Origin of the sequence: Azotobacter beijerinckii, assembly GCF_900110885.1 — a bacterium.
Classification (GTDB): domain Bacteria; phylum Pseudomonadota; class Gammaproteobacteria; order Pseudomonadales; family Pseudomonadaceae; genus Azotobacter; species Azotobacter beijerinckii.
The window spans coordinates 1-41,701 of sequence record NZ_FOFJ01000031.1 but is presented as its reverse complement, the minus strand read 5'-3'; the positions used below and the strand labels follow the sequence as shown (position 1 = coordinate 41,701).

Below are 41,701 nucleotides of genomic sequence, written 5' to 3'. Positions count from 1 at the left end.
CCGGCTCGGTGCGGCTGACTTTGTCGTACAGCGCCGCCAGCGATACGGGCAGGTGGTCCATCTGGCGCGCGGCGGCATGCAGCGAAGGGCGCAGCCCCAGGGAAACCAGCGACATCAGCTCGACGACGGTGGAAAACAGCAGCTCCCGGGGATACTGGCGCTGCCGGTTGGTCTCGAACACTTCGTCGACCCAGGCAGCCGGCATCGCCCGTTCCAACACCAGCCGTGCCATGACGCTGGCCGGTGCCTGCTTCTCGAATCGCGCCAGAATCTCGTCCCACACCGCCTTGCCCTCTTGATGGTTTTAGGGAAGGGAGTTTACGTAAAGACCTTGAAAGGGGTGGGTCATACAGGCCGTGCGGTTCGAGCACGGCGACGAAGGTGGCGTCGCGGGCGTTCTCCAGGCGCTCGATCAGCACCGGCTCGCGGCGCAGGTTGAAGTTCGGGTCGTTGGCGCCGCTCTCGGCCAGGATGAGCTTCGCCCCCGCAGGCGGCAGCAGGCGGTAGGTATAGAAGCGCCGGCCGTTGAGCCAGGTCAGCGTCGCGTTGCCGGCCTCCGGGGTTCCAATCGCATCCACCCAGAGGTGCTGGTAGCCGTTGGCTTGGCCGAGTACCGGCCGCTCCGTCGGCTTGGACTGGAGCGGAAAGCCCACCGCGGTGATCTGTCCCGCGTAGTGCAGGGGCAGGTCGTACTGCGCCGGTCGGCTGCCGCTGACGCGCAGCAGGTCGATCACCACGGGGCCGGCCAGGCCCTCGATCAACAGCTGTGCCAGGGTCCGGCGAAAGCGCACGTCGGGGTAGGCGCCTTCCATGTCCGCAGTGCTCACCCGCGTCGTCCCGTCCGCCGAGAAGAACAGCTGCCGGGGCGCCAGCGTTTCGCCGACTTTCCACTGGCCGTCGAAGTGGCTGGTCTCGTTGACCACCAGGGTGTTGTGGGCAACGGTCTGCTTGGCCCAGCTCTGGTTTTCCTTCAGGTAGCGGCCGCCTTCCTTGGATTCGACGTTGAGAAAGCGCGCCGACCCGTAGTCGGTGACGACCGGGGCGCCCTCGTCGTAGAGCAGCCAGTTCAGCTTGTCGAAATGCCCGTGCCCCATGCCCTGGGCGCTGTTCTTGGCGACCAGCACCTGGTCCCGGTTGCCCGGCCCGGCGCGCAGCACCGCAATGGCCCCCTGGTCGCCCTTGGGACCGTCGCGGAACAACTGCGAGGCGAAGGGAAAGGGCTGTGCCTTGCCCGCTGCCAGGTCGCGGGCGACCAGCAGCCCTTCGGGAGTGAGGGTAGTACGTCCCTGCCGGCGGGCGATGTCGAGGAAGGTCGGGTCGTGGGTCGCGGCGTAGCCGATGGCGATCGCCTGATAAAGCTCGTCGGTCTTCAGGCTCTTGTCGGGCAGGGCGTCGTTGAGCGGGAAGAAGTAGCCGTCGTGGGTGAGCTGGACGGTGGTGCGGATCGCCTTGGGTAGGATGCCGTCCCGGTAGGCGAAGATCCTGCGCTGCGGTTCGTTGGCCTCGATCGCCTGGGCGAAGACCACGAAGGGCAGGAGGGCATAGCGCTGGTAATAGGGGCCTTCGGTGTAATAGCCGTCGGGCGAGAAGAGCTGGTCGATCTGGCGCAGGAAGCCGGTCCGGCCGCTGCGGTCGAGTCCGGTCAGGGCCTTGGCCACCAGTTCGTCGTCGCGCAACAGGTAGCCGGTCATGCCGACCGCGGCGCAGGCCCAGGTCGCGTGGTTGTGGATCAGCTCGAAGACCTGCGGCTGGCCTTCGGAAAGAAAGGCCGCCATCGGGCGAAAAACCCGGTCGTCGATGGTCTGGCGGTCCTCGGCCGAGAGGCTGTCGCGGATCGCGGCGTAACCCTGCACCGCATAGACCAGCCAGACGCTGTCGTTGAGGCTCTGCCAGAACAGCCGCCCCGGCGCGTCGCCGCTCGCGGCCGGGTGCGGCCCGAGGGTCGGATAGAGCGTGGCGTATTCCAGCAGCAGGCGTCGCGCGTAGTCGGCGTAGGCCGCCTCCCCGGTGATCCGGTACAAGAGGCCGGCGCCGTAGAGCGCCATGTAGTTGCGCTTGTGCTGTTCGTGGCTGAAGCCGCCGCCGGGGTCTTTGGGCACCGGCACCGCGATTCCGGCGCGCCTGGCCGCCTCGACCAGCGCGGTCATGCGCTGCTGCTCGCCGGCGAACAGCGGGTAATCGCCGCGGATCGACCGCGCTCCGGCATCGAACGGCACGGGGCCGGCGCTGCCTGCCTCCGGGGCCGTTGCCCGGGCCTGTCCGGAAAGCAGCAGGGCGGCGATCAGGCCCAGCGTGGTTGGCAGTCTTTGCATCGGCGGTCTTCCTTCATGTCGGGTGGTTCAGCCGGTGTCGGTTCGGGCCGGCTGGCGTGACGGCCGTCGGGGCGGCCTTTGCCTTAGAGGGCCACGAGGCATCGGGTTCCCTTGCCGGCGTATCCGGCGGGACGGTCCATCCGCCGGCAATTCGACCTCGCTGCCTCGCTATGGGACGTTCGTGCCGTCAAGGACGGGAATCCCGGGTCCGTTTTCTCCGCTGGTGTGCCATCATGCCGCACCGTAAAGTGCCCACCCCGACCGCCGCGCCCCCGGCTGTCCCGCGTGCCGCTCCCGATTCCGCTGCCGCCGACGATTTCGTCGGCATGCCGGCCATCGCCAGGGCGCCGCGGGATGAGATTCCGCGCGGCGTTCGGGGTATGTTCGGTTCTACAGCCTTCGGGAGCTTCCAGCAGTCATGACCAACCCCCTCCATTTCGATCTGCAGTCGCTGCGGGTGTTTCTGCTGGCTGCCGAGCTGGGCAGCCTGACCCGGGCGGCCGAGCGCGCCCACCTCACCCTGTCGGCGGTGAGCAAGCGGATCTGCGATCTGGAAAAGACCATCGACTGCCCGCTGTTCGTCCGCCAGCCGCGCGGGCTCGAGCTGACCCCGGCCGGCCGGGAACTCCTGGAGCACGCCCGCACCATTCTCGACGACGTCAACCGCATGGCTGCCGACATCGGCGAGTTCGCCGTGGGCGTGCGCGGCCATCTGCGGCTGTGGGCCAACACCTCGGCGGTGCTGCAGTTCCTGCCGCGCGACCTGGCCGCCTTCCTCGCCGAGCGGCCGCAGGTACGCATCAACCTGGAGGAGCGGCTGAGCGAGGAGATCGTCGCGGCGCTGGACAGCGGGCGGATCGATATCGGGGTGCTCGCCGACAACGTGCCGGCGCCGACCCTGGAGCTGCGGCCCTACCGGCAGAGCCGGCTGGTCCTGCTGGTGCCGGTCGGCCACCCGCTGGCCAAGTTCGGCAGGATCGCCTTCGTCGACACCCTGGCCTACGACCACATCGGCCTCGCCCACGGCACCTCCTTGCTGCGGCTGCTGATCGACTCCGCGGTGACCGCGCAGCGCATCCTCCGCCTGCGCATGCAGGTGGGCAGCTTCGACGCGATCAGCCGGATGGTCGAGGCCGGGCTGGGGATCGGCGTAGTGCCCGAGGCGGCGGTGCGCGACGAGCGCCTGGCGGACGGCCTGCGCGCCATCCCGCTGACCGACGACTGGGCCAGCCGCACCCTGTGGATCGGCGTGAAGTCGGAAGAGGCGTTGCTGCCCGAGGCGCGCGAGCTGTGGCGGTTCCTCCTGCGCGAAGAGGCCTGAGGCTTTTGCCGGGCGCCTACAGGGTGCCCTCCCAGCCGCCGCCCAGCGCCTTGTAGAGCGCCACCAGACTGATCGACACCGCCTCGTCGCTGCGAATCCGCTGCTCCTCGGTGGCCAGCAGGTCGCGCTGCGCATTGAGCACGTTGAGAAAGTCCACGGCGCCGGCCAGGTACTGCTGGCGGGCGTTGCCCAGCGCCGTTTCGTTCTGCCCGACCGCCTCGACCAGCTTGAGCTGGCGCTGCTGGCTGGCGCCGTAGGCGCTCAGGGCGTCGTCGACCTCGTGCCAGGCCTTGAGCACCGTGCGCCGGTAGGCGATGGCGGCCTCCTGCTGCCGGGCCTCGCGCAGCGCCAGCCGGCCCTTCAGGCGCCCGCCCTCGAAGATCGGCAGGTAGAGGCTGGGGCCGATGGCGAACAGGTGGTTGGTCCACTCGAAGGGGACGAACTGCGACGACTCGAAGCCGAAGCTGCCGGTCAGGGTGATCTGCGGGTAGAAGTCGGCCTGTGCCGCGCCGATGCCGGCGGTGGCGGCGTGCAGGCGGGCCTCGGCCTCGCGGATGTCCGGCCGGCGGCGGGCCAGCTCCGCGGGCAGGCCGATCGGCACCGCCTGCGGCGGCACCGGAATGCCGCGCACCGGCTGCAGCTCGGCGCGCAGCGCATCGGGCATGCCGCCGACCAGGAAGCTCAGGGCGTTGATCAGGCGCGCCTGCTCTTCAAGGCTGGCCGGCAGGTGCGCCTCGATGGTGGCGAGCTGGCCCGCGGCCTGGGCGATCTCCAGGTTGGTCGCCATGCCGTTGGCCAGGCGGATGCGGGTCAGCTCGAGATGGCGCCGGGCGATCTCCTGGTTCTTGCGGATCAGCGCCTCGTTGGCCTGCTCGCCGCGCAGCCGGATGTAATGGTGCGCCGTCTCGGCCAGCACCAGCACCAACACGTCACGGCGGGTTTCCTCGCTGGCCTCGAGCAGGGCGTCGGCTTCCTCGATGTGCCGGCTGATCCGCCCCCACAGGTCGGGCTCCCAGGAGGCGTCCAGGGTCGCCCGCGAATGGTTGAAGTCCTGCTTGCCTTCCCGGCCCGAATAGTCGACCCGCCCCGAGTTGGAGTTGCGCTGGTGCAGCGCGAAGCCGTTGGCGTCCAGCGTCGGCAGGGCTTCGCCGCCGGCGATCCGGCGCAGCGCCCGGCTCTGCTGCAGGCGGGTGCCGGCGCTCAGCAGGTCGAGGTTCTGCGCGACGACCCGTGCCTGCAGCGCCGACAGCTGCGGGTCGTCGAACAGGTTCCACCACTGGGGATCGAGGGGCTGCGGGGTCGTCCGGCGGTAGACCGAGCGCTCCGGCGCCTCGCTCCAGTCGGCCGTGGCCTCCCCGGGCGGTGCGGAAAAGTCCGGGCCGAGCACCGTGCAGCCGGTGAGCGCCAGCCCGGAGAGCAGCAGGGCGGGCAGGGCCTTCATGGCCGCAGCCCCTGGCCGCCCGCGGGCGTCGTGCCGGTCCGGGTGTCGATGGTGGCGACCACCGACATGCCGACCCGCAGCTTCTCCAGCAGCGGCTGGCCGGGTTCGAGGAGGATCTTCACCGGGATGCGCTGGACGATCTTGGTGAAGTTGCCGGTGGCGTTGCTCGGCGCGATCGGCGCGAAGCTCAGGCCGCTGGCCGGCGCCACGCTGTCCACGTGACCGCGCAGCTCGGCATCGGGAAAGGTGTCGACCCGCACGCTGACCGGCTGCCCGGCCGCCACCTGGGTCAGCTGGGTTTCCCGGAAGTTGGCCACCACGTAGGCGCTCTGCAGCGGCACCACGGCGAGCAGCGCCTGGCCCGGCTTGACGTAGGCGCCGACCCGCACCGCGCGCTGGCCGACCATGCCGTCGAGCGGCGCGAGGATCTCGGTATAGGACAGCCGGAGCCGGGCCTGCTCGAGTTCGGCTTCCCGGCGCTGCAGGTTGCCCTGCGCTTCGTCGCGCCCGGCCTGCAGCACCGCCACCTGTTTCTGCGCGGTGGCCAGCGTCGCCTCGGCCCGGTCGAGCCGGGCCTGGCTGGTGCCGATCCGCGAGCGCGCCTGCTGGGCCAGCTGCAGACTGCCGGCGCCCTCGCGCGCGAGGTTCTCGTGGCGGGTCAGCTCCTGGCGGGCGAAGGTGTGCTCGGCCCGGTCGGCCGCGACCTGGGCCTGCGCTGCGGCGATCCGCGACTGCTGCTGTTCGAGGTCGGCCGCCAGCCGCTGCAACTGGGCGCGGGCGGCGAGCACCGCGGCCGCGGCCGCGGCCTCGGCGGCCTGGTAGTCGCGCGGGTCGATGCGCACCAGCGGCTGGCCCTTGCGGACGATCTGGTTGTCCTCCACCAGGAGTTCGACGATCTGCCCCGAGACCTTGGGCGCGACCAGGGTGAAGTCGGCGCGCACATAGGCGTTGTCGGTGCTCTGCCGGTCGGTCGGGCGCAGCAGGCGGAAGCCCAGGTAGCCGAGCAGGGCAATCGCCAGGACGGCGACCAGCGCCAGGGAGGTCCGGCGCGAAATTTGAAGCGACATGGCAGTACCTCGTTACGAAGCGGGGGCAGCGGAGCGCGGCGGATGGATGCGCAAGGGAAGAATCGAGGTCAGCGCCAGCACCAGCAGCGCCAGACTGCTGGCAGCCAGGAAGATGTCCGCTACGGTGAGCACCGTCACTTGCTCCTGCAGCTGGCGCGACACCACCTCGAGCAACTCGCTCCTGCCGAGGTTCGGCAGGGTTGCCTGCAGTTGGCTCAGGTGCGCCTCCAGCACTTGCATGGAGTCGCCCAACTGCCCCACCAGCACATCGGAATGGAAGCGTCCGCGCTCGGTGAGCAGGAGGTTGACCAGGGCGGTTCCCAGCACCGACGACAGCGCCCGCGTGGTGTTGAACCAGGACGAGGCGAACACCCCCTCGGCCGGCGTCACGGCGCTGGTCGCCAGCATCAGGATCGGAATGATCGCCATCGGCTGGCCGACGATCTGCAGTGCCATCAGCAGGTAGAAGTTCTCCCGCGTCCACTCGCCGGTGACGAAACTGAAGCCCAGGCAGGACGCTGCGCAGCACAGTGCGCCAGCCACCAGCACCCAGCGGCAGTCGATCCGCGGGCTGTTGCACAGTGCGGCCACCAGGACCAGCGCCAGCAGCTGCGGCAGGGCGACCAGCAGGGTCAGCGGAGCGCTCTGCAACGGGCGATACTCGTGCAGCTCGGCCAAATACCTGTTCGGAAGGCCGATGATCACGCTCATCATCACCAGGATGCAGACCAGGGCGATCAGCCCGAAGGTGAAGTTGCGCCGCTTGAGAAGGTCCAGGCGGAAGAACGGCGCCGGATGGGTCCATTCGTTGAGGAGGAAGGCCACCAGCAGGCCGCCGCCACCGATCAGCAGGGTGCCGATCAGGGGCGACTCGAACCAGTCGTACTTGTCCCCCTGCAGCAGCCCGACGACCAGGGCGGCGAGTGCCGGCACTCCCGTCAGCAAGCCGACCGTATCGAACGTCCGGAAGCGCTCCAGGTGCAGCGGGTCCTGCGGCAGGCCGTAGCCGACCGCGCTACAGCAGATCAGGCACAGGGGGATGGCCTGCCAGAAGGCCCATTCCCAACCGGCGTACTCGGTCCACAGGGCCGCCAGCGGCAAGGCGAGGTTCGGCGTGAAGGTGGCGGTCAGCGCATAGGCGCCCAGCCCGTAGAGGCGAACGTCCAGCGGCAGAAAGCGCAGCGCCACGGTCATCAGCATCGGCGGTATGCAGCCGCCCATCAGGCCCTGCAGGATGCGCAGCGCGTACAGGCTTTCCAGGTTGGGCGCAAAGGGGCAGAGCCAGCCGAGAAAGGCGAAGGCGACGATGGCGAACATCGTGAAGCGGCGGATCGAGAAGGTATACGAGCACCACGGCGCGAAGGCCATGCCGATCACCCCGGCGGCCGCATACAGCACGGTCAGCCAGGTGCCTTCGTCGTAACCGATGGACAGGGCACCCTTGATGTCCATCAGGGCGTTCGCCGTCACGTATTCGTTGAGTCCGGCGGTGAACGAGGCGATCAGCACGCCGACCAGCCCGATGGTCAGGCGCAGGTCCAGGGTGTTCGATGCCGCAGCGGGAGCAGCCATCTCGTACCTCCTGAGCGGGCGCCCGCGCTGCTCGCCGGCTCGGCGAGGTCAGACGAAACCCCCGGTGAATCATTGGATTGCGCGAATTCTAGGGGCTCGTCTATGTTGCGAAAATTGAAATAAACAGAACTGACGATTGCGTCTGGCGCACTGATCGATGCAGCCCTCAACGACGGGGATGAACGTGCCCACGCTCCTGCGTGGGCACGTTGCAGGGGACGCTTCGGCGCTCCCGGGGGGCCGGAGCGTCCGGCCCAGGGCTCCCACGCAGGAGCGCAGGAGCGTGGGAGCCATCAAAACGGGTCGGGGCGTCGGAGGCGGCGTCCCGCGCTCAGACGAGCGGGGCGGAGCTGGCGCACAGATCCAGGCAGACCTGGGCGACCGTGCGGCGTAGCCAGCGGTGGGCGACGTCGTTGTCGAAGCGCGGATGCCAGGCCTGGATCACCTCGAAGGGTTTCAGCGGCAGCGGAATGGCGAACTGGCGCAGCCCCAGGCCCAGGCGCTCGAGGCGCCACAGCGCATGCTCGGGGATCGGCAGCAGCAGGTCGGACTCCAGCAGGCAGAAGATGGTGCCGTGGAAGGACGGGGTGACCAGCCGCACGTCGCGCTGCAGGCCGAGCTTTTCCAGTTCCTCGTCGATCGGCCCGCAGGCGCGGCCGCGCCGCGACACGCTGACCTGCGGGTAGGCGGCGAAGCGCTCGGGGCTGATCTCGCCGTCGAACAGCGGATGGTCGCGCCGCGCCAGGCCGACGAAGCGGGTCGAGAACAGCCGCTGGGTCTTCGCCTCGGGCTCCAGCCCCGGCAGCGCGCCGATGAACAGGTCGATGCGGTTGCGGCGCAGCGCCGCGTCGTCGTGCTCGACCTCGGGAACGAAGCGCAATGTGCAGCGCGGCGCCTCGCGGCCGAGTTCCTGCAGCAGCCGGGCGGCCATGTCGCCGACCAGCACGTTGTTGGCGCGCAGGGTGAAGCAGCGCTCCAGGCCGGCCAGGTCGAAATGCTCGCCGCTGTGGAACAGTCGGGTGGCCTGCTCGACCAGCTGGCGCACCTGCTCCTGCAGCTCCAGGGCGCGCGGCGTCGGCACCAGGTTGCGGCCGGCGCGGACCATGATCGGATCGCCCACCGCCTCGCGGATGCGCCCCAGGGTGCGGCTCATCGCCGGCGCGCTGAGGTGCATGCGCCGCGCCGCCGCCACCACGCTGCCTTCTTCGAGCAGGACGTTGAGGGCAACCAGCAGGTTCAGATCGGGCAGGGACATGGCGGACTCCGGGCGGGACGGCCCCCATGCTTGCCAAATCCGCCGCCCCCGGCAAGGATTAAGCCGGGCGCCACGCCCCAGGAGACGCCGATGATCGACCACCTGGACCACTTAGTACTGACCGCCACCGATCCGCAGGCCACCACGTATACGCAGGTACTCGGCATGCACCTGGAAACCTTCGGCAACGGCCGGGTGGCCTTCCGCTTCGGCAGCCAGAAGATCAACCTGCACGTGCGCGGCCGCGAGTTCGAACCCAAGGCGCACCTGCCGGTGTGGACCTGTGCTTCATCGCCAGCCAGCCGCTGGAGGCGGTGATCGCCCACCTGCAGCGGATGAACTGGCCGGTCGTCGAGGGACCGGTGATGCGCACCGGGGCGACCGGGCCGATCCGCTCGATCTATCTGCGCGACCCGGACCTCAACCTGATCGAGATTTCCGAACCGGCGTCCTGACCCGAAGGGGGTGGGGATGGCCACGGGCGACAGCCGCTAGACTCCGGGCAATCCTTCGGACTCTACACAGAGACGACCCCATGACCGCCCGCACCCTGCTGCTGACCGCCCTCGCCATGCTGGCCTTCGCCGGCAACTCGCTGCTCTGCCGCCTGGCCCTCAGGGACACCGCCATCGACGCCGCCAGCTTCACCGGCGTGCGCATCCTCGCCGGCGCGCTGACCCTCTGGCTGCTGCTGCGCCTCGGCTCCGGGCCGGGCCGGGCGGGCGGCAGCTGGTCCGGCGCCGTCGCGCTGTTCGTCTACGCCGCCGGCTTCTCCTTCGCCTACCTGCAGCTGGATGCCGGCGTCGGCGCCCTGCTGCTGTTCGGCGCGGTGCAGCTCGGCATGGTCCTGTACGGCCTGCAGCGCGGCGAGCGCCTCGGCCCCTGGGCGAGCCTCGGCCTGCTGCTCGCCCTCGCCGGGCTGGTGACCCTGCTGCTGCCGGGGGCCCACGCGCCGGCACCGGGCAGCGCCGCGCTGATGCTGCTCGCCGGCCTGGCCTGGGCGGTCTATTCGCTGCTCGGCCGCGGCGCCACCGATCCGCTGGCCGCCACCGCCGGCAACTTCGTCCGTGCCGTTCCCCTGGCCCTGGGGCTCGGCCTGCTCCTGCTGGCGCAGCGCGAGCCGGACCCGCTGGGACTGTTCTATGCGCTGCTCTCCGGCGCGCTGACCTCGGGGCTCGGCTACGCCGTCTGGTACAGCGCCCTGAGCGGCCTCGGCGCCCTGCAGGCGGCGACCGTCCAGCTCAGCGTGCCGATCCTCGCCGCCCTGGCCGGCGCCCTGCTGCTCGGCGAAGCCCTGACCCTGCGCCTGGGCCTCGCGTCCCTGGCCGTGCTCGGCGGCATCGCTCTGGTGCTGACGGCGGAGCGTCCCGTTCCGAGCGTGCAGCGGGAGGCCTGAGGGGCGGGCATCGAGCGGTAGGGTGGCAAAACCCGCGCAGCGGTTTGCCCGCGCTGGATTTCCAGACAAATTCGCGCGGCGCCCCGCTTACCTCGACGGCCCGGCAGGATGGGCGAGGAAGAAGCGCAGCATTTCCTTGCTCGCATCCGGACCCCGAGGATCGGTATAGGAGCCGCGGGCGCTGCCCCCGGACCAGGCATGACCCGCACCGTGAATCGTCCATTGCTCGACGTGCGGCGAGCCGCTCGGGTGATGGTAGAGGGTGCGGGTGTAGGCATGCCCGTTCGGCACCTGGCCCCGTTCCACGTTCACATCCGGGTTCGCGCCGGTTTTCGGCTGGGCGGCGTGGCGGGAAGCGGTCGGCGCAAACTGGACGATCACCTGGTCGCCATTGCCGGGATGCACCGTCGTATCCTGGTCGCCGTGGAAGACGATGATCGGCACCGGACATGCGGGCGCCCGGTCCTTTCCGGCGGGTCCGGCGCCGCTGGCGCCCTGCTGCATGGCGGCGAACGCGGAAGGCAGGTCGTGCGCGGCCGCGTGGGGCAGCCCGGAATGGACGCCGGCCGCGGCATACAGGTCGGGGTGGGTCATCGCCATCGTCGTGGCCATGGCGCCGCCGGCCGACAGACCGGCGACGTAGATGCGCCGCGGATCGGCCTGGTAGCGTGCCGCGACGTCGCGCGTCATGCCGGCGATCAGCGACGGCTCGCCCTGGTCGGCGCGCTGGTCCGCCGGATTGAACCAGTTCCAGCACTTCGAGCAATTCGCCGCGCTCGACTGGGCCGGATAGAGCACCAGGCAGGGCTCCTGCTCGGCGAGTTCGTTCATGCGGGTGCCGGCGGCAAAGTCGTCCGGGCTTTGCGTGCAGCCATGCAGCATGACGATCAGGGGCAACGGCTGCCCCTCATGGCCGCTCGGGACATACAGCTTGTAGCTGCGGGTACCCGCCGGGTTGCTGTACGAGCCGGCAATGAACCGGGCGCCCTCGGGTATCGCCTCGGGTGCTGGCCGGGGGAGGGTCGGTTCGAAGACCGGTGCCGGTCCGCGGAACCTGGCCAGTTTCTCGCGCAAGGCCGCAGCGAGGCGCGACGAGAAGAGCGGTTCGCCGACGGTCTCGGGCGCCTCCCGGCCGCCTGCCGCGTCCCGCTCGGCGTCTGGCGCCGTGCTGGCCGGGGCAAACGGGCCGCTATCGATGACGCGGAAGCTGCCTTCGATCACCGTTCCCCCGGCATTGTCCTGCGGGCAGGCCTGGGCCGCGGGCCGTGGCGCCGGGCGGCCCCCCAGCGTCCGCTGAATGAGCTCGGTGGCTTCGAGGAGCCGGCCGGAGCGCGTCAGTTGTGTGGCTTCGAGCAGGTCGGAATGGCGTTGTGCGTTCATGGTTCGAATCTCCTTGGGCCGCTCTTGCGGTCACCGGATTCGGTCCGCCAGGGCGGCCTTCACCGCGGCGCTGGCATGGAGCGCGCCGAGCACGACGATCGAATCGATCGTCGCCAGCGCGAGTTCGGGAGGCACATCCGTGGCAATGCTGGCCAGTCCCAGCACCTGGATCTGGAGCCGTTGTCCGGCGGCCTGCACGGCCTCCAGGTCGCGGCGGCTGTAGTGCTGCAGGCCGAGGACGAAGGTCTTGCGGGCGACCGTTTCGCGGATCACTTCGGCATGGGTCGCCAACTGATTGCGGATCGCCGTACGAATCAGATCGGTTCGATTCGAATAGAAGCCTTCCTGAACCAGCAGGTCGATCTGCCCGAGGTCGACGACCCCCAGGTTGATCGTGATCTTTTCCGTCGTGTCTCCGGCCTTCGGCCGCAGTTCGTGAATGCTCATCACCATCCCCTTGCCATCTGTATGGATGGTAGATTGGGCTGAACAACGGCCAAGTCAAGGCCGGACTCGAGGAACTCTCCCCAACGGTCGGGGCAGCGGACGAGCGGTACCCGCAGCCTCGGCCCGGCCGGCGCGTCGAGGACTGGATCGGTCCGGGCGCGTGACAGAGGAGCGGCGCCAGGTAATAAAATCCGTCCACTTTTCCCCATCAAGGAGCCCTTTCATGCGCGATCCCTTCCTCGTCCGTCTGTTCGGCGTCACGCTGGCCGCCGGCCTGCTGAGCGTGCTCTGGCGCGGCCTGCCGGACGCTTACGGCTGGCCCGGCGGCGCCCGGGACGCCGCGCCGCGGCTGGTCGAGGCCCGCGGCGACCTGGCGGCGGACGAAAAGGCCACCATCGCGCTGTTCGAGAGGTCCCGCGACTCGGTGGTGTTCATCACCACCAAGGCGCAGGTGATGGACGTCTGGACCCGCAACGTCTTTTCGGTGCCGCGCGGCACGGGCTCGGGGTTCATCTGGGACGATGCCGGGCATGTCGTCACCAACTTCCACGTGGTGCAAGGCGCCAGCGAGGCCACGGTCAAGCTGGCCGACGGGCGTAGCTTCAAGGCCAACCTGGTGGGGGCCTCCCGCGAGCACGACATCGCCGTGCTGAAGATCGGCGTGGACTTCAAGCGGCCGCCGCCGGTGCCTTTGGGGGCCAGTCACGATCTCAAGGTGGGCCAGAAGGTCTTCGCCATCGGCAACCCCTTCGGCCTGGACTGGACGCTGACCACGGGGATCGTCTCGGCCCTGGACCGCACCCTCTCGGGCGAGGGCGGCCCGGCGATCGACCACCTGATCCAGACCGACGCGGCGATCAACCCCGGCAACTCCGGCGGGCCGCTGCTGGACTCGGCCGGCCGGCTGATCGGCATCAACACCGCGATCTACAGCCCGAGCGGCGCCTCCGCCGGGATCGGCTTCGCGGTGCCGGTGGACACCGTCAACCGGGTCGTGCCCCAACTCATCCGGACGGGGAAATACGTGCAGCCCAGCCTGGGGGTCGAGGTGGACTCGGGATTGAACCAGCGCCTCGTCGAACTGAGCGGCATCGAAGGCGTCTTCATCCTCGGCGTGCCGCCGGGCTCGGCCGCCGAAGCGGCCGGGCTCGACGGGGCGAGCTTCACCCGCGACGGCGGCATCGTCCCCGGCGATGTCGTCACCGCCGTCGACGGCAAGACCGTCGCCTCGGTCGAGCAACTGCAGGCGATCTTGGACGACTACCAGGCCGGGAATCGGGTACGGCTTTCCGTCAAGCGCGGCGACAAGCAGCGCGAGGTCGAAGTGGCGTTGCAGCCGGGGGCGTGAGGGGCCGGCCGGGAGGGACAGTCATTATCTCCGAATTCAACCGCAAGCCCCGGAGTGTCCCGCCTTCTCCCGGGCGTTACAGTGCCTGCTGCAAACACGGGATGGGCGGCCACCACGTTGCGTAGGGCCGCAGGCGAGGCGAGATGAAAACCACGAGGCAATCGCGGGCGGCGCAGGTGCTGGGCGATCCGCGCTGGGCGGCGCTGCTGGCGCGCGATCCGCAGGCGGACGGGCGTTTCGTCTATTCGGTGAAGACGACGGGGGTGTACTGCCGGCCGAGCTGTCCGGCGCGGCGCGCCAGGCCGGAGAACGTCGCCTTCCATGCCAGCGCGGCGGAGGCCGAGCGGGCAGGCTTTCGGCCCTGCCGGCGCTGCCGGCCGGAGCGCGGGAGTCCGGCGCAGGCGCGGGCGGCGAAGGTCGCCGAACTCTGCCGCTTCATCGCGGCCGCCGAGCAGCCGCCGAGCCTGGACGAGCTGGCGCGGCAGGCGGGCTGGAGCCGCTGGCACCTGCAGCGCACCTTCAAGGCGCTGGTCGGGTTGACGCCCCGGGCCTATGCCGCGGCGCAGCGGGCCGGGCGGATGCGCCGTGAGCTGGCGCGCGGCGCGCCGGTGACCGAGGCGCTCTACGCGGCGGGCTACGGCTCCGGCGGGCGCTTCCATGCCGAGGCCGACCGGGTGCTGGGCATGACCGCCGGCCGTTACCGGAAGGGCGGCGCCGGCAGCACGATCCGCTTCGCGCTGGGCCAATGTTCGCTGGGGGCGATTCTGGTCGCGCAGAGCGAGCGCGGGGTCTGTGCGATCCTGCTGGGCGACGATCCCGAGGCGCTGCTGCGCGACGTGCAGGAGCGCTTTTCCGCGGCCGAGCTGATCGGCGGCGATGCCGCTTTCGAGCAACTGGTCGCCGAGGTGGTGGGCTTCGTCGAGGCGCCGCGGCTCGGTCTCGAGCTGCCGCTGGACATCCGTGGCACGGCCTTCCAGATGCGGGTGTGGGCGGTGTTGCGGCAGATTCCGCCGGGCACCACCCTCAGCTACGCCGAGGTGGCGCGGCTGGCCGGGGTGCCCAAGGCGGTACGCGCGGTGGCCCAGGCCTGCGCCGCCAACGCCCTGGCGGTGGCGATTCCCTGCCACCGGGTGGTGCGCAGCGACGGCGGACTGTCCGGCTACCGCTGGGGCGTGGAGCGCAAGCGCGCGCTGCTCGAACGGGAGGGGCGGGAATGAGGGACGGCGGGGGAGCTACGCTGTCCAGATCTTCCCCGGCAGGAGCGGCCCATGCCCTGGCAGACCTTCCCCCACGAAGCCGACATCGGCGTGCGCGGCAGCGGCGCGACCCTGGCCGAGGCCTTCGCCGGAGCGGCGACGGCACTGACCGCGGCGATCTGCGATCCGGCCACGGTGGCGCCGCGCGAGGCGCTGGCGGTCGAGTGCGACGCGCCGGACGTCGAGCTGCTATTGGTGGACTGGCTGAACGCGCTGATCTTCGCGATGGCCACCCGGCACCTGCTGTTCTCGCGCTTCGAGGTGGCCATCGACGGCAGCCGGTTGCATGCCACGGCCTGGGGCGAGCCGCTGGAGGTGGCGCGTCACCAGCCGGCGGCGGAGGCCAAGGGGGTGTCGCTCTGCGAACTCAAGGTGGTACGGCAGGCCGACGGCCAGTGGCTGGCGCAGGCGGTGGTGGACGTCTGAGCGGGCGTGGACGGGCGTCGCGGCCTGATGGCCGGGGCGCTCAACAGAGTGCCGAGCTGAATACCGGGTCGTTGTCCCGGTCGAAACGGACCAGCTTGCCGAGCGCATCGTCGGCCGCCTCGGTGGCGTCCGACAGCCGGGGGAAGTGCGCGCCCTCATAGACGAGGTGGAAACGGATCTCCACCGCGGGGATACGGGACTGGATGGCAACGAAGGCCAGGGCGTGGTCCCCGTTCATGCGGGCCTCGCTCCAGGCGACATGGTCTGGAAAATCGCGTCGTTTCATCACGGTTCCTCCGGAGTTGGGCACATCTCGACGTGAGAGTGCCCGTCCACTATCCCCCCTTTGCGGAACTGTGCGGGTGTTTCTGGCCGGGAACCGACGAAGGGGCGGGAAATCGCTCCTGCGGGGCGTTCCAGGTCAGCGAGAGCAGGTAGCGCCGGCCCTTCAGCAGGCCGCCGCTGCCGTAGTGGCGGTTGGGGTCCTGGCGGCTGCGCCCGTCGTTGGCATAGAGGCTGCCGTGGCCGGCGGTGAACACCTCGTCGAGGTACTTCTTCACCGTCCAGGGCGCGCCCATCCACCAGCCGGGCATCTGATAGATCAGGGCGTCGGCCCAGAGGATCTGGCGCACTTCGGCCTCGACGTCGTCGGTAGAAAATCGACGTAGGGCGGGTGCAACCCGCCAATTTCGGCGCGGCTCCACGCCATGTTCGGCGGGTTGCACCCGCCCTACGGGGTGCTCCGGCCGTGGGCGTCGCCGGCTCAGGCCGCGGCCGGCCAGTCGAGCAGGAAGGCGGGCCCATCGCCGTCGCGCAGGCGGCAGTCGAAGCGCGCCGATTCGCGGTTCAGGGTATCGCGCAGCCACTGGCGGTCCGCGTATTCGGCGTACTGGAGGCTGAACCGCCGCTGGCGGGTCGGCACCAGTTCCAGGGCCTGCAGGCGGCCCTCGCCGTCGAGGTCGGCGAAGTACAAGAGGCCCAGGTCGCCGCGCCAGATCTCGTGGTCGTCGATGCCTTCGTAGTCGTCGAGCAGGTCGCCGCAGCCGTAGAGGATCAGTCGCTGGCGGTAGACCTCGATGCCCTTGACGTGGTGCGAGGAGTGGCCGTGCAGCAGGTCGACGCCGGCCGCGTCGATCAGTGCGTGGGCGAAGCGCCGCTGTTCGGCGGGGATGCCGAACCCCCAGTTGCCGCCCCAGTGCAGGGCGACCACCACCCGGTCGCCGGGCCGCTTCGCCGCGCGGATGCAACGGGCCACCCGCTGCAGGCTCTCCGGCGAGAGATCCTCGAGACAGGCGACGCCCGGCTGCTGCTCGCCGGCCGCCCAGTGGAGTGGCACGCCGCAGTCGGGGCCGGCGAAGGCGAACACCAGCAGGCGCCCGCCGTCGGCCAGCGGCAGGATCGCCGGCGCCTCGGCGTGCCGGCGGTCCGTCCCGGCGCCGGCGTGGTACAGGCCAGCGGCGTCGAGGCTGTGCAGGGTGTCGAGCAGGCCCTCTTCGCCCCAGTCCAGCACATGGTTGTTGGCCAGCGTGCAGCAGTCGAGGCCGGCCGCGGCGAGCACCGGCAGGTTGGCCGGGTTCATCCGGTAGTTGATGCCCTTGGGCTGCGGCCAGCCGCGCGCGGTCACCGCGGTTTCCAGGTTGAGCAGGCGCACCTCCGGGCGGCGCCGCTCGAGTTCCGCGAGGGCCACGCCCCACACGTAGGCGAAGTTCGCCTGACGGGGAATCGGGCCGTTGCGCCGTTCGGCCAGCGCCACGTAGTCGTCGGCGGATCTGGCATAAGCTTCGTGGAGCAGGGGATCGCTGGGATGCGGCAGGATGCGGTCGATGCCGCGGGCGGTCATCAGGTCGCCGGCGAGAAAGAGCCTGGTGCGGGACATGCGCGTCTCCCGGATGCAGCGAATCCCTTCAGTCTGGCCCGGCCGCCGCCGGGCCGCGGCGGCCGGCCGTCGGGCCGTCCCCATCCGCGCAAGGAGAACGCCCCATGCCGCTCGCTCCGCCCCGCCTCGCCGCCCCCGGCGCGCTGCTCACCGACCTCTACCAACTGACCATGCTGCAGGGCTACGTCGAGCGCGACATGCTCGACACCGCGGTGTTCGAGTTCTTCGCTCGCCGGCTGCCGGCCCGGCGCAACTTCTACCTGGCCGCCGGGCTGGAGCAGGCGCTCGACTACCTGGAGACGCTGCGCTTCGAGCAGGCGGAGCTGGACTGGCTGAGCGGGCTGGGCCTGTTCCGCCCGGCCTTCCTCGACTACCTGGCCGGGCTGCGCTTCACCGGCGAGGTGCAGGCGATGGCCGAGGGCACGCCGTTCTTCGCCGACGAGCCGATCCTGCGCGTCGTCGCGCCCTTGCCCGAGGCGCAACTGGTGGAGTCGCGGCTGATCAACCTCCTGCACTTTGAGACGCTGATCGCCAGCAAGGCGGCGCGGGTGGTGCTGGCGGCGCCGGGCAAGCGGCTGGTGGACTTCGGCCTGCGCCGCGCCCACGGCGCCGAGGCCGGGCTGCTGGCCGCCCGCGCCTGCTACCTGGCCGGCTTCCACGCCACGGCCACGCTGCTGGCCGGCGCGCAGTTCGGCATCCCGCTGGCCGGGACCATGGCGCACTCCTTCGTCCTGGCCCACGCCGACGAGACCGAAGCCTTCGAGCATTTCGCCCGCAGCCTGCCGCAGTCGGTGGTGCTGCTGATCGACACCTACGACACCGAGGCGGCGGCGCGGAAGGTGGTCGAGCTGGCGCCGCGCCTGGCCGCGGCCGGCATCCGTGTCCAGGGCGTGCGCCTGGACAGCGGCGACCTCGGCGCCCATGCGCGGCGGGTGCGGGCGATCCTCGATGCGGGCGGCCTGAACGGGGCGACCGTGTTCGCCAGCGGCAACCTGGACGAGTACTCGATCCGCAAGCTGGTGGGGGAGGGCGCGCCGATCGACGGCTTCGGCGTCGGCACCCGGCTGGACACCTCGAGCGATGCCCCGGCCCTGGACTGCGCCTACAAACTGCAGGAATACGCCGGCCAGCCGCGCCGCAAGCGCTCGGAGGGCAAGGCCACCTGGCCGGGGCGCAAGCAGGTCTGGCGGCGCTACGACGCCGCCGGGCACTGCTGCGGCGACAGCCTGATGCTGGAGGGCGAGGCGGGCGAGGGCGAGGCGCTGATCCGCCCGGTGATGCGGGACGGCCGGCGCCTGGCGCCCTCGCCGCCGCTGGCGGAGGTGCGCGCCCATGCGCTGCGCCAGCTCGACCGCCTGCCGCCGGCGCTGCGCGGCTCGGAGCCGGCGGCGGGCTATCCGGTGACGGTGAGCGAGACGCTGCGCGCGCTGGCGGAGCGGGTCGACCGGCTGGCAGGGCAGGGTTGAAGGCGACGTCGCTTGTGTAGGGCGGGTGAAACCCGCCCTACCCGACCGCATGACCGGCAGGTGGAAAAGACCTGCGGTCGTTTTCCACCCTACGAGCTGGCGATCAGAAGCCCGAAAGGCATCGCCAGCAAGCTGGCTCCTACGGATTAGCCTGTAGGGGGGCAACCCGCCATTGTGCGTCGGGCGTTGGCCATGTCTGGCGGGTTGCACCCGCCCTACCCGAGAATCTCCACCCCGGCGGCGCGCATGGCGTCCAGCGCCGCGGCCAGCGAGCCGTCGCGGTCGATGGCGCGGCAGGCGTCCAGCAGCAGCATCGTCTCGAAGCCCGCCAGGCGCGCGTCCAGCGCCGTGTAGTGCACGCAGACGTCGGTGGCCAGGCCGGCGAGGAACAGCCGGCGCAGGCCGCGTTCGCGCAGGTAGCCGGCCAGACCGGTGGGCGTGCAGCGGTCGTTCTCGTGGAACGCCGAGTAGGAGTCGACCTCGGCGCGGTAGCCCTTGCGCAGGATCAGCTCGGCCTGCGGGATGGCCAGTTGCGGGTGGAACTCGGCGCCCGGCGTGTTCTGCACGCAGTGCTCGGGCCACAGGGTCTGCTCGCCGTAGGCCAGGCGGACGGTCTCGAACGGGCGGCGGCCGGGGTGGCTGGCGGCGAAGCTCCGGTGGCCCGGCGGGTGCCAGTCCTGGGTCAGCGCCACGTGGGCGAAGCCTTCGGCGAGGCGGTTGATCGCCGGCACCAGCTCGTCGGCGCCGGCTACGGCCAGCGCGCCGCCGGCGCAGAAGTCGTTCTGCAGGTCGATCACCAGCAGCAGGTCGCCCTCGCCAATCGGTGGCAGGCGCGTCATGCCGGCAGCTCCGCCATCGGCGACAGGCGGTAGTCCGCGGCGAGCAGGGCGGCCAGGTTCGCGGTGGAGTCGAGGATTTCCAGACGTTGCGCGGCCAGCTCGGCCGGCAGGCGGAACGGCGGCACGCTGTCGCAGAGCACGACGCGCTCGAACACCGGGCTGTCGAGCAGCTCGGTGCCGCCGGTGAACAGGCCGTGGGCGGCGGCGGCGAACAGCCGGGTGGCGCCGGCCGCCTGGCAGGCCTGACCGGCGCGCAGCAGGGTGCCGCCGGTGCTGATCAGGTCGTCGACGACGATCGCCACCTTGCCGCGTACCTCGCCGACCAGCAGCGAGCCGCTGATCCGGTCGTCGCTGCGGTATTTCTCCATGAAGGCGCTGCCCACCGGGCGGCCGATGCGCGCCTCCAGCTCCTGGCGGAACTGTTCGGCGCGCTTGGCGCCGCCGGCGTCGGGGGACACCGCGACCACTTCCGCCGCGCCGAGCCGCGGGGCGAAGTGCGCGGCGAACAGCGCGGCGGCCTCCAGGTTGCGGCTGGGAATGCGGAAGGCGTTGTCGAAGGCGGCGACGTTGTGCACCTCCAGGGTGGTCAGCCGGTCCACCCCGCAGCTCTCGAGCAGGCCGGCGACGTAGCGGGTGATGATCGGGTCCTGGAACTTGGTGCGGCGGTCCTTGCGCGCGTAGCACAGGTAGGGGGCGACCACCTGCACGCGGCGGGCGCCGGCGTCCTTCAGCGCGGCGCAGAAGAACAGCAGGCGGCACAGCTTGTCGTTGGCGCTGTGCCGGTCGTCGCCGTGCAGCCCGTGGAAGACCACCGCCTGGCGGCCTTCGACCGCCTCCAGCGCCCGGCTCTTGTGCTCGCCGTCCTCGAACTCGCGCTCCTCGTGGGCGGCCAGCGGCAGGCCGAGGTGCCGGGCGACGCGGGCGGCGTAGGCCTCGCTGCCGTGCAGGGCGAAGAGCAGGGGAAGCTGGGTGGGCATGGGGGGACTCCTGGTTCGTTATCGGTAGGCAGACATTGTGCCTGCCCTGTCGCCGGCGCGCTCATGGCAGACCGCCGCCGCGCAGGCAGGCGGCGGCCCGGGCGAGCAGGGCGCGGGCCTGGCGGGCCTTGTCGGCGGACTGCGCCGGGTCGCGCTGGCGGCGGGCGCTGCAGGCCAGGGTGAAGCTGCGGGTGGCGGCGCGCAGGGCGAGGAACAGCGGCAGCGGCCGGCAGTCCTCGGGCTCGCCGGCATGCGCCAGATAGCTGTGCAAGAGGCGCGTCGCCAGTGCGTCGAGGCCGTGGTGCTGGAGGTCGAGCAGCAGGAAGGCGAGGTCGTGGAGCACGTCGATGCAGCTCAGCCGGTCGCTGAACTCGATGCCGTCGAAGGGGGTCGGCCGGCCGTCGAGCAGGCAGACGTTGGCCAGCCGCAGGTCGCCGTGGCAGCGCCGCACCCGGCCGGCGCGGCGGCGCTGCTCGAGTTCCGCGGCCTGGGCGTCGAGGGCGGCCAGGCTGGCGCGGTGCAGGGCGTCCACGGCGCCGGGATCGAGCAGCTCCGGGTAGCGGCACAGTTCCCGGTGGTTTTCCTCGATCACCTGGCGCAGCGCCTGCGGGCCGCCGAATTGCGGGGTGATCTCGGCGCCGGCGTGGAAGCGGGCGACCTCCGCGCCGAGGCGCTCGACCAGCGCCGGGGTCAGGCGACCGGCGACGGCGAGGTTCTCGAACAGCGCCGCCTGGGGAAAGCGCCGCATCACCACCACCCAGTCGAGCACCGGACCTGCGCCGTCGAAGCGCAGGGCGCCGTCCGCCTCGTGGGTGATCGAGCGCACTTCCAGGTAGAGGTCGGGCGCGGTGCGCCGGTTCAGCCGCAGCTCGGCGCGGCAGGCCCGCTCGCGGCTGTCCAGGCGGCGGTAGTCGAGCGCCGCGTAGGCCACCGCGCGCTTGAGCTTGTAGGCGCGCTCGCCGTGCAGGAAGACCTGCGAGCCGTGGGTCTCGATGCGCTCCACCTCGCCGTCCGGCGCGCCGTAGCTGGCGGCCCGGGAGAGAAAGGCGATGACGTCCTGCTGGTCGTTCATGGCGGCTCCGTGGCGGCCGCCCGTCCCGGGACGGGCGTCGCAGCAGTCTGGACCAGCCGTCCGGCAAAGTCCTCCCCGCTCATGCCGTCAGCCAGTGCAGCAGGAAGGCGGCCCCGGCCAGTACGGCGACCGCGCAGGCCATCAGTACGGCGCCGGCGGCGATGTCCTTGGCCGCGCCGATCGCCGGATGCCGGCCGGGATGCAGGTGGTCGAGCAGGGTCTCCAGGGCGCTGTTGAACAGCTCGGCGACCAGCACCAGCCCCGCCGCCAGGGCGAGGATCGCCCACCACAGCGGCGCCGGCCGCGTCGCCAGCAGCACCGCGAGCAGCGCGGCGGCGGCCAGCAGATGAGTGCGCAGGCTGCGCTCCCGCGCCACCGCCAGACGCAGGCCGTGCAGGGCGAAGCCCAGGCGCTTGACGAACGATTGCCCCTTCATGTTCTGCTCTCCGGCCCTTCGCCCCTGCATTCAGTGAAACACGCCACAGCGGAGTTCGCCGCCCGGCGGCGGTTTCCGCCCGCCGGGGCGCGGCGGGATCGCTCGTTGGCTACCCTGATTGCATGACTGCGGCAAGACGTAGCGCCGACCCTCCATGGTTCAGCAGCGGGGAGAAGCCCCATGCGCTCGTCCATCATCGAGAAACCTCCCGCCGACCTGCGCGTCGCCCCCAACTGGTCGGATACCGCGGCAGCCCGTGCCGCCTTCTCCTGGCAGGTCGAGGCGACCGGTCTCTCCGGCCTGTCCGGCGGCGGGCTGAACCTGGCCTTCGAGGCGGTCGACCGGCATGCCGCCGGGCCGCGCCGCACCCATGTCGCCCTGCGCCTGCTCGGACGGGGCGAGCGCCGCCGCGAAGTCAGCTACGGCGAGCTGGGCCGGCTAACCAGCCGCTTCGCCAACCTGCTGACCACGCTGGGGATAAAACCCGGCGCGCGGCTGTTCGTGCTGTGCAACCGCGGCCTGGAGCTGTACCTCGGCGTGCTCGGCGGGCTCAAGTGCGGCTGCGTGGTGTCGCCGCTGTTCTCCGCCTTCGGCCCGGAGCCCCTGGAAACCCGCCTGCGGCTCGGCGAGGGCGAGGTGCTGCTGACCAGCGAGGCGCTGTACCGGCGCAAGGTGGCGGCGCTTCGCGACAAGCTGCCGCTGCTCAAGCACGTGCTGCTTTACGACGAGGAGAACGGCGCGCTGGCGGTGGAAGGCACCCACGATCTGCACCGCTTGCTGGGCGAGGCGGCGGACGAGTTCACGGTCGCCCCGACCACCGCCGACAGCCCCTCGCTGCTGCACTTCACCAGCGGCACCACCGGCACCCCGAAGGGCGCGCTGCACGTGCACGGTGCGGCGCTGACCCACTACGTGACCGGCAAGTACGCCCTCGACCTGCATCCGGGCGACGTGTTCTGGTGCACCGCCGATCCCGGCTGGGTCACCGGCACCTCCTACGGCATCCTCGCGCCGCTGCTGCTCGGCGTGACCAGCGTGATCGACTGCGCCGACTTCGACGCCGAGCGCTGGTACGCCATTCTCGAGCGCGAGCGGATCAGCGTCTGGTACACCGCGCCCACCGCCATCCGCCTGCTGATGAAGGCCGGCGCCGAACTGGCGCGCGGGCACCGCTATCCGGCGCTGCGTTTCGTCGCCAGCGTCGGCGAGCCGCTCAACCCCGAGGCGGTGTGGTGGGGCCAGGAGGTGCTCGGCCTGCCGATCCACGACAACTGGTGGCAGACCGAGACCGGCGGCATCATGCTCGCCAACACCGCGGCCATGGCGATCAAGCCGGGCTCGATGGGCAAGCCGCTGCCGGGGATCGAGGCGGCCATCGTCCAGCAGCGCGAGGACGGCAGCCTGGACATCCTCGGCGAGGAGGCCCTCGGCGAACTGGCCCTGAAACAGCCCTGGCCCGGCATGTTCCGCGCCTACCTCGGCCAGGAGGAGCGTTACCGGCGCTGCTTCGCCGGCGACTGGTACCTGAGCGGCGATCTCGCCCGCCGCGACGCCGACGGCTACTACTGGTTCGTCGGCCGCCGCGACGACGTGATCAAGTCCGCCGGCCATCTGATCGGCCCCTTCGAGGTGGAAAGCGCGCTGCTCGAACACCCGGCGGTGGCCGAGGCGGCGGTGATCGGCAAGCCCGACCTGCTCCTCGGCGAGATGGTGAAGGCCTTCGTCTCGCTCAAGGGCGGCTTCGCGGCCAGCGAGGCGCTGCGCGACGAGCTGCTCGGCCACGCCCGCAAGCGGCTCGGCGCGGCGGTGGCGCCCAAGGAGCTGGACTTCCTGCCGAGCCTGCCGCGCACCCGCAGCGGCAAGCTGATGCGCCGCCTGCTCAAGGCCCGCGAGCTGGGCCTGCCCGAGGGCGACACCTCGACCCTGGAGAATCCGTCATGACGAACACGCCGGTGTCCTATCCGCCCGAGTTCGCGCGGCAACTGCTGCGCGACATGCTGCGCATCCGTCGCCTGGAGGAGCGCGCCGCCGAGCTGTACGGCGAGGCCAAGATCCGCGGCTTCCTGCACCTGTACATCGGCGAGGAGGCGGTGGCGGTCGGCGTGCTGCACGCGCTGAACGCCGACGACGCGGTGGTCGCCACCTACCGCGAGCACGGCCACGCGCTGCTGTGCGGCGTGCCGATGGGCGCGATCATGGCCGAGATGTACGGCAAGCAGGAGGGCTGCTCGCGCGGGCGCGGCGGCTCCATGCACCTGTTCGACGCCGGCACGCGCTTCTTCGGCGGCAACGCCATCGTCGCCGGCGGCATCCCGCTGGCGGTGGGCCTGGCGCTGGCCGAGCGCATGCAGGGCGGCAGGCGGGTGACCGCCTGCTTCTTCGGCGAGGGCGCACTGGCCGAGGGCGCCGCCGCCGAGGCGCTGAATCTCGCCGCGCTCTGGCAGTTGCCGGTGCTGTTCTGCTGCGAGAACAACTACTACGCCATGGGCACCGCACTGGCCCGCTCCCAGGCGCAGACCGACCTGTGCGCCAAGGTCCAGGCGTTCAAGGTGCCGGCCCGCTCGGTGGACGGCATGGACGTGGTCGCCGTGCACGAGGCGACCCGTGCCGCGGTGGAGGCGGTGCGCGCCAGCGGCGGGCCGCAGTTTCTCGAGTTCCGCACCTACCGCTTTCGCGCCCACTCGATGTTCGACCCCGAGCTGTACCGCGACAAGGCCGAGGTGGAGGCGTGGAAGACGCGCGGGCCGATCCACACCTACAGCGCGCGGCTGAAGGCCCAGGAGTTGCTCGACGAGGCGGGCTTCCTGGCGCTGGAGGCCGAGGCGGTGGCCGAGGTGGAGGCCGCGGTGGCCTTCGCCGAGGCCGGCACGCTGGAGCCGGTCGAGACGCTGATGAACGACGTCTACACCCCGGAGCCTCAGCCATGAGCCGGATCACCTACCGCGAGGCGCTGCGCCAGGGGCTGCGCGAGGCGCTCGCCCGCGATCCGCGGGTATTCCTGATGGGCGAGGACGTCGGCCGCTACGGCGGCACCTTCGCGGTGAGCAAGGGCCTGCTCGACGAGTTCGGCGAGCAGCGCATCCGCGACACGCCGCTGTCGGAGCTGGGCTTCGTCGCCGCCGGCGTCGGTGCGGCGCTGGGCGGCATGCGGCCGATCGTCGAGGTGATGACGGTGAACTTCAGCCTGCTCGCCCTCGACCCCTTGATGAACACCGCCGCCGCCCTGCGCCACATGTCCGGCGGGCAGTTCTCGGTGCCGCTGGTGGTGCGCATGACCACCGGCGCCGGGCGCCAGCTGGCCGCGCAGCATTCGCACAGCCTGGAGGGCTGGTTCGCCCACATTCCCGGGCTGAAGATCCTCGCCCCGGCCACCTTGGAGGACGCCCGCGGCATGCTCTGGCCGGCGCTGCAGGACCCCGACCTGGTGCTGCTCTTCGAGCAGGGCGCGCTGTACAACCAAGAGGGCGAGCTGGACGAGAGCGAGGTGGTGGACATCCGCTCGGCGCGGGTGCGCCGCGAAGGCCGCGACCTGACCCTGATTGCCTACGGCGGTACCCTCGGCAAGGCGCTGGCGGCGGCCGAGCAACTGGCCGGCGAGGGCGTTTCCGCCGAGGTGATCGACCTGCGCGTGCTGCGCCCGCTGGACGACGCCACGCTGATGGCCTCGGTGCGCAAGACCCGCCGCGCGCTGGTGGTCGACGAAGGCTGGCGCAGCGGCAGCCTGGCCGCCGAGATCATCGCGCGGATCGTCGAGCAGGCGTTCTACGATCTCGACGCCCCGCCCGCGCGGGTGTGCAGCGCCGAGGTGCCGATGCCCTACGCCAAGCACCTGGAGGACGCGGCACTGCCGCAGGTGCCGGCGATCGTGGCGGCGGCGAAGGGGCTGCTCGGCCTGGCGTAGGGTGTGATCGTGCCCATGCTCCCGCGCGGGCACGCCGCTGGGGACGCTCCGGCGCCCCGAGGGCGCAGGAGTATGGGAGCCATCGCCTAAGGGGGAACCGATGATCGAATTCAAGCTGCCCTCCCTCGGTGCCGACATGGACGAGGGCACCCTGCTGGAGTGGCGGATCGCGCCGGGCGCGGCGGTCAGGCGCGGCCAGGTGGTCGCCGTGGTCGACACCGCCAAGGCCGCGGTGGACGTGGAGTGCTGGCAGGACGGCACGGTGCTCGACCTGCTGATCCAGCCCGGCGACAAGGTGCCGGTGGGCACGCCCATCGCCACTTTGCTGGAGGAGGGGGAAACCGCGGAAACCGTGCAGCGTCCGGCGCATGCCGCGAAACCGGCCCGGCCGGCAGCCGCGCCACGTAGCGCCACGTCTGCCGCATTCGCCGCACCCCCCACCAGCCGCCCGCGCATCTCGCCGGCCGCCCGCACGCGCGCCGCCGAGCGGGGCGTCGATGCCAACCGCCTGAGCGGCACGGGGCCGCAGGGCGCGGTGACCCTGGCCGATGTCGAGGCCGCGGCCAGGCAGGCCAAGCCCCTCGACCGCCACGCCGCCATGCGCCAGGCCATCGCCGCGGCGATGAGCCGTTCCAAGCGCGAGATTCCCCATTACTACCTGGCCGAGACGGTGCCGCTGGGCGCCGCCCTGGCCTGGCTTGCGGCGCACAACGCCGGGCTGGCGCCGGAGCGGCGCTTGCTGCCCGGCGTGCTGCTGCTCAAGGCTGTCGCCCTGGCGCTGCGCGACTACCCGCAGCTCAACGGCTTCTGGCAGGACGGCGCCTTCCGCCCGGCCGCCGGCATCCACCTCGGCGTGGCCGTCGCCCTGCGCCAGGGCGGGTTGATTGCTCCGGCGCTGCACGATGTCGCCGACCAGCCGCTGACCCCATTGATGGAGGCGCTGGGCGACCTGGTGCAGCGCGCGCGCAGCGGCTCGCTGCGCAGCTCGGAGCTGTCCGACGCCACGCTCACCGTCACCCAGCTCGGCGACCAGGGCGTGGACGGCGTGTTCGGGGTGATCTACCCGCCGCAGGTGGCGCTGGTCGGCGTCGGTCGCCTCGCCGAGCGGCCCTGGGTGGAGGGCGGCAAGCTCTGCGTGATGCCCACCGCCCAGTTCAGCCTGGCCGCCGACCACCGCGCCAGCGACGGCCACTATGGCGCACGCTTTCTCGCCGAGGTCCGCCGCCTGCTGCAGACCCCGGACAGCCTGTGAGGAGTTGAAGATGGACGACGCGCAGATCCGCCGCGAAGTGTTCGCCGCCCTGCAGGGCATCGCGCCCGAGGTCGAACCGGAAACCCTGCGCAGCGACCGTCTGCTGCGCGACGAGGTCGATCTCGACTCGATGGACTGGTTGCGCTTTCTCGCCGCCCTGCACCAGCGGCTCGGGGTGAACATCCCGGAGGCCGACTACCAGAAGCTGACCAGCCTGGATGCGCTGCTGGCCTACCTCGCCGAGCGGCTGGCGAGTTGAGTTCAGTCGATGACCGGCCCGCCCCGGCCGCGGGGGCTCACCTATAGTCAGGCGACTGCTTCCTGCCGGAGAGCGACGATGAACCTCGCGCAATTTCGCCAGCGCGGCCCCTTCGAATGGGAGATGCCCAGGCAGGGAGCGATGCGCGTGCCGGGGGTGATCTTCGCCTCGCGCGAGCTGCTCGAGGCGATGGACGCCAAGGTCGGCGAGCAACTGGCCAACGTCGCCGGCCTGCCGGGCATTGTCGAGGCCGCCTACGCCATGCCCGACGCCCACTGGGGCTACGGCTTTCCCATCGGCGGGGTGGCGGCCTTCGATGCCGAGGCCGGCGGCGTGGTCTCCGCCGGCGGGGTCGGTTTCGACATTTCCTGCGGCGTGCGCACGCTGCACACCGGCCTCAAGCTGGCCGACATCCAGCGGGTGCAGGAGCGTCTGGCAGACGTGCTGTACCGGCGCATCCCGGCCGGGCTGGGCAGCACCGGGGCGCTGCGCCTGAGCGGGCAGGCGATGGGCGCGATGCTGCGCGGCGGGGCGCGGTGGGCGGTCGAGCGGGGTTTCGGCAGTCCGGCGGACCTGGCGCGCATCGAGGAATCCGGCTGCATGGCCGGCGCCGATCCCTCCGCCGTCTCGGAGCAGGCGAAAAAGCGCCAGCGCGACGAGATGGGCACCCTCGGTTCGGGCAACCACTACCTGGAGGTGCAGGTGGTCGATGCGCTGTTCGACGCGCAGGCGGCGCAGGCCTACGGCCTGGCGGCGGGCGACGTGCTGGCGACCCTCCACTGCGGCTCGCGGGGCATGGGCCATCAGATCGGCACCGATTTCTTGCGCGAGATGGTGATCGCCGCGCCGCGCGCCGGCATCGCCCTGGCCGACCGCGAACTGGCCTGCGCGCCGCTGAAATCCGCGCTGGGCCAGCGCTACCTCGGCGCCATGCGCGCGGCGATCAACTGCGCGCTGGCCAACCGGCAGATCCTCACCCACCTGGCGCGCGAGGCCTTCGCCGAGCTGTTCCCCGGCATCCATATGCCGCTGCTCTACGACGTGTCGCACAACACCTGCAAGGAGGAGAGCCACCTCGTCGACGGCGAGCGCCGGCGCCTGTTCGTCCACCGCAAGGGCGCCACCCGTGCCTTCGGCCCGGGCCACGCCGAGCTGCCGGCGGAGTACCGCACTGTCGGCCAGCCGGTGCTGATCGGTGGCAGCATGGGCACCGCCTCCTGGGTGCTCGCCGGCGCCGGCCAGGCCCATGCCTTCGCCTCGGCCTGCCACGGCGCCGGGCGGGCGATGAGCCGCCACGAGGCGCTGTGCCGCTGGCAGGGCCGCGGCGTGGTCGACGAGCTGGCTTCGCGCGGCATCCTGATCCGCAGCCCGAGCCTGCGCGGCGTCGCCGAGGAGGCGCCGCTGGCCTACAAGGACGTCGGTGCGGTGGTCGAGGCGGCCGAGCAGGCGGGGCTGGCGCGGCGGGTGGCGCGGCTGCGGCCGCTGGTGTGCGTCAAGGGCTGAGCCGCGGCCCACGCTACCGGGGCTCAGCCCTGGCGGCGGGCAGAAACGAAAAGCCCGAGGCACGGGCCTCGGGCTGAATGATGACCTTGCGGCCGGCTCAGGCCTCGGCTTGCTCTCCCTTGTGGGTGAGCAGGCGATACAGGTACAGGCCGACCACCGCCAGCACCACCACCTTGGACAGCGGATCGACGTAGTCGGCGACCAACGCGTACTGGCCGTGCAGCAGGTAGCCCGCGCAGGTCAGCAGCCCGGTCCACAGCAGCGAGCCGACCGTCGAGTAGAACAGGAAGGCGCGCATCGGCATGGCGACCATGCCGGCGGGCGTCGAGATCAGCGTGCGGACCGCCGGAACCAGCCGGCCGAACAGCGTGGCCTGCCAGCCATGCCGCTCGAACCAGGCAGAGGCGGCGTCCACCTCCCGGGGGGTAACGGTCATCCAGCGACCGAAGCGTCCGGCCAGCCGTTTCAGCCGCGCGTTGCCGAAGAAATAGCCTGCGTAGTACCAAGGCAGCGCGCCGAATACCGAGCCGGCGACGCCCGCCAGCAGCACGCCGAACACGCTCAGCTCGCCCTTGGCGGCGGCGAAGCCGGCCAGCGGCATGATCAGCTCGGAGGGAATGGGCGGGAAGACGTTTTCCAGGACCATCAGGAGGAACACGCCGAGGTAGCCCGTCTGCGCGATGAAATCGACTATGCCTTCAAACATTCGTGGGGGTCTCTTGCGCCTGCGCGCCTGGGTTGTCTATGCGGTTTTCTGAACGGGGTTGCTGCCGAGTCCATGATACATGGGGCGTGCACCGCCCAGGCGAAACGCTCGCACGGCAGAGCGGGAGGCCTCGGCCTAGCGGCGTCGCGCCTGTTCCTGCTCCAGCCGTTCGCGCAGGGCGGCGACCTCGGCCTCGGCTTGCCGGCGTCGTTCGATCTCCGCGTCGAGTCGCTGCTGCAGGACCCGCTCGCCGTCGGTGGCCGGCGGGGTGCGGTTCTGGTTGGCGGCCTGCCGGGCCGCGCCGATCAGCCAGGCGTTGCGCGCCCGCAAGGCGGCGTTGTCGCCGGCCAAGGTGTTGGACTTGGCAGCCAGGGACTCGGCCTCCTGATAATGTCCCTGATGCAGACGGGTCTGCCCCAGGTAGTGCCAGAGGATGGCGTTGTCCGGCTCGATGCGCAGTCCCCGTTCCAGGGCGGACGCGGCCTGATCGGGCCGCCCGGCGCCGAATTCCTCGATGGCGGTTTTCATCAGGGCGACCACCGCCTGGTTTTCCTGCGCGGCCGCGCTGGCGGGCAGAGCCGAGCCGAGGGCCCAGAGCAGCAGGGCCGGCCACAGGCCGGAAATCCCGAAGGGTGTCTTGATCATGGCGGCGCAGGCTCGTCTCTTTTGCGGCTGGCGTGGAAAACGGGCGCGATCATACCGCGCCTGCCGCGCGCCGGCGCTGCCGGGCCGTGCGCTCTGGTATAGTCCGGTTGCAGGCCGACCGGGCCTGGGCTACTGTGCCCCGATAGCAAGGCGAGACATTTCCGTGACATCCAGCAGCACCCTTCTGATGCGAGTCGTCAAGGCCCACGCCCGTTGGCGCTGGCGCGCTTAACCTCCTGTCTTTTCCGGCCAGCCGGAACGAATACGCCGCTTCCCTGTTTTCTGTCGATCCGCACCATTGTCAAACGGCCCAGCGAAAAAAGTAGCGGGTATACAAGCGGACGCGAAATCAGTCAGCGCCTAGTAAAAAGCAGTAATACCAAGGGGTTACGCCTACCATGCTGCTGATGATCGATAATTACGATTCCTTCACCTACAACGTCGTCCACTATCTCGGCGAGCTGGGGGCGGAGGTCAAGGTGATCCGCAACGACGAGCTGAGCATCGCCGAGATCGAGGCCCTGCGCCCGGAGCGCCTGGTGGTCTCGCCCGGCCCCTGCACGCCCAGCGAGGCCGGGGTGTCGCTGGAGGCGATCCGTCACTTCGCCGGCAAGCTGCCGATCCTCGGCGTCTGCCTCGGCCACCAGAGCATCGGCCAGGCCTTCGGCGGCGACGTGGTGCGCGCGCGGGTGGCCATGCACGGCAAGACCAGCCCGGTGTTCCACCATGACCGGGGGGTGTTCGCCGGCCTCAACAACCCGCTCACCGTGACCCGCTACCATTCCCTGGTGGTCAAGCGCGAAACCCTGCCGGAGTGCCTGGAGATCACCGCCTGGACCCAGTTCGAGGACGGCTCGGTGGACGAGATCATGGGCCTGCGGCACAAGACCCTGAACATCGAAGGCGTGCAGTTCCACCCCGAGTCGATTCTCACCGAGCAGGGACACGAGCTGTTCGCCAACTTCCTGAAGCAGAGCGGAGGCGTGCGCTGATGGACATCAAGCAGGCCCTGGACCGGGTGGTCAACCGCCTCGATCTGAGCACGGCGGAAATGCAGCAGGTAATGCGCCTGATCATGACCGGCCAGTGCAGCGATGCGCAGATCGGCGCCTTTCTCATGGGCATGCGCATGAAGAGCGAGAGCATCGACGAGATCGTCGGCGCCGCGCTGGTCATGCGCGAGTTGGCCGCGCCGGTGCGGATCGGCGTCGAGCGTCTGGTCGACACCTGCGGTACCGGCGGCGACGGCATGAACATCTTCAACGTCTCCACCGCGGCGGCCTTCGTCGTCGCCGCGGCCGGCGGCCGGGTGGCCAAGCACGGCAACCGCGCGGTTTCCGGCAAGAGCGGTAGCGCCGACCTGCTGGAGGCTGCCGGGGTCTATCTGGACCTCTCCCCCGAGCAGGTGGCGCGCTGCGTCGAGTCGGTCGGCGTCGGCTTCATGTTCGCTCCCGCCCACCACGGCGCGATGAAGCATGCCATCGGTCCGCGCCGCGAACTCGGCTTGCGCACGCTGTTCAACATGCTCGGGCCGATGACCAATCCGGCCGGGGTGAAGCATCAGGTGCTCGGAGTGTTCAGCCAAGCGTTGTGCCGGCCGCTGGCCGAGGTGATGGCCCGTCTGGGCAGCGAGCATGTACTGGTGGTGCATGCCCAGGACGGCCTGGACGAGATCAGCCTGGCCGCACCGACCCATGTCGCCGAGCTGAAGAACGGCGAAATCGGCGAGTACCTCGTCCAGCCGGAGGATTTCGGCATCAAGAGCCAGAGCCTGATCGGCCTCAATGTGGAGGGGCCGCAGGAGTCGTTGGCGTTGATCCGCGATGCCCTCGGCCGGCGCCGGAGCGAGAATGGCCAGAAGGCCGCCGAGATGATCGTGCTCAATGCCGGCGCCGCGCTCTATGCCGCCGACCGGGCCGGCAGCCTGAAGGAGGGCGTGGCGCTGGCCCACGATGCCCTGCACACCGGGCTGGCGCGCGACAAGCTGGAGGAGCTGGTCTCCATCACCGCCGTCTTTCGTCAGGAGAATCAAGCGTGAGCCTGCCTACCGTTCTGGAAAAGATCATTGCGCGCAAGGTCGAGGAAGTCGCCGAGCGCAGCGCCCGTGTCCCGCTCGCCGAGGTCGAGGCACTGGCCCGTTCCGCCAGTGCCCCGCGCGGCTTCGCCGCGGCCCTGCAGGCGCAGGTCGGGCGCAAGCAGCCGGCGGTGATCGCCGAGGTCAAGAAGGCCTCGCCGAGCAAGGGCGTGCTGCGCGAGCACTTCGTCCCCGCGGAGATCGCCAAAAGCTACGAGGAGGGCGGGGCGACCTGCCTGTCGGTGCTGACCGACGTGGACTTCTTCCAGGGGGGCGACGCCTATCTGCAGGAGGCCCGCGCGGCTTGCCGCCTGCCGGTGATCCGCAAGGATTTCCTGGTCGATCCCTATCAGGTGGTCGAGGCCCGTGCGCTGGGTGCCGATTGCGTGCTGCTGATCGTCGCCGCGCTGGGCGATGCGCAGATGATGGAGCTGGCCGCCACAGCGAAGTCGGTCGGTCTCGACGTGCTGGTGGAGGTGCATGACGGCGCTGAGCTGGAGCGGGCGCTGCAGCTGGAAACGCCGCTGATCGGCATCAACAACCGCAACCTGCACACCTTCGAGGTGAGCCTGGAAGTCACCCTCGACCTGTTGCCGAAGGTACCGCGGGACCGTCTGGTGATCACCGAGAGCGGCATTCTCAACCGTGCCGATGTCGAACTGATGGAGGTCAGCGGCGTGTACGCCTTCCTCGTCGGCGAGGCGTTCATGCGTGCCGAGAAGCCGGGTGCCGAGCTGCGCCGGCTGTTCTTCCCGAGCGCCTGAGGGAAAGGCGGCCCGGCGTGTGGCGCGCCGGGCTGGAGGCGGGTCGTCAGCGGGTGCCGAAGACCACCATGGTCTTTCCCTTGACGTGAACCAGGCCTTGTTCCTCCAGGCTCTTCAGAACGCGGCCGACCATTTCCCGCGAGCAACCGACGATGCGGCCGATTTCCTGACGGGTGATCTTGATCTGCATGCCGTCGGGATGGGTCATGGCGTCGGGCTGCTTGCACAGGTCGAGCAGGGTGCGCGCCACGCGGCCGGTGACGTCGAGGAAGGCCAGGTCGCCGACCTTGCGGGTGGTGTTGCGCAGGCGGTCGGCCATCTGCCGGCCGAGGGCGTAGAGGATTTCCGGGTCCTGCTGGGCCAGTTCGCGGAATTTGGCATAGCTGAGTTCCGCCACTTCGCACTCGGTCTTGGCGCGGACCCAGGCGCTGCGTTCCTTCTCGCTGCCTTCCTTGTCGAACAGTCCCATCTCGCCGAAGAAGTCCCCGGCGTTCAGGTAGGCGATGATCATCTCGCGTCCGTCGTCATCCTCGATGAGGATGGTGACCGACCCCTTGATGATGAAGAACAGGCTTTCGCACCGGTCACCCGCATAGATGATGGTGCTCTTGGCGGTGTAGCGGCGCCGATGGCAATGGGCGAGCAGCTTGTCGTGGGTGTTGGGCTTGGGTGGAAGAAGGGTGAGAGCGACCACGCGGGGTTCCCCTTGGAGTGGAAATAGGTCCTTGTCATCTGGCGGTTTTCTATTTGTGGCTTAAGTGTGCCAGTAAACCGGCGCCAGCTTAACAGGCACGCGTGCCATGCCGGGACCGATTTGTGATGGAGCGAACATCTCCCCCGCTCTTTCCCGTTTTCCGGGCCGCGGCGGTGGGCAAGGGGCGCTGTGCTAGAATTCGCGGCATTTTCAGCAAGGGAGTCTGGCGATGAAAGCGCGCATTCAATGGGCCGGCGAAGCCATGTTCATCGGCGAGTCCGGCAGCGGTCATGCGGTGGTCATGGATGGCCCGCCGGAGAACGGCGGGCGCAACCTCGGCATCCGGCCGATGGAGATGCTGCTGCTCGGTCTGGGCGGCTGCTCCAGCTTCGACGTGGTGAGCATCCTGAAGAAGTCGCGGCAGGCGGTGGAAAGCTGCGAGGCTTTCCTGGAGGCCGAGCGGGCCGGCGAGGACCCCAAGGTGTTCACCAAGATCCACCTGCACTTCGTGGTCAAGGGGCGGGGGCTGAAGGAGGCGCAGGTCAAGCGGGCGGTGGAGCTGTCCGCGGAGAAATACTGTTCCGCGTCCATCATGCTGGGGCGCGCCGGCGTGGAGATCGGCCACGACTACGAGATCGTCGAACTCGGCTGAATCGTCCCAACGATCGCGAAGGCTGTGCGGACGCTGGCATCGCGACGCGCAGCTCTGCATAATTCGCCCCCATTTTCGGGGGCATCTGGCCCCGGCAGCACAACCACAATCGCCAACGCGAAGAGGTGTTAACCGTCCCACGCAGATGCCCTCCTGCGCATCTGACGGGCATGCCCAATCACGCGGCGGGGCCGCATCGACTGAGAGTTTCCAAACGGTGAAAAGCAAACTCAAGCTCCATGGGTTCAACAACCTGACCAAGACCTTGAGCTTCAACATCTACGACATCTGCTACGCGGAAACGCCGGAAGATCAGCAGGCCTATGTCCGGTATATCGACGAAGAATACGATGCCCAGCGGCTGACGCAGATTCTCACCGATGTTGTCGACATCATCGGTGCCAATGTACTGAACATCGCCCGCCAGGACTACGACCCGCAGGGTGCCAGCGTGACCATCCTGATCTCCGAGCAGCCGGTCGAGCCGACCGAGAGTCAGATCGAGGAGTCGCCGGGGCCTCTGCCGGAAACCATCCTGGCGCACCTGGACAAGAGCCACATCACCGTGCACACCTACCCGGAAATCCATCCGGTCGATGGGCTGGCCACCTTCCGGGTGGATATCGACGTGTCCACCTGCGGGGTGATCTCGCCGCTGAAGGCGCTCAATTACCTGATCCACCAGTTCGACTCGGACATCGTCACCGTGGACTACCGCGTGCGGGGCTTCACCCGCGACGTGGAGGGCCGCAAGCACTTCATCGATCATGAGATCAACTCGATCCAGAAATATCTCTCCGCGGATACCCGCGCGGCCTACCAGATGACCGACGTGAACGTGTATCAGGAGAACATGTTCCACACCAAGATGCTGCTCAAGGACTTCGACCTGGACAACTACCTGTTCGGCGACGCCACCCGCAACCTGTCCGGCGAGCAGCGCAAGCAGGTGGAGGAGCGGCTGCGTCACGAGATGCTGGAGATCTTCTACGCGCGCAACATGCCGCACTGAGGCATCCGGCTTCAGGCTCGAACCCAAAAGACCAAGGGCGCCGCGGCGCCCTTTGTCTTGCTCGACAGGTTGTGCCGCTCAGATCCGGTAGGTGGTCTTGGTCATCACCTTGGACAGCAGGCTCATGCCGAGCTTGACCGGCCCCGGGAAGCGCAGGCCGCCGGCCTCGAGGGCGGTGGTGGCGTGCTGCTGCTCGTCGATGCGCATCTGCTCGAGGATGGCGCGGGATTTCCGGTCTTCCTCCGGCAACTGGTCCAGATGCTCGTCCAGGTGCTTGCAGACCTGGTCCTCGGTCGCGGCGACGAAGCCCAGGCTGACCCTGTCGCTGATCATCCCGGCGGCCGCGCCGATGCCGAAGGACAGGCCGTAGAACAGCGGATTGAGCAGGCTGGGCCGGCTGTCCAGTTCGCGGATGCGCTGTTCGCACCAAGCCAGGTGATCGACTTCCTCGTTGGCGGCCTGTTCCATGGCACTGCGCACCTGCGGCAGCCGGGCAGTCAGCGACTGGCCCTGGTAGAGCGCCTGGGCGCAGACCTCGCCGGTGTGGTTGATGCGCATCAGGCCGGCGACGTGGCGGGCCTTGCCGGCGTCGAGCTGGGTTTCCGGTTCGCCCTGCGCCGGTGACGGGCGATAGGGCTTGCCGCTGAAGGGCAGCAGGGTGCGCAGGGCGGCATCGGCCTGCAGCAGCAGACGGTCGACGGCCGAGTAGTGGCGTTCGTTGGCCATGGAACCTCCGGGAGAATTCATGCCGGGCAGTTTAACCCAGGCGGTCGCTGCTTGGGGGAAGGGGCCGCAGGCGCGGCGCAGAGCCTCAGCCCGGCGGCCAGTGCATCTGGCGCTGGCCGAGCACATGCATGTGGATGTGGTAGACGGTCTGTCCGCCTTGCTCGTTGCAGTTCATCACCACGCGAAAGCCCTCTTCGCAGCCCTGCTCCCTGGCCAGCCGCTGGGCGGTGAAGAGCAGGTGTCCGGCAAGCAGTCTGTCCGCTTCGCCCAGGTCGTTGAGGGTGGGAATGTGCCGCTTCGGAATGACCAGAAAGTGCACCGGCGCCTGCGGGCCGATGTCGTGGAAGGCAACGACCTGGTCGTCCTCGTAGAGCTTGCGCGCCGGGATTTCCCCGGCCGCGATCTTGCAAAATAGACAGTCCACGGACGGTCTCCCTGCCTGTTATGAAGGTCCCGAGTTTAACGGGGGCGTTCTGTAGCGGCCAGTGGCGAGTCGATGTGGAGCCGTCCTGTTGGGCTCCGAGGGCATCAGAAGGGCCGCACCACGACCAGGATCACGATGGCCAGCAGGAACAGCACGGGGACTTCGTTGAACCAGCGGAAGAACACATGGCCGTGTGGGGTTTCGCCCTTGGCGAAGCGCTTGAGCTGGGCGCCGCAGGCATGGTGGTAGCCGATCAGCAGAAGGACCGCAGCGAGCTTCGCATGCATCCAGCCTTGGCTGAAGTAATAGCCCGGGTTCAGTGCGATGAGGCCTGCGCCGAGCAGCAGGGTGGCGATCAGCGAGGGGTTCATGATGCCCCGGTAGAGCTTGCGCTCCATGACGCAGAAGCGTTCGCGGCTGGCATGGTCCTCGCTCATGGCGTGGTAGACGAACAGGCGCGGCAGGTAGAAGAGTCCGGCGAACCAGCAGACGACGGCGATGATGTGCAGGGCTTTCAGCCAGAGGTAGAGCATGGGGTACTCCCGATAGCGGTAACCCCGGAATACTAGTGGCTGGCAGCCGTGCACGTCATCCGGGCGGTTGGCCCGCCGCCAGCCGGGGCTTTATCATCGGCACCCTTTCACTGGCTTGAGGCGAGGACGGGTTATGATCAAGGTCGGTATCGTTGGCGGCACGGGCTACACCGGGGTCGAACTGCTGCGTCTGCTGGCGCAGCATCCCCAGGCGGAGGTGGCGGTGATCACCTCGCGCTCGGAGGCAGGGGTGAAGGTGGCCGATATGTACCCGAACCTGCGTGGCCATTACGACGGACTGGCCTTCAGCGTGCCGGACAGCGTCATTCTGGGTGGTTGCGACGTGGTGTTCTTCGCCACGCCGCACGGTGTCGCCCATGCCCTGGCCGGCGAGCTGCTGGCTGCCGGCACCCGGGTGATCGACCTGTCCGCCGACTTTCGGCTGCAGGACGCCGAGGAATGGGCCCGCTGGTACGGTCAGCCGCACGGCGCCCCGGAGCTGCTGCCGGAGGCGGTCTATGGCCTGCCGGAAGTGAATCGCGAGCAGATCCGTACGGCGCGTCTGATCGCCGTCCCCGGCTGCTATCCGACCGCCACCCAGTTGGGCTTCCTGCCGCTGCTGGAGGCCGGTCTGGCCGACAACGCGCGGCTGATCGCCGATTGCAAGTCCGGGGTCAGCGGTGCCGGCCGTGGGGCCAAGGTTGGTTCGCTGTTCTGCGAGGCCGGCGAAAGCATGATGGCCTACTCGGTGAAGGGGCATCGTCACCTGCCGGAGATCAGCCAGGGCCTGCGCCGCGCGGCCGGGGGTGAGGTCGGATTGACCTTCGTGCCACACCTCACGCCGATGATTCGCGGCATCCATGCCACCCTGTATGCGACCGTCGCCGACCGCGCCGTGGACCTGCAGGCGCTTTACGAGAAACGCTATGCCGACGAGCCCTTCGTCGACGTGATGCCGGCCGGCAGCCATCCGGAAACCCGCAGCGTGCGGGGGGCCAACGTCTGCCGCATTGCCGTGCACCGGCCACAGGGCGGCGATCTGGTGGTGGTGCTGTCGGTGATCGACAACCTGGTCAAGGGGGCCTCCGGGCAGGCGGTGCAGAACATGAACATCCTCTTCGGGCTGGACGAGCGGCTCGGCCTGGCCCATGCCGCCTTGCTGCCCTGATCGAGAAGGCCGGTTGCCGAGTGCCCTGCCTTCCGAGAGCCGACCGCCGGCAAGGCCTGCGGGAGGGCGGGGTCGGGACCGTCGGTTGACCGGGTTTTCCGAGCGGGTGGATAATCCGCCGTCAATGAAAGTTAGGGCGCATGGCGCCGGGGAGTCACCAGCATGACCGTCGAAACCTTCACCCCGACCCCGCTGCTCTTCACGCCGGGGGCTGCAAACAAGGTGAAGACCCTAATCAGCGAGGAAGGCAATCCGCGTCTGAAGCTCCGCGTTTTCGTCACCGGTGGTGGGTGCTCGGGATTCCAGTATGGATTCACCTTCGACGAGGACGTCGCCGAGGACGACACCATCGTCGAGCGTGAGGGCGTCAGCCTGGTCGTCGATCCGATGAGTTTTCAATATCTGGCCGGGGCCGAGGTGGATTATCAGGAAGGGCTGGAAGGCTCGCGTTTCGTGATCAAGAACCCCAATGCCGCGACCACCTGCGGTTGTGGCCAGTCCTTCTCGGTCTGAGACTGCATCTTCAAGTCAAAACGCCACCCGAAGGGTGGCGTTTTTGTTGGCCTGCGCATTGCCTGGGGCTCAAGCGGGATAGATGGCGCCGAGAATCCGCGGCCCTCGTGCGCCGGTCACGCTGGGCCGGTTGGCGGGTATGCCTTCCAGGCAGCAATGCGCCAGCCAAGCGAAGGCCATGGCTTCGATCCAGTCCGGGGGAATCCCGTAAGTCTCGGTGGTGGCCACCTTGCTGGCTGGCAACAGTTCGGCGAGTCGCGTCATGAGCGCCTGGTTATGGGCTCCGCCGCCACACACGAGTAGCTCATCCGTTCGGCTGCGGGCCGTTTGCAGGGAGTCGACGATGCTGCGGGCGGTGAGTTCGAGCAGGGTGGCCTGGATATCCGCTGGCGCCATGGCTGGTAGTCCGGCCAGTTGCTGCTCCAGCCAGACCATGTTGAACAGCTCGCGCCCCGTGCTTTTCGGGCCTTGGGTCAGAAAGAAGGGATCGCCGAGAAGCGCCTTCAGCAATCCCGCCTGCACCTTGCCGCTGGCGGCCCAGTCGCCGTTACGATCAAACTCGAGGCCTTGCTGGCGCTGAATCCAAGCGTCCAGAAGAACATTGCCGGGGCCGCAATCGAAGCCGGAGACCGGCCGTCCTGGTTCGATCAGGGTCAGATTGCTGAAGCCGCCCACGTTGAGGATCGCGCGGTGGCTGCTGTCGTCCGCGAACAGTGCCTGGTGGAATGCCGGTACCAGTGGAGCGCCTTGGCCTCCTGCGGCAAGATCGCGTCGCCGGAAGTCGCTGACGACGCTGATGCCGGTGCATTCGGCTAGCAGGGCTGGGTTGCCGATCTGGATGGTGATGCCCTGCGCCGGATGGTGGCGGATGGTTTGTCCGTGGCTGCCAATGGCGCGAACTTGGGCGGGTTGGATGCGCTGCTGTTTGAGCAGGCTATCGATGCCTTGGGAGGCCAGACGGACCCACTGCTGCTCGGCAAGCGCTGCCCGCACCAGTTCGTCGGGGCCGGGGGAACAAAGAGCCAGCAGATCGGCGCGAAGATCTGCTGGCATGGGCAGATAGAACGTGCCAAGGAGCTGGGTTCGGGTGCCCTGGTCGATAAGGGCGATGTCTAGTCCGTCCAGGCTGGTACCCGACATCACCCCTAGATAAAGTGCCATGTCAGCGCTTGTCCATGGCCAGCATGGTGTTCTTTTCCTGATTCATCTGGGCCATCAGCGGCTGGGTTTGCTGCAGGAAGCGCTGTCTTTCGCCTCGGGCGATCGGATCGGCCATCGGCAGCTTTTGCGACAAAGGGTCGACGTGAGCGCCATTGATCTGGAACTCATAATGGAGATGCGGCCCGGTCGACAAGCCTGTGGTGCCTATGTAGCCGATGATCTGCCCTTGTTTGACGGTGCTGCCGGTGCGGAGTCCTTTGGCAAAGCCCTGCATGTGTGCATAGAGGGTTTGATGGCGGTTGCCGTGCTGGATGATCACGGTGTTGCCGTACCCCCCCTTGCGGCCGGCGAGCTGCACTTTTCCGTCGCCGGTTGCGCGGATCGGCGTACCGTGTGGCGCTGCGTAGTCGACGCCCTTGTGGGCGCGGATCTTGTTGAGAATTGGATGGCGTCGGCCGTTGGAAAAGCGCGAGCTTATGCGGGCGAAGTCCACGGGGGTGCGGATGAAGGCCTTGCGCATGCTGTTGCCGTCGGCGGTGTAGTAGCTGGTTACGCCTTGCTTGTCGGTGTAGCGCACCGCGGTATAGGTCTTGCCTCGATTAACGAAGCGGGCGGCAAGGATGTTGTTCTGGTTCGAGTGCTTGCTGCCGAGAGGCTTTTCCTCGTAGACCACTTCGAACTCGTCGCCGCGGCGGATGTCCTGAGCGAAATCGATATCATAGGCAAAGATGTTCGACAGAGCCTGGGTCATGCTATGGGAGAGACCGGCTTTCTTGGCTGCAAGAAACAGGGAGCTGCCGATCACGCCGCGAGTGTAGACGGTGCGCACCTCTGGTTCGGCAGTCTCGCGCTCGCTGGAGAACCCTTCGGCGGATTTATTGATTCCTAGGGTTTTCAGTCTGTCCAGTGTGGTCTGCAGGGTCTGCAGTTCGCCATTGGCGGAAAGCGTGAACTCGAATTTCTGCCCAGCCTTGAGGTGTTTCAGCTCTCTGGCAGTCTCTTTGCTGCTGCCAAGGATTTCTTTCAAGGTAGCGTCGGGGACTCCAGCCTTGGCAAACACCGCCGAAAGAGTGTCGCCCTTGCTTGCGGTCACCACTTTTTTGGTAGTGGATACGGAGGAGGGCGTCGCTATGGGGAGAGCATCGCTTTCAGTCTGCGGAAGAGATTGCTCCGCAGAGTCGTGCAGGCTATCCGAGGAGCCTTCGATCTCGGCAAAGGGTTGCACCGTCTCGTCGTCGGAGGACAGCTCTGGTTTTTGGTCGTCTGTTTTTTCAATCTGGGTCAAAGCGCTCCCTATCTCCGGATGGATAAAGGGTTTCTTCGCTTCGACTTCGCGTGAGGGGAACACCAGCAGGGCCAGGCTGAGCAACGCTGCTACGCCACTGGCAGCCAAAATATGGCTTTTGGGGTAGAGCGGGGCTTTGGTGTCTTTATGAGTCATGGCTGAGGGTGTTTTGGTTACAGTAACTGCCTAAAATATAACCAAATTGCCTATGAGGCAACCCTGAGAGGCTGTGAAAAAACCACCGAGGCCAGCATGTTGCGAGAATGGGCGCAGGATTTGGACTGGATGCAAAAAATGACAGGCTCAGGTGGCGAGTTATTCGACGATCTACCTATTCCAGATGCACGGCCCGCGCCGCCCCTCAAGGCCAAGGCGGCGGCGCGTGTGCAGCGCCCGAACCGGAATCAGATCGAGCTGCGCCCCAGTGACCTGGAGAGTCTGCTTTCGGAGGATCATCCGGCGCGGTTGGTGTGGGGCTACGTCGAGCAGCAGGACCTCTCGCCGCTGTACGCCGGGATCAAGGCGGTGGATGGCGGATGCGG

At 69.2% G+C, this 41,701-nt stretch carries 39 protein-coding genes and 5 pseudogenes; 21 read left to right on the top strand and 23 right to left on the bottom strand.

All coding sequences use genetic code 11. The features are described from left to right. A pseudogene (locus BMY22_RS15190) lies at positions 1 to 232 on the bottom strand (IS4 family transposase); the annotation flags it as partial. A gap of 283 nt (positions 233 to 515) precedes the next feature. Further along, positions 516 to 2,045, bottom strand: a pseudogene (locus BMY22_RS15185) (alginate lyase family protein); the annotation flags it as partial. A gap of 685 nt (positions 2,046 to 2,730) precedes the next feature. Between BMY22_RS15185 and BMY22_RS15180 the strand changes: the two are divergent. Then, positions 2,731 to 3,633 carry a LysR substrate-binding domain-containing protein gene (locus BMY22_RS15180; protein ID WP_090623510.1) on the top strand — a complete coding sequence of 301 codons (903 nt, stop codon included), beginning with the start codon at positions 2,731 to 2,733 and terminating at the stop codon, positions 3,631 to 3,633. 16 nt (positions 3,634 to 3,649) lie between these two features. Here BMY22_RS15180 and BMY22_RS15175 read toward each other — a convergent pair whose 3' ends face one another. The 4 genes from BMY22_RS15175 to BMY22_RS15160 form a co-directional block, all read right to left on the bottom strand. After that, positions 3,650 to 5,074 carry an efflux transporter outer membrane subunit gene (locus BMY22_RS15175; RefSeq protein ID WP_090623507.1) on the bottom strand — a complete coding sequence of 475 codons (1,425 nt, stop codon included), beginning with the start codon at positions 5,072 to 5,074 and terminating at the stop codon, positions 3,650 to 3,652. Beyond that, positions 5,071 to 6,141 carry an HlyD family secretion protein gene (locus BMY22_RS15170; RefSeq protein WP_090623505.1) on the bottom strand — a complete coding sequence of 357 codons (1,071 nt, stop codon included), beginning with the start codon at positions 6,139 to 6,141 and terminating at the stop codon, positions 5,071 to 5,073. Before BMY22_RS15170 ends, BMY22_RS15175 begins: the two co-directional genes overlap by 4 nt. Before the next feature lie 12 nt (positions 6,142 to 6,153). Next, entirely contained in the window at positions 6,154 to 7,713 is a 1,560-nt protein-coding gene (locus BMY22_RS15165) for an MFS transporter (protein WP_090623503.1), read from the bottom strand. A gap of 331 nt (positions 7,714 to 8,044) precedes the next feature. Further along, entirely contained in the window at positions 8,045 to 8,968 is a 924-nt protein-coding gene (locus BMY22_RS15160) for a LysR family transcriptional regulator (protein ID WP_090623500.1), read from the bottom strand. 90 nt (positions 8,969 to 9,058) lie between these two features. Between BMY22_RS15160 and BMY22_RS15155 the strand changes: the two are divergent. Together BMY22_RS15155 and BMY22_RS15150 are read left to right on the top strand one after the other, a co-directional pair. Further along, positions 9,059 to 9,423 (top strand): annotated as a pseudogene (locus BMY22_RS15155) (VOC family protein). A gap of 80 nt (positions 9,424 to 9,503) precedes the next feature. Then, entirely contained in the window at positions 9,504 to 10,364 is an 861-nt protein-coding gene (locus BMY22_RS15150) for an EamA family transporter (protein WP_090623498.1), read from the top strand. 87 nt (positions 10,365 to 10,451) lie between these two features. Here BMY22_RS15150 and BMY22_RS15145 read toward each other — a convergent pair whose 3' ends face one another. Beyond that, complete coding sequence (locus BMY22_RS15145; protein ID WP_090623495.1) at positions 10,452 to 11,744, bottom strand: extracellular catalytic domain type 1 short-chain-length polyhydroxyalkanoate depolymerase; 1,293 nt, start codon at positions 11,742 to 11,744, stop codon at positions 10,452 to 10,454. A 30-nt stretch (positions 11,745 to 11,774) separates the two neighbouring features. Continuing rightward, a complete protein-coding gene (locus BMY22_RS15140; protein ID WP_208599296.1) occupies positions 11,775 to 12,197 on the bottom strand; it encodes a CopG family transcriptional regulator in 423 nt (140 codons plus the stop codon). 217 nt (positions 12,198 to 12,414) lie between these two features. Here BMY22_RS15140 and BMY22_RS15135 point away from each other — a divergent pair, with 217 nt between their 5' ends. From BMY22_RS15135 to BMY22_RS15125, 3 genes are all read left to right on the top strand, one after another. After that, positions 12,415 to 13,539: a S1C family serine protease gene (locus BMY22_RS15135; protein ID WP_090623492.1), complete on the top strand. Its 1,125-nt coding sequence runs from the start codon at positions 12,415 to 12,417 to the stop codon at positions 13,537 to 13,539. Between the two features lie 143 nt (positions 13,540 to 13,682). Continuing rightward, complete coding sequence (ada, locus tag BMY22_RS15130; RefSeq protein WP_090623490.1) at positions 13,683 to 14,756, top strand: bifunctional DNA-binding transcriptional regulator/O6-methylguanine-DNA methyltransferase Ada; 1,074 nt, start codon at positions 13,683 to 13,685, stop codon at positions 14,754 to 14,756. 51 nt (positions 14,757 to 14,807) lie between these two features. After that, positions 14,808 to 15,221 (top strand): archease, encoded by a 414-nt coding sequence (locus BMY22_RS15125; RefSeq protein WP_090623487.1) that lies wholly within the window; start codon positions 14,808 to 14,810, stop codon positions 15,219 to 15,221. A 40-nt stretch (positions 15,222 to 15,261) separates the two neighbouring features. Here BMY22_RS15125 and BMY22_RS15120 read toward each other — a convergent pair whose 3' ends face one another. From BMY22_RS15120 to BMY22_RS15110, 3 genes and pseudogenes are all read right to left on the bottom strand, one after another. Continuing rightward, a complete protein-coding gene (locus BMY22_RS15120; protein WP_090623484.1) occupies positions 15,262 to 15,507 on the bottom strand; it encodes a hypothetical protein in 246 nt (81 codons plus the stop codon). Between the two features lie 97 nt (positions 15,508 to 15,604). Beyond that, a pseudogene (locus BMY22_RS25380) lies at positions 15,605 to 16,003 on the bottom strand (NAD(P)H-dependent oxidoreductase); the annotation flags it as partial. Continuing rightward, positions 15,985 to 17,097, bottom strand: a complete 1,113-nt coding sequence (locus BMY22_RS15110; protein ID WP_090623482.1) for a CapA family protein — start codon at positions 17,095 to 17,097, stop codon at positions 15,985 to 15,987. The gene BMY22_RS15110 and the pseudogene BMY22_RS25380, both read right to left, overlap by 19 nt. A gap of 104 nt (positions 17,098 to 17,201) precedes the next feature. Here BMY22_RS15110 and BMY22_RS15105 point away from each other — a divergent pair, with 104 nt between their 5' ends. Next, entirely contained in the window at positions 17,202 to 18,563 is a 1,362-nt protein-coding gene (locus BMY22_RS15105; RefSeq protein ID WP_090623479.1) for a nicotinate phosphoribosyltransferase, read from the top strand. A 215-nt stretch (positions 18,564 to 18,778) separates the two neighbouring features. On the opposite strand, the gene pncA is transcribed toward BMY22_RS15105, so the two are convergent. The 4 genes from pncA to BMY22_RS15085 form a co-directional block, all read right to left on the bottom strand. Next, positions 18,779 to 19,402: a bifunctional nicotinamidase/pyrazinamidase gene (gene pncA, locus BMY22_RS15100; RefSeq protein WP_090623478.1), complete on the bottom strand. Its 624-nt coding sequence runs from the start codon at positions 19,400 to 19,402 to the stop codon at positions 18,779 to 18,781. Further along, a complete protein-coding gene (locus BMY22_RS15095; RefSeq protein ID WP_090623474.1) occupies positions 19,399 to 20,379 on the bottom strand; it encodes a ribose-phosphate diphosphokinase in 981 nt (326 codons plus the stop codon). The genes pncA and BMY22_RS15095 overlap by 4 nt, the downstream gene beginning before the upstream one ends. Before the next feature lie 61 nt (positions 20,380 to 20,440). Continuing rightward, on the bottom strand, positions 20,441 to 21,451 hold the full coding sequence (locus tag BMY22_RS15090) for a phosphotransferase (RefSeq protein WP_090623472.1): 1,011 nt from the start codon (positions 21,449 to 21,451) through the stop codon (positions 20,441 to 20,443). A 79-nt stretch (positions 21,452 to 21,530) separates the two neighbouring features. Continuing rightward, positions 21,531 to 21,887, bottom strand: a complete 357-nt coding sequence (locus tag BMY22_RS15085) for a diacylglycerol kinase (protein WP_090623469.1) — start codon at positions 21,885 to 21,887, stop codon at positions 21,531 to 21,533. A gap of 180 nt (positions 21,888 to 22,067) precedes the next feature. On the opposite strand from BMY22_RS15085, the gene acsA reads away from it, so the two are divergent. The 6 genes from acsA to BMY22_RS15055 all read left to right on the top strand — a co-directional run bounded on the left by acsA (position 22,068) and on the right by BMY22_RS15055 (position 28,802). Further along, on the top strand, positions 22,068 to 23,828 hold the full coding sequence (gene acsA / locus BMY22_RS15080) for an acetate--CoA ligase (protein WP_090623466.1): 1,761 nt from the start codon (positions 22,068 to 22,070) through the stop codon (positions 23,826 to 23,828). Beyond that, positions 23,825 to 24,814, top strand: coding sequence for a pyruvate dehydrogenase (acetyl-transferring) E1 component subunit alpha (gene pdhA / locus BMY22_RS15075; RefSeq protein ID WP_090623464.1), 990 nt, complete (start codon positions 23,825 to 23,827; stop codon positions 24,812 to 24,814). Before acsA ends, pdhA begins: the two co-directional genes overlap by 4 nt. Further along, entirely contained in the window at positions 24,811 to 25,788 is a 978-nt protein-coding gene (locus BMY22_RS15070) for an alpha-ketoacid dehydrogenase subunit beta (RefSeq protein WP_090623462.1), read from the top strand. Before pdhA ends, BMY22_RS15070 begins: the two co-directional genes overlap by 4 nt. A 100-nt stretch (positions 25,789 to 25,888) precedes the next feature. Further along, the gene (locus BMY22_RS15065; RefSeq protein ID WP_090623460.1) at positions 25,889 to 27,040 is read left to right on the top strand and encodes a dihydrolipoamide acetyltransferase family protein; all 1,152 of its coding nucleotides are present in this window, start codon (positions 25,889 to 25,891) and stop codon (positions 27,038 to 27,040) included. A 10-nt stretch (positions 27,041 to 27,050) separates the two neighbouring features. Further along, entirely contained in the window at positions 27,051 to 27,299 is a 249-nt protein-coding gene (locus BMY22_RS15060; protein ID WP_090623458.1) for an acyl carrier protein, read from the top strand. A 78-nt stretch (positions 27,300 to 27,377) separates the two neighbouring features. Further along, entirely contained in the window at positions 27,378 to 28,802 is a 1,425-nt protein-coding gene (locus BMY22_RS15055) for an RtcB family protein (RefSeq protein ID WP_090623456.1), read from the top strand. Positions 28,803 to 28,899: 97 nt separating this feature from the next. Here the strand turns inward: BMY22_RS15055 and BMY22_RS15050 are convergent, their stop codons facing one another. Both BMY22_RS15050 and BMY22_RS15045 read right to left on the bottom strand, forming a co-directional pair. After that, on the bottom strand, positions 28,900 to 29,508 hold the full coding sequence (locus tag BMY22_RS15050) for a DedA family protein (RefSeq protein ID WP_090623455.1): 609 nt from the start codon (positions 29,506 to 29,508) through the stop codon (positions 28,900 to 28,902). Between the two features lie 135 nt (positions 29,509 to 29,643). Beyond that, positions 29,644 to 30,153 carry a tetratricopeptide repeat protein gene (locus BMY22_RS15045; RefSeq protein WP_090623453.1) on the bottom strand — a complete coding sequence of 170 codons (510 nt, stop codon included), beginning with the start codon at positions 30,151 to 30,153 and terminating at the stop codon, positions 29,644 to 29,646. 398 nt (positions 30,154 to 30,551) lie between these two features. Between BMY22_RS15045 and BMY22_RS15040 the strand changes: the two genes are divergently transcribed. From BMY22_RS15040 to trpC, 3 genes are read left to right on the top strand one after another with little or no spacing between them, the layout of a single operon-like run. Continuing rightward, positions 30,552 to 31,145: an aminodeoxychorismate/anthranilate synthase component II gene (locus BMY22_RS15040; RefSeq protein ID WP_090623450.1), complete on the top strand. Its 594-nt coding sequence runs from the start codon at positions 30,552 to 30,554 to the stop codon at positions 31,143 to 31,145. Beyond that, the gene (gene trpD / locus BMY22_RS15035) at positions 31,145 to 32,191 is read left to right on the top strand and encodes an anthranilate phosphoribosyltransferase (protein ID WP_090623448.1); all 1,047 of its coding nucleotides are present in this window, start codon (positions 31,145 to 31,147) and stop codon (positions 32,189 to 32,191) included. The genes BMY22_RS15040 and trpD overlap by 1 nt, the downstream gene beginning before the upstream one ends. Further along, a complete protein-coding gene (gene trpC, locus BMY22_RS15030) occupies positions 32,188 to 32,991 on the top strand; it encodes an indole-3-glycerol phosphate synthase TrpC (protein ID WP_090623446.1) in 804 nt (267 codons plus the stop codon). Before trpD ends, trpC begins: the two co-directional genes overlap by 4 nt. Positions 32,992 to 33,037: 46 nt before the next feature. Here the strand turns inward: trpC and crp are convergent, their stop codons facing one another. Next, the gene (crp, locus tag BMY22_RS15025) at positions 33,038 to 33,685 is read right to left on the bottom strand and encodes a cAMP-activated global transcriptional regulator CRP (RefSeq protein ID WP_090623444.1); all 648 of its coding nucleotides are present in this window, start codon (positions 33,683 to 33,685) and stop codon (positions 33,038 to 33,040) included. Between the two features lie 229 nt (positions 33,686 to 33,914). On the opposite strand from crp, the gene BMY22_RS15020 reads away from it, so the two are divergent. Together BMY22_RS15020 and speD are read left to right on the top strand one after the other, a co-directional pair. Then, positions 33,915 to 34,337: an OsmC family protein gene (locus tag BMY22_RS15020; protein ID WP_090623442.1), complete on the top strand. Its 423-nt coding sequence runs from the start codon at positions 33,915 to 33,917 to the stop codon at positions 34,335 to 34,337. Positions 34,338 to 34,554: 217 nt separating this feature from the next. Further along, positions 34,555 to 35,349, top strand: coding sequence for an adenosylmethionine decarboxylase (gene speD, locus BMY22_RS15015; protein WP_090623440.1), 795 nt, complete (start codon positions 34,555 to 34,557; stop codon positions 35,347 to 35,349). Positions 35,350 to 35,427: 78 nt separating this feature from the next. On the opposite strand, the gene coq7 is transcribed toward speD, so the two are convergent. The 3 genes from coq7 to hemJ form a co-directional block, all read right to left on the bottom strand. After that, positions 35,428 to 36,075: a 2-polyprenyl-3-methyl-6-methoxy-1,4-benzoquinone monooxygenase gene (gene coq7 / locus BMY22_RS15010; RefSeq protein ID WP_090623438.1), complete on the bottom strand. Its 648-nt coding sequence runs from the start codon at positions 36,073 to 36,075 to the stop codon at positions 35,428 to 35,430. A gap of 85 nt (positions 36,076 to 36,160) precedes the next feature. Further along, entirely contained in the window at positions 36,161 to 36,499 is a 339-nt protein-coding gene (locus BMY22_RS15005; RefSeq protein ID WP_090623436.1) for a histidine triad nucleotide-binding protein, read from the bottom strand. Between the two features lie 104 nt (positions 36,500 to 36,603). After that, positions 36,604 to 37,032, bottom strand: coding sequence for a protoporphyrinogen oxidase HemJ (gene hemJ, locus BMY22_RS15000; protein ID WP_090623434.1), 429 nt, complete (start codon positions 37,030 to 37,032; stop codon positions 36,604 to 36,606). Positions 37,033 to 37,165: 133 nt separating this feature from the next. Here hemJ and argC point away from each other — a divergent pair, with 133 nt between their 5' ends. Together argC and erpA are read left to right on the top strand one after the other, a co-directional pair. Further along, complete coding sequence (gene argC / locus BMY22_RS14995; protein ID WP_090623433.1) at positions 37,166 to 38,200, top strand: N-acetyl-gamma-glutamyl-phosphate reductase; 1,035 nt, start codon at positions 37,166 to 37,168, stop codon at positions 38,198 to 38,200. A gap of 162 nt (positions 38,201 to 38,362) precedes the next feature. Next, complete coding sequence (erpA, locus tag BMY22_RS14990) at positions 38,363 to 38,713, top strand: iron-sulfur cluster insertion protein ErpA (RefSeq protein WP_090623430.1); 351 nt, start codon at positions 38,363 to 38,365, stop codon at positions 38,711 to 38,713. Positions 38,714 to 38,782: 69 nt separating this feature from the next. Here erpA and BMY22_RS14985 read toward each other — a convergent pair whose 3' ends face one another. Then, positions 38,783 to 39,874, bottom strand: coding sequence for an anhydro-N-acetylmuramic acid kinase (locus BMY22_RS14985; RefSeq protein ID WP_090623429.1), 1,092 nt, complete (start codon positions 39,872 to 39,874; stop codon positions 38,783 to 38,785). A 1-nt stretch (position 39,875) separates the two neighbouring features. Beyond that, a complete protein-coding gene (locus tag BMY22_RS14980) occupies positions 39,876 to 41,315 on the bottom strand; it encodes a peptidoglycan DD-metalloendopeptidase family protein (RefSeq protein ID WP_090623426.1) in 1,440 nt (479 codons plus the stop codon). 138 nt (positions 41,316 to 41,453) lie between these two features. On the opposite strand from BMY22_RS14980, the pseudogene BMY22_RS14975 reads away from it, so the two are divergent. Beyond that, positions 41,454 to 41,701: pseudogene (locus BMY22_RS14975) on the top strand (IS5/IS1182 family transposase); the annotation flags it as partial.

Coding starts and splice junctions, on each gene's coding strand:
- BMY22_RS15180 (WP_090623510.1), top strand. CDS start 2,731: ATGACCAACCCCCTCCATTTCGATCTGCAGTCGCTGCGGGTGTTTCTG.
- BMY22_RS15175 (WP_090623507.1), bottom strand. CDS start 5,074: ATGAAGGCCCTGCCCGCCCTGCTGCTCTCCGGGCTGGCGCTCACCGGC.
- BMY22_RS15170 (WP_090623505.1), bottom strand. CDS start 6,141: ATGTCGCTTCAAATTTCGCGCCGGACCTCCCTGGCGCTGGTCGCCGTC.
- BMY22_RS15165 (WP_090623503.1), bottom strand. CDS start 7,713: ATGGCTGCTCCCGCTGCGGCATCGAACACCCTGGACCTGCGCCTGACC.
- BMY22_RS15160 (WP_090623500.1), bottom strand. CDS start 8,968: ATGTCCCTGCCCGATCTGAACCTGCTGGTTGCCCTCAACGTCCTGCTC.
- BMY22_RS15150 (WP_090623498.1), top strand. CDS start 9,504: ATGACCGCCCGCACCCTGCTGCTGACCGCCCTCGCCATGCTGGCCTTC.
- BMY22_RS15145 (WP_090623495.1), bottom strand. CDS start 11,744: ATGAACGCACAACGCCATTCCGACCTGCTCGAAGCCACACAACTGACG.
- BMY22_RS15140 (WP_208599296.1), bottom strand. CDS start 12,197: ATGGTGATGAGCATTCACGAACTGCGGCCGAAGGCCGGAGACACGACG.
- BMY22_RS15135 (WP_090623492.1), top strand. CDS start 12,415: ATGCGCGATCCCTTCCTCGTCCGTCTGTTCGGCGTCACGCTGGCCGCC.
- ada (WP_090623490.1), top strand. CDS start 13,683: ATGAAAACCACGAGGCAATCGCGGGCGGCGCAGGTGCTGGGCGATCCG.
- BMY22_RS15125 (WP_090623487.1), top strand. CDS start 14,808: ATGCCCTGGCAGACCTTCCCCCACGAAGCCGACATCGGCGTGCGCGGC.
- BMY22_RS15120 (WP_090623484.1), bottom strand. CDS start 15,507: ATGAAACGACGCGATTTTCCAGACCATGTCGCCTGGAGCGAGGCCCGC.
- BMY22_RS15110 (WP_090623482.1), bottom strand. CDS start 17,097: ATGTCCCGCACCAGGCTCTTTCTCGCCGGCGACCTGATGACCGCCCGC.
- BMY22_RS15105 (WP_090623479.1), top strand. CDS start 17,202: ATGCCGCTCGCTCCGCCCCGCCTCGCCGCCCCCGGCGCGCTGCTCACC.
- pncA (WP_090623478.1), bottom strand. CDS start 19,402: ATGACGCGCCTGCCACCGATTGGCGAGGGCGACCTGCTGCTGGTGATC.
- BMY22_RS15095 (WP_090623474.1), bottom strand. CDS start 20,379: ATGCCCACCCAGCTTCCCCTGCTCTTCGCCCTGCACGGCAGCGAGGCC.
- BMY22_RS15090 (WP_090623472.1), bottom strand. CDS start 21,451: ATGAACGACCAGCAGGACGTCATCGCCTTTCTCTCCCGGGCCGCCAGC.
- BMY22_RS15085 (WP_090623469.1), bottom strand. CDS start 21,887: ATGAAGGGGCAATCGTTCGTCAAGCGCCTGGGCTTCGCCCTGCACGGC.
- acsA (WP_090623466.1), top strand. CDS start 22,068: ATGCGCTCGTCCATCATCGAGAAACCTCCCGCCGACCTGCGCGTCGCC.
- pdhA (WP_090623464.1), top strand. CDS start 23,825: ATGACGAACACGCCGGTGTCCTATCCGCCCGAGTTCGCGCGGCAACTG.
- BMY22_RS15070 (WP_090623462.1), top strand. CDS start 24,811: ATGAGCCGGATCACCTACCGCGAGGCGCTGCGCCAGGGGCTGCGCGAG.
- BMY22_RS15065 (WP_090623460.1), top strand. CDS start 25,889: ATGATCGAATTCAAGCTGCCCTCCCTCGGTGCCGACATGGACGAGGGC.
- BMY22_RS15060 (WP_090623458.1), top strand. CDS start 27,051: ATGGACGACGCGCAGATCCGCCGCGAAGTGTTCGCCGCCCTGCAGGGC.
- BMY22_RS15055 (WP_090623456.1), top strand. CDS start 27,378: ATGAACCTCGCGCAATTTCGCCAGCGCGGCCCCTTCGAATGGGAGATG.
- BMY22_RS15050 (WP_090623455.1), bottom strand. CDS start 29,508: ATGTTTGAAGGCATAGTCGATTTCATCGCGCAGACGGGCTACCTCGGC.
- BMY22_RS15045 (WP_090623453.1), bottom strand. CDS start 30,153: ATGATCAAGACACCCTTCGGGATTTCCGGCCTGTGGCCGGCCCTGCTG.
- BMY22_RS15040 (WP_090623450.1), top strand. CDS start 30,552: ATGCTGCTGATGATCGATAATTACGATTCCTTCACCTACAACGTCGTC.
- trpD (WP_090623448.1), top strand. CDS start 31,145: ATGGACATCAAGCAGGCCCTGGACCGGGTGGTCAACCGCCTCGATCTG.
- BMY22_RS15020 (WP_090623442.1), top strand. CDS start 33,915: ATGAAAGCGCGCATTCAATGGGCCGGCGAAGCCATGTTCATCGGCGAG.
- coq7 (WP_090623438.1), bottom strand. CDS start 36,075: ATGGCCAACGAACGCCACTACTCGGCCGTCGACCGTCTGCTGCTGCAG.
- hemJ (WP_090623434.1), bottom strand. CDS start 37,032: ATGCTCTACCTCTGGCTGAAAGCCCTGCACATCATCGCCGTCGTCTGC.
- argC (WP_090623433.1), top strand. CDS start 37,166: ATGATCAAGGTCGGTATCGTTGGCGGCACGGGCTACACCGGGGTCGAA.
- erpA (WP_090623430.1), top strand. CDS start 38,363: ATGACCGTCGAAACCTTCACCCCGACCCCGCTGCTCTTCACGCCGGGG.
- BMY22_RS14985 (WP_090623429.1), bottom strand. CDS start 39,874: ATGGCACTTTATCTAGGGGTGATGTCGGGTACCAGCCTGGACGGACTA.
- BMY22_RS14980 (WP_090623426.1), bottom strand. CDS start 41,315: ATGACTCATAAAGACACCAAAGCCCCGCTCTACCCCAAAAGCCATATT.